Source organism: Ensifer sp. Root142, assembly GCF_001426785.1.
Taxonomy (GTDB): domain Bacteria; phylum Pseudomonadota; class Alphaproteobacteria; order Rhizobiales; family Rhizobiaceae; genus Ensifer; species Ensifer canadensis.
This window is the reverse complement of the sequence record NZ_LMFK01000026.1, coordinates 1-46254: the sequence shown is the minus strand read 5'-3', so window position 1 is coordinate 46254 and position 46254 is coordinate 1. Positions and strand designations below refer to the sequence as shown.

55 protein-coding genes, 1 tRNA gene, 2 pseudogenes and 1 riboswitch are annotated in these 46254 nt (G+C 57.7%); of the genes and pseudogenes, 34 read left to right on the top strand and 24 right to left on the bottom strand.

What is annotated here, in order from left to right; translation table 11 throughout:
• Window positions 1-38: 38 nt before the first annotated feature.
• Window positions 39-197 (bottom strand): hypothetical protein, encoded by a 159-nt coding sequence (locus ASD52_RS39450; RefSeq protein ID WP_200954086.1) that lies wholly within the window; start codon window positions 195-197, stop codon window positions 39-41.
• Between the two features lie 221 nt (window positions 198-418).
• Between ASD52_RS39450 and ASD52_RS38745 the strand changes: the two genes are divergently transcribed.
• From ASD52_RS38745 to ASD52_RS39445, 5 genes are all read left to right on the top strand, one after another.
• Window positions 419-679 (top strand): hypothetical protein, encoded by a 261-nt coding sequence (locus ASD52_RS38745; protein WP_156613021.1) that lies wholly within the window; start codon window positions 419-421, stop codon window positions 677-679.
• A 3-nt stretch (window positions 680-682) separates the two neighbouring features.
• Window positions 683-997, top strand: coding sequence for a hypothetical protein (locus ASD52_RS39145; protein WP_057206286.1), 315 nt, complete (start codon window positions 683-685; stop codon window positions 995-997).
• A complete protein-coding gene (locus ASD52_RS23760) occupies window positions 975-1439 on the top strand; it encodes a hypothetical protein (RefSeq protein WP_244497510.1) in 465 nt (154 codons plus the stop codon). Before ASD52_RS39145 ends, ASD52_RS23760 begins: the two co-directional genes overlap by 23 nt.
• A gap of 540 nt (window positions 1440-1979) precedes the next feature.
• On the top strand, window positions 1980-2642 hold the full coding sequence (locus ASD52_RS23750; protein ID WP_057225610.1) for a hypothetical protein: 663 nt from the start codon (window positions 1980-1982) through the stop codon (window positions 2640-2642).
• Between the two features lie 440 nt (window positions 2643-3082).
• On the top strand, window positions 3083-3244 hold the full coding sequence (locus tag ASD52_RS39445; RefSeq protein ID WP_107027934.1) for a Thivi_2564 family membrane protein: 162 nt from the start codon (window positions 3083-3085) through the stop codon (window positions 3242-3244).
• 254 nt (window positions 3245-3498) lie between these two features.
• Here the strand turns inward: ASD52_RS39445 and ASD52_RS39140 are convergent, their stop codons facing one another.
• The 3 genes from ASD52_RS39140 to ASD52_RS23730 form a co-directional block, all read right to left on the bottom strand.
• Entirely contained in the window at window positions 3499-3702 is a 204-nt protein-coding gene (locus ASD52_RS39140; protein WP_162254176.1) for a hypothetical protein, read from the bottom strand.
• 62 nt (window positions 3703-3764) lie between these two features.
• On the bottom strand, window positions 3765-3929 hold the full coding sequence (locus tag ASD52_RS23735) for a hypothetical protein (protein WP_244497509.1): 165 nt from the start codon (window positions 3927-3929) through the stop codon (window positions 3765-3767).
• A gap of 97 nt (window positions 3930-4026) precedes the next feature.
• Window positions 4027-4107 (bottom strand) — tRNA-Met (locus tag ASD52_RS23730).
• A gap of 60 nt (window positions 4108-4167) precedes the next feature.
• On the opposite strand from ASD52_RS23730, the gene ASD52_RS23725 reads away from it, so the two are divergent.
• Window positions 4168-4401, top strand: a complete 234-nt coding sequence (locus ASD52_RS23725) for a hypothetical protein (protein ID WP_057225604.1) — start codon at window positions 4168-4170, stop codon at window positions 4399-4401.
• 1193 nt (window positions 4402-5594) lie between these two features.
• On the opposite strand, the gene ASD52_RS23720 is transcribed toward ASD52_RS23725, so the two are convergent.
• Window positions 5595-6089, bottom strand: a complete 495-nt coding sequence (locus tag ASD52_RS23720; RefSeq protein WP_057225602.1) for a ferritin-like domain-containing protein — start codon at window positions 6087-6089, stop codon at window positions 5595-5597.
• 687 nt (window positions 6090-6776) lie between these two features.
• Between ASD52_RS23720 and ASD52_RS40645 the strand changes: the two genes are divergently transcribed.
• Window positions 6777-6911 (top strand): hypothetical protein, encoded by a 135-nt coding sequence (locus tag ASD52_RS40645; protein ID WP_256371984.1) that lies wholly within the window; start codon window positions 6777-6779, stop codon window positions 6909-6911.
• Window positions 6912-7078: 167 nt separating this feature from the next.
• On the opposite strand, the gene ASD52_RS38730 is transcribed toward ASD52_RS40645, so the two are convergent.
• Window positions 7079-7255, bottom strand: a complete 177-nt coding sequence (locus ASD52_RS38730; protein WP_156613020.1) for a hypothetical protein — start codon at window positions 7253-7255, stop codon at window positions 7079-7081.
• Window positions 7256-8046: 791 nt separating this feature from the next.
• Here ASD52_RS38730 and ASD52_RS38725 point away from each other — a divergent pair.
• From ASD52_RS38725 to ASD52_RS23675, 6 genes are all read left to right on the top strand, one after another.
• Complete coding sequence (locus ASD52_RS38725) at window positions 8047-8313, top strand: hypothetical protein (RefSeq protein WP_057206260.1); 267 nt, start codon at window positions 8047-8049, stop codon at window positions 8311-8313.
• A 55-nt stretch (window positions 8314-8368) separates the two neighbouring features.
• Window positions 8369-8575 (top strand): hypothetical protein, encoded by a 207-nt coding sequence (locus ASD52_RS23690; protein ID WP_057225596.1) that lies wholly within the window; start codon window positions 8369-8371, stop codon window positions 8573-8575.
• Between the two features lie 23 nt (window positions 8576-8598).
• Entirely contained in the window at window positions 8599-8844 is a 246-nt protein-coding gene (locus ASD52_RS23685; RefSeq protein WP_038577891.1) for a hypothetical protein, read from the top strand.
• Between the two features lie 91 nt (window positions 8845-8935).
• Window positions 8936-9163 (top strand): hypothetical protein (locus ASD52_RS23680; RefSeq protein ID WP_210179274.1); only part of this gene is annotated, 228 nt, incomplete at its 5' end.
• Between the two features lie 122 nt (window positions 9164-9285).
• Window positions 9286-9459 (top strand): hypothetical protein, encoded by a 174-nt coding sequence (locus ASD52_RS39440; RefSeq protein WP_200954084.1) that lies wholly within the window; start codon window positions 9286-9288, stop codon window positions 9457-9459.
• Window positions 9460-9554: 95 nt separating this feature from the next.
• A complete protein-coding gene (locus ASD52_RS23675) occupies window positions 9555-9980 on the top strand; it encodes a hypothetical protein (protein ID WP_057225590.1) in 426 nt (141 codons plus the stop codon).
• A gap of 990 nt (window positions 9981-10970) precedes the next feature.
• Here the strand turns inward: ASD52_RS23675 and ASD52_RS23670 are convergent.
• A complete protein-coding gene (locus ASD52_RS23670) occupies window positions 10971-11411 on the bottom strand; it encodes a hypothetical protein (protein WP_025428898.1) in 441 nt (146 codons plus the stop codon).
• 799 nt (window positions 11412-12210) lie between these two features.
• Here ASD52_RS23670 and ASD52_RS23665 point away from each other — a divergent pair.
• From ASD52_RS23665 to ASD52_RS40285, 8 genes are all read left to right on the top strand, one after another.
• The gene (locus tag ASD52_RS23665; protein ID WP_025428903.1) at window positions 12211-12480 is read left to right on the top strand and encodes a hypothetical protein; all 270 of its coding nucleotides are present in this window, start codon (window positions 12211-12213) and stop codon (window positions 12478-12480) included.
• 941 nt (window positions 12481-13421) lie between these two features.
• Window positions 13422-13553: riboswitch (TPP riboswitch) on the top strand.
• Between the two features lie 222 nt (window positions 13554-13775).
• Window positions 13776-14771: a glycine oxidase ThiO gene (gene thiO / locus ASD52_RS23655; RefSeq protein ID WP_025428905.1), complete on the top strand. Its 996-nt coding sequence runs from the start codon at window positions 13776-13778 to the stop codon at window positions 14769-14771.
• A complete protein-coding gene (gene thiS, locus ASD52_RS23650) occupies window positions 14761-14958 on the top strand; it encodes a sulfur carrier protein ThiS (protein WP_025428906.1) in 198 nt (65 codons plus the stop codon). The genes thiO and thiS overlap by 11 nt, the downstream gene beginning before the upstream one ends.
• Before the next feature lie 2 nt (window positions 14959-14960).
• Window positions 14961-15734: a thiazole synthase gene (locus tag ASD52_RS23645; RefSeq protein WP_025428907.1), complete on the top strand. Its 774-nt coding sequence runs from the start codon at window positions 14961-14963 to the stop codon at window positions 15732-15734.
• A complete protein-coding gene (locus ASD52_RS23640; protein WP_025428908.1) occupies window positions 15731-16348 on the top strand; it encodes a thiamine phosphate synthase in 618 nt (205 codons plus the stop codon). Before ASD52_RS23645 ends, ASD52_RS23640 begins: the two co-directional genes overlap by 4 nt.
• A 215-nt stretch (window positions 16349-16563) precedes the next feature.
• A complete protein-coding gene (locus tag ASD52_RS23635) occupies window positions 16564-16833 on the top strand; it encodes a hypothetical protein (RefSeq protein ID WP_025428909.1) in 270 nt (89 codons plus the stop codon).
• A gap of 122 nt (window positions 16834-16955) precedes the next feature.
• A complete protein-coding gene (locus tag ASD52_RS40290; protein WP_025428910.1) occupies window positions 16956-17288 on the top strand; it encodes a hypothetical protein in 333 nt (110 codons plus the stop codon).
• Entirely contained in the window at window positions 17264-17512 is a 249-nt protein-coding gene (locus ASD52_RS40285; RefSeq protein WP_156613018.1) for a hypothetical protein, read from the top strand. Before ASD52_RS40290 ends, ASD52_RS40285 begins: the two co-directional genes overlap by 25 nt.
• 41 nt (window positions 17513-17553) lie before the next feature.
• Here ASD52_RS40285 and repC read toward each other — a convergent pair.
• A pseudogene (gene repC, locus ASD52_RS40280) lies at window positions 17554-17754 on the bottom strand (replication initiation protein RepC); the annotation flags it as partial.
• Window positions 17755-18340: 586 nt separating this feature from the next.
• On the opposite strand from repC, the gene ugpB reads away from it, so the two are divergent.
• From ugpB to ASD52_RS23600, 5 genes are all read left to right on the top strand, one after another.
• Window positions 18341-19651, top strand: coding sequence for a sn-glycerol-3-phosphate ABC transporter substrate-binding protein UgpB (gene ugpB, locus ASD52_RS23620; protein WP_244445470.1), 1311 nt, complete (start codon window positions 18341-18343; stop codon window positions 19649-19651).
• A 72-nt stretch (window positions 19652-19723) separates the two neighbouring features.
• Window positions 19724-20605, top strand: a complete 882-nt coding sequence (gene ugpA / locus ASD52_RS23615; protein WP_057220613.1) for a sn-glycerol-3-phosphate ABC transporter permease UgpA — start codon at window positions 19724-19726, stop codon at window positions 20603-20605.
• 9 nt (window positions 20606-20614) lie between these two features.
• Window positions 20615-21463, top strand: a complete 849-nt coding sequence (gene ugpE / locus ASD52_RS23610; RefSeq protein WP_025428914.1) for a sn-glycerol-3-phosphate ABC transporter permease UgpE — start codon at window positions 20615-20617, stop codon at window positions 21461-21463.
• A complete protein-coding gene (locus ASD52_RS23605) occupies window positions 21463-22515 on the top strand; it encodes a sn-glycerol-3-phosphate import ATP-binding protein UgpC (RefSeq protein WP_057225588.1) in 1053 nt (350 codons plus the stop codon). The genes ugpE and ASD52_RS23605 overlap by 1 nt, the downstream gene beginning before the upstream one ends.
• Before the next feature lie 747 nt (window positions 22516-23262).
• Window positions 23263-23685 carry a hemerythrin domain-containing protein gene (locus tag ASD52_RS23600; RefSeq protein WP_244497508.1) on the top strand — a complete coding sequence of 141 codons (423 nt, stop codon included), beginning with the start codon at window positions 23263-23265 and terminating at the stop codon, window positions 23683-23685.
• A 541-nt stretch (window positions 23686-24226) separates the two neighbouring features.
• Here the strand turns inward: ASD52_RS23600 and ASD52_RS23595 are convergent.
• The 7 genes from ASD52_RS23595 to ASD52_RS23565 all read right to left on the bottom strand — a co-directional run bounded on the left by ASD52_RS23595 (window position 24227) and on the right by ASD52_RS23565 (window position 32542).
• Window positions 24227-25897 (bottom strand): GMC family oxidoreductase, encoded by a 1671-nt coding sequence (locus ASD52_RS23595; RefSeq protein WP_244497507.1) that lies wholly within the window; start codon window positions 25895-25897, stop codon window positions 24227-24229.
• Window positions 25898-26462: 565 nt separating this feature from the next.
• Window positions 26463-27698 carry an NnrS family protein gene (locus tag ASD52_RS23590; RefSeq protein WP_063991861.1) on the bottom strand — a complete coding sequence of 412 codons (1236 nt, stop codon included), beginning with the start codon at window positions 27696-27698 and terminating at the stop codon, window positions 26463-26465.
• Window positions 27699-27987: 289 nt separating this feature from the next.
• Window positions 27988-29181 (bottom strand): cytochrome P450, encoded by a 1194-nt coding sequence (locus ASD52_RS23585; protein WP_244497506.1) that lies wholly within the window; start codon window positions 29179-29181, stop codon window positions 27988-27990.
• Between the two features lie 254 nt (window positions 29182-29435).
• Window positions 29436-29720, bottom strand: a complete 285-nt coding sequence (locus ASD52_RS23580; protein ID WP_057225584.1) for a cytochrome C oxidase subunit IV family protein — start codon at window positions 29718-29720, stop codon at window positions 29436-29438.
• 3 nt (window positions 29721-29723) lie between these two features.
• Window positions 29724-30263 carry a cytochrome c oxidase subunit 3 gene (locus ASD52_RS23575; protein ID WP_057225582.1) on the bottom strand — a complete coding sequence of 180 codons (540 nt, stop codon included), beginning with the start codon at window positions 30261-30263 and terminating at the stop codon, window positions 29724-29726.
• A gap of 118 nt (window positions 30264-30381) precedes the next feature.
• On the bottom strand, window positions 30382-31995 hold the full coding sequence (locus ASD52_RS23570; RefSeq protein WP_162254177.1) for a copper resistance protein CopC: 1614 nt from the start codon (window positions 31993-31995) through the stop codon (window positions 30382-30384).
• A gap of 22 nt (window positions 31996-32017) precedes the next feature.
• Window positions 32018-32542, bottom strand: a complete 525-nt coding sequence (locus ASD52_RS23565; RefSeq protein WP_082571866.1) for a DUF1775 domain-containing protein — start codon at window positions 32540-32542, stop codon at window positions 32018-32020.
• A gap of 185 nt (window positions 32543-32727) precedes the next feature.
• On the opposite strand from ASD52_RS23565, the pseudogene ASD52_RS23560 reads away from it, so the two are divergent.
• Window positions 32728-33426 (top strand): annotated as a pseudogene (locus ASD52_RS23560) (methyl-accepting chemotaxis protein); the annotation flags it as partial.
• Window positions 33427-33571: 145 nt separating this feature from the next.
• A complete protein-coding gene (locus ASD52_RS23555; RefSeq protein ID WP_057225613.1) occupies window positions 33572-33982 on the top strand; it encodes a pseudoazurin in 411 nt (136 codons plus the stop codon).
• A gap of 465 nt (window positions 33983-34447) precedes the next feature.
• On the opposite strand, the gene ASD52_RS23550 is transcribed toward ASD52_RS23555, so the two are convergent.
• From ASD52_RS23550 to ASD52_RS23530, 5 genes are all read right to left on the bottom strand, one after another.
• Window positions 34448-34810, bottom strand: a complete 363-nt coding sequence (locus ASD52_RS23550) for a YcgJ family protein (protein WP_057225576.1) — start codon at window positions 34808-34810, stop codon at window positions 34448-34450.
• Between the two features lie 327 nt (window positions 34811-35137).
• Entirely contained in the window at window positions 35138-35893 is a 756-nt protein-coding gene (locus ASD52_RS23545) for an ABC transporter ATP-binding protein (protein WP_057225574.1), read from the bottom strand.
• Window positions 35890-36954 (bottom strand): iron ABC transporter permease, encoded by a 1065-nt coding sequence (locus ASD52_RS23540; RefSeq protein WP_057225572.1) that lies wholly within the window; start codon window positions 36952-36954, stop codon window positions 35890-35892. The genes ASD52_RS23545 and ASD52_RS23540 overlap by 4 nt, the downstream gene beginning before the upstream one ends.
• A complete protein-coding gene (locus ASD52_RS23535; RefSeq protein WP_057225570.1) occupies window positions 36951-38057 on the bottom strand; it encodes an ABC transporter substrate-binding protein in 1107 nt (368 codons plus the stop codon). Before ASD52_RS23535 ends, ASD52_RS23540 begins: the two co-directional genes overlap by 4 nt.
• Before the next feature lie 45 nt (window positions 38058-38102).
• Window positions 38103-38789, bottom strand: a complete 687-nt coding sequence (locus ASD52_RS23530; protein ID WP_057225568.1) for a helix-turn-helix domain-containing protein — start codon at window positions 38787-38789, stop codon at window positions 38103-38105.
• 810 nt (window positions 38790-39599) lie between these two features.
• On the opposite strand from ASD52_RS23530, the gene ASD52_RS23525 reads away from it, so the two are divergent.
• Window positions 39600-39845 carry a hypothetical protein gene (locus ASD52_RS23525; protein ID WP_057210593.1) on the top strand — a complete coding sequence of 82 codons (246 nt, stop codon included), beginning with the start codon at window positions 39600-39602 and terminating at the stop codon, window positions 39843-39845.
• A gap of 538 nt (window positions 39846-40383) precedes the next feature.
• On the opposite strand, the gene ASD52_RS23520 is transcribed toward ASD52_RS23525, so the two are convergent.
• Window positions 40384-40656 (bottom strand): DUF6522 family protein, encoded by a 273-nt coding sequence (locus tag ASD52_RS23520; protein WP_057225566.1) that lies wholly within the window; start codon window positions 40654-40656, stop codon window positions 40384-40386.
• A 156-nt stretch (window positions 40657-40812) separates the two neighbouring features.
• On the opposite strand from ASD52_RS23520, the gene ASD52_RS23515 reads away from it, so the two are divergent.
• From ASD52_RS23515 to ASD52_RS23505, 3 genes are all read left to right on the top strand, one after another.
• Window positions 40813-41277, top strand: coding sequence for a group III truncated hemoglobin (locus ASD52_RS23515; RefSeq protein WP_057225564.1), 465 nt, complete (start codon window positions 40813-40815; stop codon window positions 41275-41277).
• Window positions 41278-41326: 49 nt separating this feature from the next.
• On the top strand, window positions 41327-41758 hold the full coding sequence (locus ASD52_RS23510) for an Rrf2 family transcriptional regulator (protein WP_057210656.1): 432 nt from the start codon (window positions 41327-41329) through the stop codon (window positions 41756-41758).
• Window positions 41759-42052: 294 nt separating this feature from the next.
• Entirely contained in the window at window positions 42053-43594 is a 1542-nt protein-coding gene (locus ASD52_RS23505) for an FAD-dependent oxidoreductase (protein WP_057225562.1), read from the top strand.
• A gap of 48 nt (window positions 43595-43642) precedes the next feature.
• On the opposite strand, the gene ASD52_RS38710 is transcribed toward ASD52_RS23505, so the two are convergent.
• Window positions 43643-43801 (bottom strand): hypothetical protein, encoded by a 159-nt coding sequence (locus ASD52_RS38710; RefSeq protein ID WP_156613017.1) that lies wholly within the window; start codon window positions 43799-43801, stop codon window positions 43643-43645.
• A gap of 436 nt (window positions 43802-44237) precedes the next feature.
• Window positions 44238-44492 (bottom strand): hypothetical protein, encoded by a 255-nt coding sequence (locus ASD52_RS38705; RefSeq protein WP_156613016.1) that lies wholly within the window; start codon window positions 44490-44492, stop codon window positions 44238-44240.
• 206 nt (window positions 44493-44698) lie between these two features.
• Between ASD52_RS38705 and ASD52_RS23495 the strand changes: the two genes are divergently transcribed.
• Complete coding sequence (locus ASD52_RS23495; protein ID WP_057225557.1) at window positions 44699-44968, top strand: hypothetical protein; 270 nt, start codon at window positions 44699-44701, stop codon at window positions 44966-44968.
• Window positions 44969-45058: 90 nt separating this feature from the next.
• Window positions 45059-45772: a class I SAM-dependent methyltransferase gene (locus ASD52_RS23490; RefSeq protein ID WP_057225555.1), complete on the top strand. Its 714-nt coding sequence runs from the start codon at window positions 45059-45061 to the stop codon at window positions 45770-45772.
• A gap of 269 nt (window positions 45773-46041) precedes the next feature.
• On the opposite strand, the gene ASD52_RS40640 is transcribed toward ASD52_RS23490, so the two are convergent.
• Window positions 46042-46164, bottom strand: coding sequence for a hypothetical protein (locus ASD52_RS40640; RefSeq protein WP_277996389.1), 123 nt, complete (start codon window positions 46162-46164; stop codon window positions 46042-46044).
• Between the last annotated feature and the right edge of the window lie 90 nt (window positions 46165-46254).

Here is a 46254-nt window from a genome sequence, read left to right as displayed (position 1 = left end):
AGGCTGCCGAGGACCAACCTCGTCAAACTGTCCGGACTTTAGTGAAAGCGCTGTCCGGGATTTAGCGGAATCAATGTCCAGCTTTTGCGAAGCGCGCAGCCAACACCAAGATGTTCGAGCTTAGCGTCGGTTCGCTCCTCTAACTTGGCCAGATCGGCGCGCAGGATCTCTTCGGACTTTGCCTCGGTGATCACCATGCTCGGCGTCATCGCAGGCGCGCCGGGCGCGCTTGTATGGCCGTAGCCAGTGGTCCAGATCCCGCCTACGTCTCGAAGGCTTTCGTCTTCAGGCCTTCCCACTGCTTGACGAGCGCAAGGCCCGCCGCGTTGATGCGTCGTGTCATGGTGCTAACCTCTTTTATTTTCAGGGAAACATGCGATAGTTGATAGGCGGCAAGGCCAGGTCAGGAGAGACCGTTATGGACCTTGAAAGGATCGGCAGATCCCGATTGAAAATGCGGCTCCCAGTGCTGCGAGCGATGATCGAAGCGCAACGGAGCCCGGCCTTTCGTGGGTTATGTGAAGAATACGCACTCGCCGCCATGGCCCGAGATGACTTGATCGTTGCGCTCCGTCATGACCACGTCGATCTCGACGGTTTGAACGCCGTCCTCGCTGAAATCGAAAGAGATGTCGATCGACTGCTGCGAACATCTAACGTAAGGCAGATCTGGAAATAGCATATGGACCTTGAGAAAATCGGCCGCTCTCGATTGAAGATCAAATTACCAGAGCGCCGGCAGCAATTGTCGGAGGTCCGAAGCCCTGCTTTGCGAGAACTGTGCCGAGCATATGCGAAAGCGGCGATGTTCCGTGATCGACTACGCCGATCATCCGGCGCCGATAGCACGCTCCTGAACGAATATGAGGCAATCTGCGACGAGATCGAAAAGGATGTGGATCGGTTACTTCGCATTGTCACAACAAGAATGGCCGCACGTCAGCACAGCCGCGCCGGCGGACACGTTCTTGTCCATGGTGCTTTTCCTCTTTGTTAAATGGCATGGCCGATCATCACCGCAGCGGCATGAAACCGTTGGAGCGGGCAGATGGGCTATGATTGGGATAGCGCGCGCGCCGAATGAAGGTTTGCGCGATACGGTGCTGCTGTCGTTCGCAGCGTGCAATGCCGACCTTCTTTCGATTGACGAGTGGTCAGATCGAAACATTGAAGTAACGGTGACCGTGAATTCCCGCGCTCAAAAGCCGATCCGAATGCTCGATGCTGATTTCGGGTTTAAAGATGTCCTCGGCGGACACGTCGCCGCAGACACCTTCGATAGAGACGTAGAAATTGCGGGCGGTGGATCCGCGACAACGATCAGGAAGTGGCCGACGACTTTCGAACGGCTGTTAAAGTTGAATCACGATGAAGTCACCGCATACGCCTGTGTGCGGGGCGTCGTCTACGAAGACGGCACCAAAGAAGAGTTTAAGTAGGCGACTCGACTCTTCGACAAGTTGTGACATGATCCCCTAGGGAACTGGGGGAAAAATCTTGCATATCCACATTACGAAGCGGCTCGCTGCGGCCGCTGCGATGGCGCTCGCGTTGGCGAGTTGTACGACCACACAAGCAGACTTTCGCAAGGATCCAGCGCGCGTGAGCAAAGCGGCTCTCTGTCGAACCTTCATCACCAACACCGACCTGAATTTTTCACAAGATCTCACCTATGAACTAGTGCGACGTGGCATTAGCCCCATCGAGTGCAACCAAATGGTTCAGCAACAAAATCAGGCGGCCGCAGCACTCGTCGCGGTGGCGATTGTTGGGACCGCTGTGGCGGTCTGTGCGAACAACGACTGTGGTGGAGGCGGATACACGCCCTACTATAGGGGCAACTGCCAGTATAGCTGGCAATACGATGCCGCGGGGAACAAGTGCGGTAGGCGAAGCGCCTATTCTCGCCCAGGCGGATATTAGAAACTCGACATTAGTCAACGCGCATGTTTCACTTTGATGGAAGGTGACGCACACGAATGGAGGCTGGCATTTTCTGGTTGGTCTTATTGGTCGCAGCAGGTGCTGCTGTTTATCTATTTCAGAAGTCGAGACCTTCTATAGCTCACAAAAAACCGCAGCCTATTCTGCAGGAGTGGGGCGCCTCCGAGAAGGGAAACCCGACGCAGATTTACCACGGCAAAGACGTGACCGTGTTCGAGTCCGATGGTGGATGGAAATTCACCATCGGTGACCCGAACGATCGACGCGAACCGTATTTTTCCGAACCGTATGAGACTGTCGACATAGCGAAGACTGAAGCTCTACGGCACATGAACCGTCTACCCTCGCTACACCAATCGTTACCTGAGCAGCGGCGTGAAAAGCGCCGCCAAAAAGAAGAGGAGCAGCGCGAGGAGTTTGTTTCCAATGAACCGGAAATCATCGCCGCATTGGCGGCTTCCGCTGACGCGGCGGCCAACGTCACCGAACTCCGGAAGATTGAACGCAAAGCCGAAACCCAGCTTCGACACGTTGACCGTGTTGTGGGTTCTATCGCCATCTATGGCTCCGACGAGGCAATTGAGAAGGCGTTGATTGTCCAGAAGGAAGCGCGTGAGTTGTTGGAAAATATCCGCATGCGCGTCGCCGAACTGAAAGAGAAACCCAGGACTAACAAGGCGGGGCCGTCCGCCAGTTAGTTTACAGTCTCTCTTGCTCTGATGGCCTCAGTCTCCCTCTCGATCTCAGCGCATTGCTTTGCGTCCATCGCCTTGAGGATCGCCAGCTCCTCGCGAGAGACCATATTTCCCGTGGTTTGGCACCAAGCGATGAACTCAAGGTTCGAAACCGGTACTGGCCCAGAGAGCCCCGGCGGCTGCGACTGCCGGAGTTTCCAGAACCATTCCCAAAATGAAGGCACCGTAGTCCGGCACGGCGGCTTCGGGGTTCTCTGTCTCGTGGGCCTCGTTCCGTCCGCGTCTGGTCTCCCATCCTTGTCGCGAACGCTGTCATCCCGAGCGACGACATTGAGCGACCGCCTCGGCTAGTGGGTTCTCCATATTTAGTTCTTCCTTTTTGAGAGCTTGGGCATATTTATGCCTTCATTGCAGAGAGGCTCTTTTCTCAAGGATCTGGGCTCATGACCGCCGCTATCAGCATCCTCTTCACAGTCCTTTTCGTCGCCGTAGTGCTCTATCTCGTCCAGAAGCTTCCGATTGATTCGACGATGAAGCAGATGGCTCAGATCGTCATTCTGATCATCGGCGTGGTTTCGCTGCTCAACTCTCTGGGCGTCATCTGATCGGCATCCAGGCAAGGACTCGAGCTACACAACCAACGCGCCCGGCCAAACCGGCACGAGGAACGGCCAGAGCAGCCCCTCGATCGTGCACAACAGGTCTTGCGAGTGCGAGCACCTCCTCGATGTCTGTCGACGACGACGTGGCGTATTCGACAGATCGCATCGGCAACTGCTTGGCGCTGAAATGCGTTAGCTCGTCGAAGCAGGTCAGTGGTATCTGCGAGCCCTGCCAGTTCAGAACCGTCTTGTCGTGCTCAAGGTGAGCGAACGATACCGAGGCGCCAGCCGGGAAGTTCCACTGCTGAAGTCGGGCACACCACCGAACCATGCCAACACGCGGCGATGCCGAGGCCCTGAAGCGAGTTCCTGGTGACGCTGGCGCCGTACCGGACGACGGCGAGTGCGAAGGATGCGACAATCGCCGCGACCGCCGCGAAGATGTCGGCGATCACCAACAAGCGGTGGAATCCCTAATAGTGTGCGAAGTGCAGGCGCATGCTGGTTCCTTTCCGCTGGGGGATTACTCGGCGGGCGTGAAGTTGAGGTAATAAGACTTGCCCGGCTCGTACTGGATTGCAGCGTCTGGATTGTCGACGTTCATCCGATGCTCACCCCAAGGGGTCGCCTTCGTAAAGCGCCCGTCCTCGGACTGGATGTCTTCGGAATAGACGGAGTGAAGGAACACAGTTGTGCCTTCCTTGCCGCTACACATGAATTTTGCGCGTACTCGTGCCGTCGTCGGCCTTCTCCTTCGTTATACTGGATACCGCCGGGCACGGATCTGGTTGCGGCGACAGGGTTCGAACCTGCGACACACTCCAGCTTATGAGGCTGGCGAGCTACCGGGCTGCTCTACGCCGACGTATGGAAATCGCTGGTTGAACGGTTAGAGTGCAAATCTGCACAACAGTTCGGGGTTTCCAATGACTGATTCAAAACCGATGATTTTAGACCAGGTCTTGGCCGATTTGATCGGTGACGAAATTGCTAACCGTCATGCAAACGAACTTCGCGCCGTGCTCTCAACTGGTAACGAGATCACTATGCACGGGAAGTTCACCATCGGTCGGGACTTCATCATTTACAGAACTGCGAAGGATGCTAACGGCAGATGGGCGATGACGCCCTTTTCGCACATCGTGCAGTTGATTATTTGACGCGCCCGCAAGCAAGAACGTGGTACACTTCCCACGTTGCCATGCGGCGACAGGACACTTCAAACCCGCCCGTACCGCACGGACCGCGACGCCTCGATTAAGGCGCTTGCGCGTCTCCTTGCCAGAAATACTCGACCTGACACGGCGACGAATGCTGAACCTGCATTCACAGCGCTCCAACTATGGAGGAAAGCGCCATGTCAAATCGTCTTGTTTTCTCTCTGTTCGTCGTCTCGATGAGCATCCTGCTGGTCTGGGCATTTAGACCTGCTACGCCAATGTTCACAGGGTCGTCGCAGACAATTCAGTCTGATACCCAAACTCAGTGACGCAAATGAAGGCGATCACCCAACCGAAGAGACTGCGGTCAGTGGGTGGTCGCGTTCTGCCACGAATTTCTCACATTCTGAGCCTGAAATGAGTGATGAACAAATCCGGCCTCATCTTCATCGTGCTGCTGTGCATCCTCGTTGGGATCGTACTTAGCCTCATGGCGTTCAAAGAGGATTTCGGATCAGAGACAGCCCCGACACCACCAATCACCCGCTGAACTGGAAACAGTCGAGCCGCCATATTCCATAGGCGGCAATCATCGGGTGTCCGCTCCTTAGCGCTTGTCGTAACTGTTGAGGCTATGCCTCGAAAATCTGATAGTTCGCGCAGACACTTCGAGATATTTCATCCTCGGTCGCCCATTCGGCATCGGAATCGTTGAGTAGCGTTAGAAACCCGCTCTTGCCCTGGATTTCTTCTGGCGATCGATAACCCTGCTCGCACTCCTCGCAGTGTCCGTAGACATCTCCGGTTTCGCTCTCGCGAAAGAGAAAGAGCCGGCCGTTATGACACCTCGGGCATTTGCCTGCGTGAAATTGCGTGCTCACTCACGTCGCCGGCGCGGAAAAAGGCGACCGAAGCCGCTAATTTCATTGGTGCCCCACCAGCTTGTTTACCGTCTGGCGGGGGCCGGAGCTATAGTCGCTCCGACTCTTGCTCTATTGCCGACTAAGCGGCTATCTGATTGCAGACCCGGGAATTGATCCCGGTTCTTCGCACGCGGCTTACCATTTGCCCTGCCTGCGGAAATTGTTACCGGATTCATCCACCTCTCCGGCGGGAGGAAAAGGTCTCGCCACTACCAATGGCGCTGAATATGAAATGGAAAAAGGGCGGCGGTCAGTGCCGCCCTTGTTTTGCTATGCAGCCTTGGAACGCGCCGAGGTCTTGTTAATCGATGTGACCGCCAAGTTGGTGAGCTTGTTGTTCGTCGCTTTCTCCTGGTCGAGGATCTCGCTAAGAAGCTTGTGCGCCTCATCATGGCCGAGGTCCTTGGCCCATTCACGAAGCGAGCCATAGCGGGCGATCTCGTAGTGCTCGACAGCTTGGCAAGCGGCTAGAAGTCCCGCGTCCAGCGCGGTCCCTTCCGCCTCTTTCATCAAACCGTCGGCCTCCTTGATGAGACCCTCGATGGCGTCGCATTTTTCGCCGGATGCCGTCTTGCCGATTGACTTGAAGACCTGCTCCAACTTCTTGATCTGCTCTTTCGTTTCCGAAAGATGCTCCTCGGCCGCCTTCTTGAGTTCCGCGCTATTCGCGGCCTTTGCGACCTTTGGAAGCGCCCTAGTGATGGCGTTCTCAGCGAAATAAACATCCTGCAGCGTATGTTCGAAAATATCAGCCAGCGATTTCATCAATTCTCTCCTTGGCAAATGAATGCAGGGGAGAAAGCTTCCTGCGGCGGAATCGTTCCAGTTCGTGTGTCTAAAATACCGGACACGCGGACGACGGGCCGCAAGGGGTCCGCACGAATATCAAGGAAACGGAAGAGCTCGTCTTTATGCAAAAAAAAAGGCCGGGGCGAAACCGCACCGACCTTCCTCATCATCGCTTACCAACCAGTGCCAGTACATCCGTGGTCAAAAGTCTAAAGCGATGAGGCATTTGCGAGCGGCGAAACTTTCAGCGCTCATAACCAATGCCGATGGCGGGTATATAGGGGGCCAATGTGTTCCAAACAAGTTCGTAACCATTTCGGGGTGTCAGGTACCGTTGAACCGTGGAAATACGACACCTGCCGTATGTCACTGGTTCGTCCATAGTCCTGTGCCAAGACTCCCGCATCCTTGGCGGGTGGTTCGAACCTAGAAGACTACCAATGAAGTTCATTATCGCCGGGGTGGCATCGCTCGCGGCGAGAAAGCAACCTACCAGATCGAACTGGCAGCTGGCCCCCAACGAAGCCGCGGCTTTACCTCCGAGGATAACTCAAGTGGACAGAATAGAAGCGGAAGACCACGTACAGCAAGTGAATGGGAAAGGGCGTCGGCCGCCCTGAGGATCTGTCTTCGAATTCTTGCGCAGAATCTGACGCGCAAGCCGTGAGACCTGCGGTCAAACTCGACCTCAGCGTCGACCTCGGCCGCCCTTACCTTGAGGATATCCATGATATCGATCGCAAGAGGGCGACCATCGACGGCTTTGATGCCAGCGACACCAGGCGTCGCCTCGAGTAAAGCGACCAGCGCCCTTGCAACGGGGCAGCGCATACCCGGCGAAAAGACGGGCGTCACGGCTCCCCTTGCCGTAGGGCGGTTGGTGATGACGGCGTCCGAAATCGCCCAAGACCCATAAGGCTTCAGGAAGTCGAAAATCTCGTCATGCTGGCGACCGTAGGGCTATGTCAGACGTGTTCACCACCCGGCTTGCTCTGCCAGAACATCGGCCATGAGGTGGTTTCCTGCCGCCGGAAAACGTCGAGACCATCCACAGGGAAGCGCTCGAGAAGCTCGGTGCCCCATGGTTCCGTCTGGTAGAGATCGTTCTCGACCCGGGCGTAGTTGGATGCAACTACCGTCACGCTTCGTCTCCCTCGCGGAACAAAAACGGCGCGGGATTAGTTGGCCTCCGAAAGGAGTCCACCATGAGCACGATACCTACGGAACCGATCCCAAAGCCCCCTCCAGAGCTGCCGCCAGGCCTGCCGCCGGACCTGCCTCAGCCACCGATTGAGGAACCCGAGCCTGACGTCCTTCCCGACTAGATTCCCAACCCGAATCCGGATGAAAATGACAAGCCGCCAAAGCACCTGAAATAGCATCGTCATGCAGCCGCCCTCGCCTTGAAGATGCTGCTGACGGCGTCGAGCATGGCGATGCCCCGCATCTTGTTTTCTATCTCAGCGTCGGGGCGCGGGAACTTGGAGCGCGAGCCTGGTCATCCAACCAGTGAACTTCTGGCGCTTTTGTGCTTCGGCCTATTCAATGAGTTCGGCGTAGGTGATTTTCATGCGGCGCCCTTCTGCACTGCCAGGTACAGCGCAATGCGCGGGGACGAGCGCGCACGCGACCGGGGGCGACACGGAGTTGCCGACGCAGGACACCTGCACGGATTTGGAAAACAAGCGCCAGACCGACCCCAAGCCTGATAGTCATGAGCACCGGCGAGGACGCAATCCGGTGGGAAGGCCCCTCCCGCGGCGTCAGCATCCGCATGGCGATATCGACGATGACGAAGGTAGCGCCCGAGACCTCGACCGTGACGAACTCGCGATCGTCCCGAAAGCCCGTGTGCCCGCATGAAATTGGCGACCTCGCGAGCCCGCTCAGCCTACCGTAGCGTGAACGGCGGCGCAGTGACGGTCGCCTCGACATGACCATCACGGTCCTTCGTGATGGTTCGCGTCGGTTCCGTTTCCGGCTGGCAGTCACCCGTGCCGTAGTGGGCCTGCATGTACGGCGTCACCGTCTGGGCGTCGACGAGCTTCGTGAGGTTTACCTGCTGGCCGTCTTCCTGCTTGCTCAAGCAAATTGGGTCAACAGGACCGATGACGACATGTGGCGCGACGTGCTCGACGAGGCCTATCGGCGCGGCTGGACTGACAGGCGCGTTAAGATCGAAGGCGAGTCGTTAAATTAGCCAAGCCTTGCAGAAAGAAATGACCGCCCTAACATCTTCTGCAGGAGGAAACGCCATGCCGAAAATCGCCGGGCCTAGACATCCGAAATCTCACCCCGATCGTGACCTGCAATGCCAGGAGGCGATCACTGATGAATTCCAGTTTTTGATCGAAAGGATCGAGGCAGCAGGATGGTCGCCCGAAGAGGCCTCATCAGCGTTGATCGAACTGGCCGAAAACCACTATCTCTCGATCAATGCTGAGGCAGAAATGCCGCCCTAACATCTTCTGCAGGAGGAAACGCCATGCCGAAAATCGCCGGGCCTAGACATCCGAAATCTCACCCCGATCGTGACCTGCAATGCCAGGAGGCGATCACTGATGAATTCCAGTTTTTGATCGAAAGAATCGAGGCAGCAGGATGGTCGCCCGAAGAGGCCTCATCAGCGTTGATCGAACTGGCCGAAAACCACTATCTCTCGATCAATGCTGAGGCAGAAATGTTTGAGCTTGGCGCCGGCGTCGTGCTGATAGCCCCAAAGCCGCATTGATTGGGTGGAGGCTATCAAAATGCCCGGCACCACATGGCGAAAAGGCGACATGCCGGAGGATGGATCCGTAATCTTTGTCCGCGTCGTGCGNCGCATTGATTGGGTGGAGGCTATCAAAATGCCCGGCACCACATGGCGAAAAGGCGACATGCCGGAGGATGGATCCGTAATCTTTGTCCGCGTCGTGCGTCCCTATCGGTTCAAAATCCACAAATCGAATAGCGAGGGATTTCGACACGGCAAGAAGGGTCGATGGCAGCAAATGAATGAGTTTGGTGGTTGGGTAATTGCCAGCCACCTACCGGCTTCGAATGGTTGATTGAGCTCCGCGATTCAGCGCTCCCCTTTTTGAGCTATGCGGAAAGCCTCCCCAAATCTGGTCGTTGACTCTCTGCCTTAATGAGAACATTTGTAGAACCGTTTACTCAGAGGGCATTGAGCATGAGCGACGAGGTTGGCGCTACCAAGAGAGCGGAAAGCAGCCTGGCCGAGCATCTGTGCGAACCTCCCTGCTGCATGAAGTGGGAGGCGTTCGGCTATGCCCACGGACGGGCGGCGCCAAACTGGTATTGCTTCGAACACAAGATCGAATGGCCACCGGCCAAGCGATCCTGACCCACGGCGCTAGGCGGGCGCCAGTCTCAGACATGCGGCACAACTCGCCCCGATCGACGATCGGGCACTGAAGAATGCTATCTGGAGTTCAGCAAGTGACGGACCACGCCAAACTATCCTCATTCGTCGCCATCCATCTGGCGGTGATAGACCAATCGACCAAACGCCGCTTCGCAGGAACAGGCGTTTCGCGCCGCCGCGAACAAGACAGCGCCCGCTCAATCGCTGAGGAACTCGTCAGGCATATCCGCATCAACCACCGTATCGAGCGCGCCGGAACTACGGTCGACGATGCCGAAGTTGTCGCGCTCGTCGCGGCCGAGCTTTGGAAGCTGCCTAACGCAGTAGCGAAAGACCTCGTCGCCATTGACGCCAACAGGAAAGAGGTCGCCCGTACAGCCATCGTCAATGCGCTGGTCGAAGCATTGACCCGGAGCTACGAATTCACATTCCTTCAACCCGAGTATCGGGGCATGGGGCCGTCGATCTACAAGGCGCCCAATGTTGGCCCACGTCGATAGCGCCTGCAAGGCTTGTCTGGGGGGAGGAACAATCCTCTGAGAGACGCGTTTTTTGCGGACATGCGACGTGCTGTCGAACTCTCGAGCCCCTCCCGCAGGGGCCTATTTTTTTAGCTCGAAGATCGGCCAGCTCGCGCAGCGCTTTGAACGACGGATGACGGAGCTTCCCGTCGCTGCTCCATGACCGGTCCCCCTTTAACCGTTTGCAGAACGACACCTTTCTAGCAGCATGGTGGCAACACGTTCCCGACGAGGTGTGCCAGCGTGGTTTTGTCGAGAGCCGCGTAAAGGAGAAATTAGGGCTGCCCTGCTCGATGCGGCGAATATGATCCGGACGTTGCGGATTATCCTGGATGGGAAGGAATGAAGCTTCCCATGTTTGAACAAGAGTCCCCTCCGCCTGAGCTAGTTCGAAAAGGCTAAGGGCAAATCGCTCCGTTTTGAAGTAGCTTTAGCAGCTTCTAAAATTGGAGAGGATCCCGCAATGCCGAACTATATCGCATGCGCCCTAGCTATCCTCACATACTTTTCGTGCACCGCCTCCTATGCTCAGACGACCTTCCAGGTCCCAGGACACCCATTTCGCTCGACTGTGAATTGTGTTCGCGAGGCGCCAATTGGCAAGTTCGACCGCAAGTGCGACATTCCACTAACCGGCTGGCGCTGCGCCGAAGGTCTGTGGCTGCCGATTGTCCAGAGCGGCCTCTAGGTCGCTAGAGGTCCCAGGGCGCACGCCCCTGCCCCAAGCAAAGCAGCGCTCTGGGATCACCTCGATCGGCACGGCCTGGCGGGATGGTTCGGCACAACTCTGTCGATCGTGGCACCTGGTCGACGCATGCGTTGTAAGCAGTGCAGCAACAACAACGGTAACGTGATCCGGGTGCGAAAACACCGACGGTGATTGTCGACCGCAGCGATGGAACATTGTTGTCGCACCCGAGTTATAAGAGCACCCCAACGTATCAGCTCCAAGGCCCCTCTTCCCCGGGTCTATTTTTTGAGCTCGAAGACATCAACGTTCTCGGCCAGCTCGCGCAGGCCTTTGAACGATGGATGCCGTAACTCCCCTTCGCTGGTGATCTCGGTATAGGTGATCTCGGCGACAAATGCCGGCTCACAGAAAACCGCGTTCTTGCGCTTGAGCGCGACCGGCGGCATGTCCGACAATTGCTTGCGAAGGTCGCGGGCCATTTTGTCCGTAAAGCCTGTTCCGACCCCGCATACATAGACCAGCTCGTTGCCTCGCCTCGCCGTAAGCAGCAACCGCGAAATCGCGCCGGCCACCTTCGTCGATGGCTCACATCCGACGACTACAAAGCCGTCGCTCTGGATGCACTTCAGCTTTACCCAATCGCCGCAGGCACCTTGGTCGAGAACCGTGGGCGGGTACTTTAGCCAGAGCCATAAGGCACGCACGCCGAACAGATTCACGATACATTAGCAATCGGAACAATGCCCTACCGCACGCGTTTTTAAATGCATAAGCGTTGGTGTATTGTGGAGGCAACCCAACGTGGGCTCCGGACGGTCTGGCTACTCTCCAACCCAAAGACCGTCTGGATCTCCCTCCACGAGTCCAGTGTAATCCCCCCAGCAACGGCGCATACTCTATGCGGGGCAAACGTCGGCCCTGTTCTCCCCTGGGCCGGCTAGGATTAGGGCTATGGGTAAAGCGGTTGGATCTCGCACAGGGATTGTAACGCCTGACGACTTCAAGCAGATCGAATGTGTCTTCCGGGAAATGGTTCAGGGGTTCAGGAAAGGCACCTCGCCTTTGATAGCGATGAAGCCGTTACGCTCGCGGCGCACCTGATCAGCCTTTTTCAAAGCGGCATCCACGACCACGATGCGCTCAAACAAATGGCTGGTTAATTGGGAGGGTGGCTGCCTGACCCGGCGGGACAACTGGAAAAGAGCGGCCTTCTTTTAGGGCTCTGCGGGAAGACCGCTAGCAATCTCAGCAACGACTAAATATCGAACTAAATCTAATGATTGGCGAGAACAATTCGCATTTAAGGAAAGGGGCGGCTAAGGGGTCGTCTCGTTTCCGCTGTCGTTCCCGCGGCGCCTTTTATAAGCGCCGCATCTCTGTGGGCTCTGAGCCGGATTCCCCGCTACCAGCAGCAGTTCGACGCACGCAAATCTCAACTTTTGCTCACTTGGAGCCAATTAAAGATTTCGCTATCTTTCTCTCGTCGGTGAAGGCGGTAGCTCAAGAAGGGAGGTCTAAATGGCTATTCACTTTGACCAGTCAGGTTTTGAACTCGCACCCGAACAGCTCGATACACTTCAAAGGATATTCGATCGCATTTGCTTCGAAACGAGGATCCCGCGCCAAGACATCCGCGCTGGCCGCCTCGCAAAATTCCTGATGGATGAATTTAGGTTCGGCAATACGGATGAGTTGGCGTTAACAGAGTGCGGTCGCTGGTTCTGTAGGCGGGCGAGCCCAACACGTCGAATTCAGAGCGAACAGCAACCGACCAGTATGCTGCACTAGGCGATGTGTTGCTCAACACCGCAGAGTGACGCGCTGCCCCACTCTCGGCCCTCGACTGGGATCACACTACGCCAGGCATACTCCGGTCAGCGTGGCCGCGCAACGGCCACGCCGTCATCGAGATGCCCCAGAGACAGCTGAAAATATTCCGGATCCGAGGCCCGATCCGATATGCATGTGCTCGTTAATTCAGCGCCGGCGTCGGTCCCCAGACCTCGCGATAGAATCGGAAGTCGGCACGTTCATGTCCGTGCTGCGAGCAGCAGGCGACGGGACTTATCGAGACCAAACATGTCGCCATAGCGATCGAGCGCGACCATGACGGAGGTGAAGTTGCTTGCATTGACCGCCCTTTCGCGGCCGAGCGAATTTTCTGCACAGATATGGCGCCATTCGGATTCCTTTTTATTGGATGCTGGCCATTTTCCGACCGGGCTTGCACCGTGAACCACTCAAAAACGGGGGAAACTCATGGCTCCAGGACGGCGCCCTACTGAGGAGAAATGGTCGAACTGCATGAATCGCCGTGGCTCTCATCGCCTCGGGCGCGCCCGCGCAGGCGGACACGACGGTGTGCTTGGGAAATGTGTGTCACTTCCAGGAACGGCACCAACCATGAAAGGTCTCTGAGCGACATCAATGAAGAAGCGAGAAAGGAATCGCTTGAGAACATTCGAGACCATTGATTGTTGTGGGGCAGACGATGCCTCCACTTGCCTGAGAGCAAAACTCACGCTGCAGCGCCTTTTCTACTAAACGCATGCTCCTTGATGCCTTCCCGCCGCTAGACGAGCGCGAGGCCCGCCGCATTGATGCGCCGGCTCATGTTGCTCCTCTCGGCGCGATACGCGTTGAGTCTAAGGTATGTGGATGACGCTTTAGCCCCGTTGGAAATAGACTAACAACGCTTGACAAAGCACGGCATTGGCCGTTCAACTCGGTTCATTCACCAGGGGAGTCCCGACAAGGGGCTGAGATATTGCTGGGCGGATCGGCTCTTTCGACCGCAGCGCAATGACCCGTTGAACCTGATCCAGTTCATGCTGGCGTAGGGACGGTGGGAACGACGGCAGTTGCGACAGCTCCTTTGCGATCGCGTGGACGTGTCTCTATCTTTCCAGCGCCAAGATCTGGGTCTCCAAACGTCAAGGTTGGAGCCGACCAATGGTTTTTTCAGATGTCGTACACGAGCCAAACCGCGGACATAGACGGCAACATCGACGCCCGTTAGCGGTGCGGCGCATGGATGAATGGCCCTACAGCTCCGGCCAGGTAACAGCTCGAACGGCTGCCAAATGAGGCAGGTGCTGATCAACGGAGCGGGTGTCGTCGGCCTTGTCACCTCATACGAACTGGCGCGACGCGGCATTGAGGTCGACGTCTTCGAACGTTCAAAACGGATTGGCGCCGGCGCATCCTGGTTTGCCGGCGGCATGCTGGCGCCCTGGTGTGAGCGCGAAAGTGCCGACGAGAAAGTCGAACGCGTCGGCGCGACAGCCATCGAGTGGTGGAAGACGGCGCTGCCCGACAAGGTCGTGCAAGAGGGGACACTTGTCGTCGCCGCCGCGCGCGATACACGCGAGCTCGATCGCTTCGCGGCGCGAACCAAAGGGCACAGATGGCTTGATGCCGACCAGATAGCCGAACTGGAACCCGATCTCGCCGGCCGTTTTTCTCGTGCACTCCACTTCCCGAGGGAAGCGCATCTCGATCCGAGAGAGGCGCTGTCTTCACTCCATGACACATTAATGGCCATGGGGGTGCGTTTTCATTTCGGCCAGGCGACCGATGCCACCGTCGATCGCCGTGTCGATTCGCATATTGACTGCACAGGCCCTGCCAGGCTCCCGGATGACGCAGCACTGCGGGGCGTGCGTGGCGAGATGCTCTATCTGCGCACCGGCGACATTCAACTGTCGCGTCCAGTGCGCTTCCTGCATCCTCGACACCCCATCTATGTCGTTCCACGCCGCCAGGGCGTCTTCATGGTCGGGGCAACAATGATAGAGAGCGAATTGTCCGGTCCTATCACTGCACGGTCGCTGATGGAGCTCTTAAACGCAGCCTACGCCCTGCACCCGGCCTTCGGCGAAGCGCAGATCACCGAAACCGGAACTGGCATTCGCCCCGCCTACCCCGACAATCTGCCAAGGATCACGAAAAGCGGTTCGATCTATTCCGTGAACGGTATGTATCGGCATGGTTTCCTGCTCTCGCCGGCTCTTGCGCACGACGTTGCCGAACTTCTGCTCAACCCGGACCACAGATCGGAGTTCTATGATGAACCTTAACGTCAATGGCGAAGAGCACGAGGTCGCCTGCTCGACGCTCGCCGAACTGATGGCTGCACTCGACTATGAAGGAAGCTGGCTGGCGACCGCTGTCAACGGCGAACTCGTTCACGCGGCCGACCGCGATCGATGGCGCTTAGGCGATCATGATCGCATCGAAATTCTCTCGCCCATGAAAGGTGGCTGACCATGCTGCAAGTCTACGACACGGAAATCACCTCCCGACTGCTCCTGGGCACAGCGGGCTATCCATCTCCAGCCGTGCTTTCGGACGCGGTGCGGGCTTCAGGGACACAAATCATCACGGTCTCGTTGAGGAGAGAGACGGCCGGCGGCAAAGCCGGAGGTGCGTTTTTCGAACTGATCCGCGAGCTCGGGACGAAAATACTGCCGAACACCGCCGGCTGCCACACCACCAAGGAGGCGGTGCTCACTGCTAAGATGGCGCGCGAGGTTTTCAAGACGAACTGGATCAAGCTCGAAGTGATCGGCAATCACGACACATTGCAGCCGGATGTGTTCGCGCTGGTCGAAGCCGCACAGATCCTTTCAAACGAAGGCTTCGAGATCTTTCCCTATACGACCGACGATCTGGTCGTTGCCGAGCGCCTGCTGGAGGCTGGCTGCCGCGTGTTGATGCCCTGGTGTGCTCCGATCGGCAGTGCCATGGGGCCACAAAACCTGTCCGCCTTGAGGTCGATGCGCGCACACTTCCCGGACGTGCCTCTGATTGTCGATGCGGGCATCGGCCGCCCTTCGCATGCAACCACGGTGATGGAGCTCGGTTTCGATGCCGTGCTCCTGAATACGGCGGTGGCCGGTGCCGGAAATCCGGCCGTGATGGCATCGGGTTTTGCCAAGGCGATCGAGGCCGGTCGGCTGGCTTTTGAAGCCGGCATGCTCGAACCGAGAGACATGGCAGTCCCCTCCACCCCGGTGATCGGAAAGGCGGTCTTCTCATGAAGCTCGATCCCTTCTACCTCATTGTCGACAGCGCGAATTGGGTCGAACGCCTCGTTCCAATTGGAGTGAGGCTGGTCCAGCTTCGCATCAAGGAAAGACCCGATAGCGAAGTCCGTAGCGATATCCGCATCGCCAGAACCATATGCGAGAGACACGGTTGCCAACTTGTCGTCAACGACCATTGGCGCATGGCGATCGACGAAGGCTGCGATTTCGTTCATCTCGGCCAGGAAGATCTGGCGCAAGCTGACGTGGCCGCGATCCGTGGGGCTGGCCTTAAGCTCGGCATCAGCACACATGACGAGGCCGAACTCGATATGGCGCTGTCAGTCGCGCCCGACTATGTCGCGTTGGGTCCGGTCTATCCGACCGTTCTCAAAAAGATGAAATGGGAGCCGCAGGGACTTGCTCGCCTCGCCACATGGAAGAAGAAAATCGGACCGACCCCACTGGTTGCGATCGGTGGACTGAACCTTGAACGCATTGATGGCGTCCTCACCCATGGCGCGGATTGTGCCGCGGTCGTGACCGACATTACACGTAGCCAGGATCCCGAGGACAGAACTAGGCGATGGATCGCTGCAACCTCACGATGGCGCATTGCGCCAGCTTGAACGAGATCTTCGTTTCCCAGCCGGCGACCACGGCCGAGCACCGTCCCCAGATGAGCCTCACCCTCAGAAAAGCCGCCACAACGGAAAATCGACCGAATATAGATGCCTAGAAGAGTGCCGCGAGGCTAACGTGTGACGGCGTAGTCACCGACGATCCTTGTTTCGCAAGCATCGTCAAGGTATATAGAAACCTGAAGGTGCTGTGGTCGAGGAAGATGTCTATTGTTGCAGTAAAGGTTTTGTCGACTGTCAACGCCCCTTATGGGACGAAGCTTTCGGCTGAGCAATTGGCATCCAAGATTTCCGATCCTGCCAGCGCAGTCAATTTCGATGCGTCGGCGTTCTCCTTTTTTTCCGAGGTAGACGAGAACCTTCAGATCTCGTTCCTTGGCGAAATGCACGTTGATCCGGCGATCGCTTCCGACTTAGCACGGAAGTTCTCGGCACTTGCCGGTTACCCGCTACCTTTGGCGCGGGCGGCATAATTGGTCGAACACCCAGCCAGCAGATGGGGGGACCTGTTTGATCACGCGGCTGCATTATCGATCAGGCAAGCTCCCAACTCACATTGATCGACAATTGGACTTTTAGAGGCGGTACCGCCCTGATGCTCCAGATCGATCATCGCGAGAGCTTTGATGTCGACATCTTCATCGATGATCCGCAGCTTCTGAACCCGAAGACACAGGGCTACGCGCTCGACATCAACCCTGACGGCTATCAGTCCGATGGATCAAGAACATTGAAGATCGTCTTCGAGAATGTTGGCGAAATCGACTTTATCTGCGCGCCCAGCCTGACTGATAACCCCACGGTGAAAGCGGAGGTGCGCGGTCGCGACGTCCTGCTTGAGACCCCTGGCGAAATCATCGCAAAGAAAATATTTTACCGCGGGCCACGATGCAGCCCCGCGACATGTTCGACATCGCCTGCGTCGTGAAGACTCACGGTGTCGAGTATCTCAATGAGGCCCTTACGCCCTTCGGAGACAAATGCGAGAAGGCTCTAAAAGTCGCTCGCCAGATGAACCCGCAGTTCGCGGAGACCATCATGACAAGACTTTTGTACCGTGAAGGCTTTTCCGAGATTCCACGCCTGGGACAGGCAATGACGATCAAACTCCTGGAAGCCATCTGCGCTCATTCGACCGGCGCAAAAGTCTAGCATGAGCCCATCCAAGTCGCAGACCGCCACTTTGGGCGCTACTAAGGCTCCCGGACTGAAGCGCCATTTGCTCGCAACAACGCCATCAACACTGGTCCGAGCGAAAACTCCCCTCGCCGCGCCTTTGCCGTCAAATAGCACAGACAACCGCCGGCCGAGTTGATGTAGCCTGCCTTCTCGAGAATGCAGGCCATCGTTGCGGCGACGCTTTCCGGTCCGATCGCCTCACAAGCATCCTGATAGAAAAGACAAGTCCAAGGTCGCTTCCGATGCAGGCTTAACAGTACTGAGCCTGATGCCTTGCCGGCTGGGCATCTCTGCGAAACTGGCTCCGTGCGCGCGATGTGCCCACGCTGGTCATGCTGCACGCCCAGAAAAGGATGAGCGTACCAGGCGGCGGCCGCTATCGCGGCCAAAGCCCGTTCGCGCGCGGCTTGACCGGTTAAAAGGGTCGCCGCGGAGGTTCAGCGCAAGCGCCGGCCGCAGGCCGGGAACCGGGACCGACTACCCCCGGCAAGCCGCTCCGCACTCCCGAGGCATTTCACGCTTCGCGACCATGCGCCCACGCCCTGGCAGCCAAAACCGAGGGGCAACAATCTCGCCCAATCGCGCAGATTTGGCTGGGATTTCCACCGGCCTCGGTGAAGAGAACACGGCACGTCATGGTTAAGTGGAATACGCGTTCTATTGTCATATTTTCGTTGCATATTCATTTCATTTCGCTTCTACTACTTTTTGGTTTCGCAGCGAAGGTTGCGTAAGCTTCGATCGAGGAGGATCGATTTTGCCGGGCGTGCCAAATGCCCTGGCTTTTGAGAAATGGGAGGAATCATGTTCAGACATTTGAACTGGACCGTCGTGGTCGCGTCCGCATTTTCAGTCGGCCTTGCTTCAAACGCATTGGCCGCTACCGAGCTTTCCTGGTGGCACGCCATGACCGGCGCCAACAACGAAGTTGTCGACAAGCTGGCAAAGGAATTCAACGACAGCCAGACCGCCTACAAAGTCGTGCCCGTCTTCAAAGGAACCTACCCGGAAACGTTGAACGCCGGCATTGCCGCGTTCCGCTCCAAGCAGGCGCCCGCCATCCTGCAGGTCTTCGATGCAGGCAGCGGTGTGATGCTGGGTGCGGAAGGCGCGATCCTGCCGGTGGCAGAGGTGCTCCAGAAGGGCGGTTACGAATTCAACAAGGATCAATACCTGCCGGGCATCGTCGCTTATTATTCGAAGGCGGACGGTACGATGCTGTCCTTCCCTTATAATTCGTCGTCGCCGATCCTCTATTACAACAAGGACGCGTTTACGAAGGCCGGCCTCGATGCGGAGAACCCGCCGAAGACCTGGCCGGAGGTGTTCGACGCGGCCAAGAAGATCAAGGCGAGCGGCGCTTCGGCCTGCGGCTTCACCTCCACCTGGCTCACCTGGATCCAGACCGAAAACTTCGCAGCCTGGAACAACGTGCCTTACGGAACGAACGAGAACGGCCTTGCCGGCCCCGACGTCGAACTGAAGGTCGACGCACCGCTGTTCGTGCAGCATTTCCAGGCGATAGCCGATCTCGCAAAGGACGGTACGTTCCGTTATGGTGGCCGCACCTCGGAGGCAAAGCAGCTCTTCACATCAGGTGAATGCGCCATCCTGACGGAATCATCCGGTGGCCTCGGCGACATCATCAAGTCGGGTATCAAATACGGTATTGGCCAGTTGCCCTATTACGAGGGCAGCGGTCCGCAGAATACGATCCCGGGCGGCGCAAGCCTCTGGGTATTCGGCGGCAAATCCGACGATGAATACAAGGGCATCGCCGAGTTCTTTAATTTCCTGTCGAAGACCGAAATCCAGGCACGCCTGCATCAGGTCTCGGGCTATCTGCCCGTCACCCTTGCGGCCTATGAGGAAACCAAGAAGTCGGGATTCTATGAAAAGAACCCCGGCCGTGAAACGCCGATCCTGCAGATGATGGGCAAGGCGCCAACGGAAAACTCCAAGGGTGTGCGGCTCGTCAATCTTCCGCAGGTGAGAGACATCCTCAACGAAGAGTTCGAGGCGATGCTCGCCGGGCAGAAGGATGCGCAAGCAGCCCTGACCGAAGGTACCAAGAAGGCGAACGCCGCAATCGCGGCAGCCATCGGAAACTAACGATGCAATAGCAGGACTGCCCCGGGCGTGAACCGGGGCAGTCCATCTCCTCGCGCAAAGAAGGGGGTCGCTTTGCAGCCTGTCGTCTTTCCCAATAAAATATTGCCTTATCTCCTGCTCGCACCGCAGATCGTGCTCACGGTCATCTTCTTCTTTTGGCCGGCGAGCCAGGCGCTTTATCAATCCGTGCTTCGCGAGGATCCGTTCGGGCTCAAGTCCGGCTTCGTCGGCCTTGCCAACTTTCGCGCCGTCCTGGCAAACCCGGACTACCTGCATTCGCTGAAGGTGACAGTGGTCTTCAGCCTGGCGACGGCGTTGCTCTCGATGGCTGTCGCTCTGTTGTTGGCAACGGCGGCAGACCGTGTCGTTCGCGGCCGAAACATCTACCGCACGCTTCTGATCTGGCCCTATGCCGTTGCACCCGCAGTGGCCGGCATGCTGTGGCTCTTCATGTTCAATCCGGCGATGGGGACATTTGCCTATATCTTACGGCGCAACGGCTTTGCATGGGATCCGCTTCTGAATGGCGACCAGGCCATGGCGTTGGTGATCGTCGCGGCTGCGTGGAAGCAGATCAGCTACAATTTCCTCTTCTTCGTCGCTGGTCTGCAAGCGATCCCGAAATCGCTGATCGAGGCTGCATCGATTGATGGCGCACGCGGAGCGCGGCGTTTCTGGACGATCGTCTTCCCGCTTTTGGCACCGACCACCTTCTTCCTGCTGGTGGTCAACACCGTCTACGCCTTCTTCGACACGTTCGGCATCATCCATGCGGTCACCGGCGGCGGACCGGCGAAGGCGACGGAAACGCTCGTCTACAAGGTCTACAATGATGGCTTCGTCAATCTCGACCTCGGCAGTTCCGCCGCGCAATCGGTCATTCTCATGGTCATCGTCGTCGCACTGACGGCGTTCCAATTCCGCTTCGTCGAGAAGCGGGTTCACTACTCATGAGGCGCGCTGATGATTGAAAAACGTCCCATCGCCAATTTCATCGGCCATCTCGTGCTGATCATCGGCGTCATTATCGTCGCCTTTCCGATCTACTACACCTTCGTCGCCTCCAGCCGGACGTCGGTCGAGATCATCCGCCCGCCGATGTCCTTGACCCTCGGCGATCAACTGAGCGAGAACTATACGGAGGCGATGTCCGGCGGCGTCGAGCGCGTGGTCGGCGTCAGCCTTGAGCGGCTCTTGTTCAATTCGACCGTCGTTGCGATTGCGATCGCCGTCGGCAAAATCGTCATCTCGTTCCTCTCGGCCTTCGCGATCGTTTTCTTTCGCTTTCCGCTGAAGATGGTCTTCTTCTGGATGATCTTCATTACCCTGATGCTGCCGGTCGAGGTACGCATCCTGCCCACTTACAAGGTGATCGTCGACCTCGGGTTGATCGATACCTATGCTGGCCTGACGCTGCCTTTGATGGCTTCGGCAACGGCGACCTTTCTTTTCCGGCAGTTCTTTCTGACGATCCCGGGCGAACTGGTGGAAGCGGCGCGCATCGACAATGCCGGCCCCTTTCGCTTCATGCGTGACATCCTGCTTCCGCTTTCGAAAACCAACATCGCCGCGCTGTTCGTCATTCTCTTCATCTATGGCTGGACCCAGTATCTCTGGCCGTTGCTGGTAACGAACGACGCGAAGATGAACACCATCATCATCGGCCTGCGTCGCATGGTCGATTTCACCGACGCCTCGACACCCTGGAACTACGTGATGGTAACCGCGATCCTCGCGATCATCCCGCCAATCCTCGTCGTCGTGCTGATGCAGCGCTGGTTCGTCAAAGGTCTTGTGGAGACTGAGAAGTAATGGCTCAAATTACCCTGAACAACGTCCGCAAGATCTATGGCGGCAATATCGAGGCGATCAAGGGAGTCTCGCTGCAGATCGATGATGGCGAACTCGTCGTTCTCGTCGGCCCATCCGGATGTGGAAAGTCCACGCTTCTGCGCATGATTGCGGGTCTCGAAAGCATCAGCTCCGGCGAGATCGTCATCGGCAACAGAACAGTCAATGATCTGGAACCCGCTGAGCGGGACATTGCGATGGTGTTTCAGAACTACGCGCTCTACCCGCATATGACCGTGCATCAGAACCTTGCCTACGGGCTGAAGAACCGCAACACGCCGAAGGACGAGATCGAGCGTCGTATCGCGATTGCCGCCAAGACCCTGGAAATAGAGCAGTATCTCCACCGCAAACCACGCCAGTTGTCCGGTGGCCAGCGCCAACGCGTGGCCATGGGGCGGGCGATCGTGCGTGAGCCGGCCGCGTTCTTGTTCGACGAGCCACTGTCCAATCTCGACGCCAAGTTGAGAGGGCAGATGCGGATCGAAATAAAGCGCTTGCAGCGGTCTCTTGGCACGACCAGCGTTTACGTCACGCATGACCAGATGGAGGCGATGACGCTTGCCGACAAGCTGGTCGTGGTCAATGGCGGACAGATCGAGCAAGTCGGATCACCGATCGAACTCTACGAAAAACCGGCAACGACTTTTGTCGCAACGTTCATCGGTTCACCGTCGATGAACCTGCTCAAACATGCTGAAACTCTTGAGGGCTGGTCGATCTCGCCCCATGTGCCCAAACCAGCAGGCGCATTTACGATCGGCGTCCGACCGGAAGACCTCGTTGTCAGTGAACCCACCGCTCCGGACTTTGATTTCACCGCCAAGGTCCGCATCGACAGCATCGAACTCGTTGGAGCGGAGAGTTACGTGCATGGCAAATTCGCCAATGGCCAGGATCTTGTGTTCCGAGTCCCAGGGCGATCGGTGAGGCAGATCGACGATCATGTCACGGTCGGCGCGCAGGCCAAGGACCTGCATGTGTTTGATGATAGGGGCAAGCGCGTGTCCTAACACGGGCTTTGCGGCTTCCTATCCTCGCCAAAATCAATGAGCCTCGCCTCGGCGGCAGAATGGAGCGATCGTTCCGCGTGCCTTGTATCTCAGGCGATGATTTTCTAGATCAATAAGTACGGATAATCGGCTGATATTATTAGTTATTCCATAATGCCAAATGAGCTTTCTGTCTATACATTAGGTGTTTCGAGGTCGGTGCGGCGCACGCTTTCCACGAGATCAATGAGTGCATCGGTCCGGCCCATTACCCCAAGCCCTCTTCGGCAATTTTATATCTGCCGGGAATATCTCGCTTTTACATAGGCTTCTTTGACGATATTAAACCAAGCGGCGAATGCTGCTGATCGTGTAGCCGGATCTCAGCCAGTCCGCGATGCTGCTCTTTAGCACGACCACGCAGGAATTTCAGATTGTGGGATGCCGGACTGTAGCGGCATCACGATGCGCGATGGGCCTCTCGATCGTCGCCTCCGACGGCCAGCGACCGCAAACAAAAAGTAACTCCGGTGTCCAAGGACCATGTCGAACAGTCGAGAGTGGCCCAGTCTTTGCGCCTGCGCAATGAGAAGCGGCGGCGCAGGCGGCATGATGGGAACAGTACAATGGAGATCGTCATATCCGAACAGGTAGTCGAGCATGAGACTTCAACGTGCTGGATGGCACCCAGGGCGTTCGAACGCTTGCGGCCGAGGCGACGACCGCCACCAGGATGGTGTGGCATTCTTAGGGTGATAGGAGGTGGAGTTGAACGCAACGTCGCGCCCGCTTGGCGCTGCAGATATCATGCGCCTGGAAACGCTCCACCGCGAACTGCTCACGATTTGCCTTCGGCTCGAGGAGGTTGCCGCGGACATCGAGATGAGCGCGAGCGAACCAGTTCGTGAGCTTGCGCAGTCGATCCCAGCAATTTTGAAGGAGGTTCATGACCTCGAAGAGCATACTCTCTTTCCCGATTTCGATCGCAACGCGGGTTCGCTCTTCGCCGCCAAGGCCATCGAAAGGCTAAGGCTGATCATCGCTGCGACCGGCTGGCGGCAGAGGAACTCTCACTCGTCTTTTGCGCGCTGGCCGATGGCCGGTCTGATCTCGGGCCAGACACCATTGCCCGTCTACTGCACGGCTTCCAGGAAGCGCTCCGCCGGCATATTCACGCCGAGAGCCTTGTAATGGAGGCGCTGTTAGCGGCTAAGGCCGAAGCTCGCGAGATTTTTCAGTAACGCGCGCTTGTCGCGACATGGCCAAGAACGGATCAATCAATCGCGGTACTGGCGCACCGCTATGCGGGTCTGGCAATCTCCGGTGGCCCGACTTCTTGTCGGCACCCCGGCTCGCGGCGCTTCAAGTCGACGTCACTCGACTATTTGGCCTACCCTCTGCAACCCCGGCCAGCGCCGGGCAGGCCAAGCGCTGATTTACACCAGCGCACGCCTGTAGGCTGCGATCGTTTCCGCCGTGCTCGACAGCAGCGAGCCATGGCACTCGCCTCGGTGATACTCCGGGACTTCCTCCCTCCCAACGAACTGCCGCCCGTCCCATCTGGTCGGACCTGTTCTGACCGTGATGTTGGCGGCGCAGGTGGGGTTACGGGACGGCTGTCGAGCGGTGCCGGGGGCAAACGGGGACGTCTGGGAAAGCGTAAACTTGATAGGTGTCACGCTATCAAAAGCGATATGCGCCCGCGGCGGAGACGGAGCGCATTTCTTTGCCCTTAGCCTCGCTCCAGTTCCGAATTCAGATGATCGGCCAACCGGATTGCAAGAGCAAGGATCGTCAACGTCGGATTGGCGTGACCGCTGGTTGGAAACACCGAGCCGCCGGCAATGTACAAGTTGTTGATGCCATGAACTCTGCAATGAAGGTCGACGACACCAGTTTTTGGGCTCGTCGACATGCGCGTCGTTCCAAGCGTGTGCGCCATATCGATGATGACGAGATCCTGTGTGCGCCGTTCTGTGACCCAAGGTTCCAGTTTCGGGGTGGGGAGCTCAGCACGGGCGAGAGCTTCATGCGATAATTCGGCAATCCTGAGCAACGTTTTGTATTCGAGATCGCTAATGCGCCAATCGGTCTTGGCGAGCGGTACGCCGAACTTGTCCTTCCGCTCGCTGAGGCTGACCCTGCTCGCCGGATTTGGAGCCTGTTCGCAGATCGCTTCTATGCGCAACCCAGACAACTTGTGAGGCAGACCCCGGGACTGGAACTCGTCGGCGACGAGATTTGGCGAAAGCATAATCGCCGTGTTGACGATAAGATCCTTGAAGACCTTGGGTGTGCGGTGGTCCGAAAGGATCTTCATACCAATCCCCCTGGCGATGAATCCCGAACCGGCTGCAACGGAAAGAACATCACGTCCGACATTGTGGCTGCGCGAACGCAACAGCCTCTTCAAGGCGACCCATGGATCGTCTGGTGCACGTTCTGTCGAGAAAAAGACAGCGGCATTCGATATCTGTTCGCGTTCCTGGGCAGTAGCGGTTAGAGCAAGACCATGGGCGAACATGTGCGCGCGATTTTCGTGGTGAACTCCATAGAAGCCGAAGAGCTTTGTGAGCGCTGCCATTCGATCGGTCGGGATCCGCCCCACGCGTGCCGCAACGTGGTCCATGAGAAATCGCCCGACGACATCGTAGTGATTGCCGATTCCTTGCGAAAAGACATCAGTGGACGCTAGCAACAACCGGGCATTCTCAATGCCGCCAGCAGCCAGCACGCAAATCGTGGCCTCAATGCGCGCGCGCTTGCCCCCAACACTGACGACATCGATGCGCGAAAACTGGGATCCATCGCCGTTCACACCCACGCGGCTCACTGTCGCGTCGAGAAGAACATCGGTATTGGTCGGCCGGCGGGCCAGGAACTCTCGTCCGAAGCGCATTACGTCAAGGCGATCGACGCGCGAGCGAGCAAACTGCCAGTAGAATGAACGTAGCCCTTCGTTGTCAAAACGTTCCGGCGGTGCCTTTGGGCATAGGTTGAGGACCTTCATTGCACGAAGGAGATAGGGCACGATGTGTTCGTGATCGACTGGCCAGCCGGAATAGGGCACCCAGCTTCGAGCCTGAAAGTCTAGCGCATCAAATGGGGCCGACTTTCCCGCCCATGCGTGTGTGGATCCGCCAAGGCCACGGCATCGCACGCCATAGGGCTGTACGTCAGGTGACCAGAACTTGGCTTGCGAACCATGAAATTCTATCCTCTTGCGGATCTGTGCCTCTGTTCGAAGTTCACCGACGTTCTCAACTTCATTGAGCGCAGAATGCTCGGGACTTTCGAGTTCAAGCCCGCTTTCGACGACGACGACCTTCCTTCCCGCCCTGGAACACTCCTCGGCTATTGTCAGGCCCACAGGGCCAGCCCCCACAATTACGATATCCGCCATGATGATGGAGTTGTCGTCAAACTCCGAAAGCCGCCTTATCCTCATCTAAGGGGAGTTCTCTTCGAGGAAACGGAAGTCCAACCTGTGCACAATGATCGATGAGCGAAGCGCTGCACCCTATCGGCAAAGCGCATCCCTTTTGGCTTGCGAGTAACTACGCAGTTGCGGCTAACCCCATCCTGGACGCTCTTTCGCATCGGCTCCTCCGTCCTCCTTGCCTCGCAGTTTACAGCCCTGGATGGAGAGAACGTTGCGTTGGATCAAAGCCGTTCGCGTCAACTTGCTGAAGGTAAGGGGTGCTGGTTGTTGCACCGCTTCGACAAGGGCTTGCCACTGCGGAAGCGGCTGCCCAACTCTGGATCACCGCCAGGACGCTTTAGAGCCTCACCCCTTTCCAAGGACCGGCCTTTGAGAGGTTAAGCCGTAGACGCAACGCTCGGCAGCGATGGCGGGTGGCCACCTTCAGGCGGAGCCGTCGAGCGACCTTCTTGTTTTGACCGACAGAAGCCATGCGACCGACAATAACAGCAGGCTCGCCACAATCGCTTGCGCCTGGCATGCTGTGTTAGGCCTCTTTAATTGGCCGACCCACCGCGCACCGGTTTGCCGTGTTCTGCAAATAAGGTCGAACGTCACTTTCCCGCTTGCCGTAAGCCTGATTGCGGCTGGCCGCACTAAAGACCGGTCTGGGCACAGGACGGCTCATCGCCTGAACAAAGACCATCATGAAGAGAGCCCACGCGGCCATCCAGCAGACCGCCGCGGCAACAACGGGTTCGAAATACGCGGCACTCATGCCGTCGCCAAAAACACGCAGCAAAGCGGAGACAGATAGAAGCCTGAACGCGCAAGTCGTGGGCCAGCTGAGGATCAGCCTCTCACCGTTACGAACCGAGGCCGACCGCATCATGAAGGCGGCGATCATCGTTCCCATAGCTCCCATCGTCATTGCATGCAGGGCGGCGATCGGTGGGAACTGGGCGGGAAAGATAATAGCAACGCCGTTCAGGATGAGCGCCGCCGGCATCCAGGCGAAGGCGATATGCAGGATAAACAGTGCCGGATACCGCGCGGCCTTGAGGCTTTGCCAACTCGCCATTTGCAGCAACAACACAGCGCCTGAAAGCATCAACAGGTAGCCGGATATGTTTTGGATCGCGCCTCGAATACAAATGGCGGCCAGAATACCCAGGATCGCCAGATACGAAAATGCCGGCCGATCGCGAAAGGGGGTCTGTGTCCCGGTCCGGACGAGCCAATGCCGCGTGAAGGCAGGCACGGCGCGTCCACCAATCGCGGTGATCAACAGGCTATAAATCCCCCACGGCGAACCTATCGAGTTCAAGCCGTAAACGTTGGAGAGCGCGGCGCTAATTCCAAGTGCGGCCGCTCCGAGTGGTGCCCACAGGCGGTGCCACGCCGCGGCCTTTAACAACGCAACCGCCAGGACAGCCGCCAAGAACACGAAATATGCAGATGCCCCGATGACAGATGCGAGATGCGGGAAATGCATAGAGAATGCTGCCGTGAGCCGGGCAGTGCACCAAAGGGAAGAAGCAATTATTGTGACCGCAGGTGGAACGGGACCTCTCTTCGTCCACGCGGGCAAGACCGTAAGGAGATAGCCCCCTACCGCAGCACCGGCCATGCCGAACAAAAGCTCGCTACTATGCCAACTAGTTCTCTCCAGCGCGATTTCTTCCGGGAGGATCCAGACAAGGGGTACGACGAGCGCCCAAAGTCCGGCGAGAAAAAACAGCGGTCGGTAGGGTGCCTGCCAAATAGACTTCGAATTGACCACCCCTGATATCAAATGCCCCTCTTGGATTGAGCCCCAAAGCGCGCAAGCCGTCCTGCGTTCTCAAAATGTATATGCATCACCCGATCGTCAGTTGAGTTGCACCGTCCGGTATCGAACGCAGTGCAGACGCCGTCGCGGTGAGAGGATTCCAGCGCCCGCCAATTTTGCCGAGATCGGAGCTGCCGTGTTGCCGAGCCATTGCTCCGGTCTTGGTCTGTTCCCAAACCTGCACCACCGACCACGATGGTGTTCGCTCGTGCGGAGGGCAGACTGCAGCCCAACGGAAGCATCAATTGATTTGCAGGTTAAATGATGCGTACCCGCCTGCAGGGTAGACCGCACGGATAGCCTCGGTACCGAAAGGAAGGACAAAGTTCCCGATGCCGCTAAGCAGTTCGTCCAAGACGACCCTCAGTTGCATCCTTGCCAATGCTGCGCCGGGGCAGATATGGATCCCCGCACCATAGAGCAGATTTTGCGACTGATCCCGATCGGGACGGAACTGGTCCGCATCCTCGAACACTGTACCGTCACGGTTTGCTGATGCCCAAATCACTGTAATCCTTTCCCCTGCCTTGATCGTCCGCTCACCGATTGCCACAGATCGAGAAGCAACGCGCCGATTGGAAATCAAAGGTCCATGGAGACGAAGTATTTCGTCCACGGCTTGCGGAAGGAAAGCCCTGTCACGGCGTAGCTGTGATTGGACTTCGGGATGTTCCGCAAGGAAATGGACAATGATCCCGACGCAGGCAGAGATGGTGCCCAGTTCGCCCACGGTCCAGTTGCGCAAGACACTAACGATCTCCGCAGGCCGGAGCAGCCGTCCATCAACGGCCTGCCGCACCAAACTGGTGGTGATATCGTCCGGTGCTGCAGCGCCGGCCTGCTGGCGTATTTCCAGCTGTGATCGGATATAGCCATCGAATTCGAGCGCTATGGACGCAAGGGCATTCGCATCGCGGACCAGCGTCGCCTCGCGGTTCTTCCGGACCCATTGCCGTAATGGTTCGTGCAATGATCGGGGCCAGCCCAAGAAGCCACACTGGATTCGTATGGCATATGGTTCAGCAAATCCCATCATGAATTCGCTAGACGGATCTTTCTTGAGTGAGGCGACCAGATCGCGAGCAATCCAGCGGCATGCCGGCTCGAAGGCCTCAATCCGCTCCACCGCGAAGTAGGGCTCGATCATCTGCCGGTAGTGTGTATGTTCAGGCGGATCCATTCCGTTGGGAACTGACGGGTGGCGTGAAACAACGTTGCTGTAGGTTTCGTGATCGTTCAGTACCTGCAAGACATCCGTATGGCGGAAAAGCGACCATCCGAGGTAGTCGCTATAGGCCACCGGGCACGCCTCGCGCATCTGGTCGTAGGCCTGGATCTGATTGGCTAGAACCTCGCGACTGCGAGGATCCCAATCGGAGACTGTCTCCATAGAAGACTTGTGCTGGTTGGAAGCCGCTGCCGCTGCCGATTCCATTCATGCGCCCTTTCCGCCAATATGTGCCCATATGTGCATCAGCGGCAGGCGCGTTCTTTGTCGTCACTCAAATAGTTTGCGCACGCTCCAGTATTTTGAAGCCCAATTTTTGCTCGATATGAGTTCCTCCATCACGGCTCCGACCAAGGCGCGAACCGCCCGTCCTTGACTTGGCATCTGATACCAGATCGCCATTCCCGGCATGTGTGGCACGGCGTGAGTGTGGACCTCTTTCACCCGTCCATGGCCCCTACTCAGGAGCCATATGTCGCGAGTAGCGCCTTTGTGCCTGCGGCGACCGCGAAGAATGCGGACCACCCGACAAGTGCCATCGATAATCGAGGGCGTAGATCACGCAGCCCCATAAAGTAGACCACCACCCAGCGCGATTTGATGACGGTTAGGATCAGAATGACGCCGAAAGCCGTGAACGGAACAGCTTCGTGCTTCCATTGAGCCGAGATAAGAGCGGCGATGATTGCAAACAACAGTAGTTTTGCGGCACGACCAAGCAGCCATGTGGAATTGTTGGTTTGCATCGTCTACCCCAGATAGATTACGGGAAAAATTACCAGCCAGACGATGTCAATCACGTGCCAGACAGTCGTAACCAACACCACATTGGACCGCTCCATCCTTCGTGCGATCAGCAACATGAGCAGGCTCAGGAATGCCACATGCGCGAGATGGAAACCTGTGATCATGAAGTAGAGTTCGAAGAAGGCATTGAATGTCGCGTCACCGATGAACCGTAACTCGCCTTGGTATTCAACGACCCTGGTCGCTGCGAATAAAAATCCAAGCATCGCTGATGCGACCAAGGCGAACCTTCGCTTTTGGTATGTCGCCGCACGCACCGCCTCCGCCGCCAACCATCCACTTGCGATCAATACGAGCGTGTTGAGACTAGCGAGCCGCCCATTCAAATGAATTTTGGCAAGCGAAAAGCTGTCCGGGTGAAGGTACGACATCACCATGAACCCGCCAAGCAAGACGCCGAACGCAAACAATTCGCTCCAAACGAGAATCCAGAGCACCAGATCATCACTCGGTTCGTCGCTTTGCGCCAGTTCAACTGCCATGAACTCGAAATCTCCACTTTATGCACTGGTGCTACAAAACACCGCGGCGTTCTTTGTGCTTGCACAAAGAATGGTCCGAGTGCGCGTTTCGCGATGCTGATCGTAAATTTGGAGAGGCTCAACCGCCGGAAAGCAATTTGACTCGGCTTTGCAAGCTAACCAGATCAAAATCCGAGATGAGCAGATCGAGGCGGACGTTCCATTCGCAATCGCAGGGTACCGGGACGTGCTGCACGCTCCAGAAACCCGGCGACACTCGACGGATAGGCACCTTGAATTTTGAAACCGAGCCGTCAACCGACGACATCTCAAGTGTGACTTCATGAGGATCCAAGCCGGCAAATTCGGCAGTCGACAGAGATATCTCTGCATTGAAGATCAGATCGGGCGTCGTTTCGAACGCCAGCATTGCCATTGTTTCGGCATCCTGGAGGTGAACGGATGTGGCGATTGGCTGCCTTAGCGCGAGCGCACGGGGCGGCGGTGTGAACCGCCACAATGAAGTGACTGCCAATACCAGCACGACCAGGAAAACTTCGACCGAGACTAGGTTTTTCATGCTTTTGGCCGCACGAAGGCAGCCCGACGCGACACGTGGCGTTAGAACGAGGCGATTCCATGCGCCGAGTACAAGTGCGCCGCTCACCAATGTCACTTTCGCGAGCAGAACCTTGCCGTAATCAAAACCCAAGATCGCGGGGGGCCAGCCAACCTGGACATAGGCGAGATACCCTCCGGCGACCAGCATGACAGCGATCGAGTAGGGAATTGCGGCCGAGAACCTCAGTAAACTGTCACGTTGCCCTTGATGGCGGGGCCCTAGAACATGCCACAAACCAGGCAACGAGCCCGCCCAGAAACAGACCGCCGTCACATGAAGTGATACCGCGGCAAAGGAGAGCCATTTAATGCCAGCGCCGGACGCATGTCCCGTCAAGGCAAAAGCGGGGCCAATCAAAGCCAGCGATGCAAACGTCAGCGCCTTGCCGGCTATCGATCGCGGCCTTGCACAAACTGCCAGTAGGAGCGTTAGTCCCACCAAGAATATCGAACGCGCCAGGCTGCTATCGAGTGCGTCGGCCCAAGCCTTCGCTCCAAGCAACGCCGCCCATGACGCGCTGTTTTCAACTGCGAGGAGCCCGATCAGAAACACAGCACATACCGCCGCGGTATATAGAAGAGTGATTGTGGTTCTTGTCGGCGCTCTATGCGCGATCCAGAACGAGAAGAAACTTCCGCCGATGCCGAACAGGCAAGCCAGGTAGAATAGAAACTTCGTTCCGAGTGTTAACAGCGCAACCCGCTCCGCGCCTCCCGTGTCATCCTTCAACTCGCTCATGTCGTAGCTAGCGCCAACAGCAAAGACGACGGAGGCCGCGACGGGGTGGCCATCTTCGGAAAGGATCCGCCAATTTAGAGCGTAAGCGCCCTCCCCTAGCGGCTCGGCGAGCTCGACCACGACGTCGTTGCCGGAAATCGTCGCTGGCAGATTGGCTGGTTTCGCATTGCGGTCGACGAGCGTGAGGTCGACGCGGGTCACAGCTTCCGAAAACCGGAGGGACAGTTGAAGCGGCCGGGAGGTCAGACGCTCTCCTTGCGCCGGAGTGGAGGAGACCAAGACTGCGTGTGCAAAGGCATGCTGCCAAGGCATAACCAGGCAGAGCGCAAGGGTGACCAGAAATACCAACACAGAAGCGTTGCGGGGGCGGGCAAGTTCGAAAGTACGGATCATGCCCATGCCCCCGCCAGCGTCGTCACTTTTCGATGATGGTCAAAGTCGGCGCGGGATGTTCGTAGTCATCAGCGCTCTTCCCGTCAGTCGGGACCTCGATCCACCTTGTGGTAGCCCCACCCACGCAATCCTGGACGACGGGAAACGCGACAGTTGCACCCGGCTTGAAGGCGTCGGTGATGTAAGCCCGGAACACAAACTCGTCGTATTCGTCGTCCGCCAGGTTGCCCCCTGACCAGATCAGTTCGCGGACGCCACTTGTTTGTTGCTGACCGTGCAGTTCGTACGCTTCCGCATATTCGCCATGCGTCTTCTCGATTTTCCAACCGGGTTTGGGCATGGGCTTCACTGAAATTACGCCTTCCGGAAGCCGCACCCTAAGAGCAACCGTGGCCTTGCCGTCACAACCGTGCCCGACCCGCAGAATGGCTTTGTAGGTTGATCCGACCTTTGCACTGCCGTTGTCGAGGGTTATGTGCGCCATGGCAGGAAAGACCGTTCCGGCCGCCAGCAAGATGGCGGCCAACGAAGTCTTGAGCATGGACATCTCGTAGTTCCTTCACTCTGTGACCGCTGTCATTCAAGGAGACACGGTCCGATTGTTTCGACGTCACGCCAGCCGCGACGCTAAAAAAGCAAATAGACTTGAGTACTCCAGACAACTTTGATTTGCGTCAAGGAAGAGAGCTTTAGAGGCGAGCCAGCCTTCGTCTAAAATGTCGCCCAATCGGCAAGCGGGCCGACGAAGCGCGCAGCACCGCCAAGCAAGCCAGCTTAAACACCAACAGGAGTGGCACGATCGTCGGCGAAGCGATTGTAGCGATGGTCAACATTGAACAGTCATCAAAACAGATTGCCGGCATAATTGCCGTGATTGACGAAATCGCGTTTCAGACCAATCTTCCTGCATTGAACGCCGGGGTGGAGGCGGCCCGGGCAGGCGAGGCTGGCAAGGGCTTTGCTGTAGTCGCGCAAGAAGTGCGTGAACTCGCGCAAAGATCTGCAGGAGCTGCTCGAGAAATCAAAGACCTCATCCACAGCTCTCGTAGCGATGTCGAGACCGGCGTCCAACTCGTTAAGGACACCGGGGAAGCCCTCAAAAGTATCGAAGGCCAGGTTAATGCCATTAACCTGAACATGGATGCCATCGCCACCTCGACCAATGAGCAATCCGCTGGGCTCCTGCAGGTCAACGCGGCCGTCAACCAAATGGATGAGGTAACCCAACAGAACGCCGCAATGGTTGAGGAGACCAATAGCGCAAGCGCGACCTTGGCTGCAGAAGCAACCCGTCTCCACGGGCTTGTGGAACGGTTCTGGCTCGCAAGTACAGAAGCCACTCTGTCCGACGCGCGGTCTCTAGGGGCGTCTTCGCGCGAGGGAAACCCCCTGTCGAGGATAGGAGAGCGACTACGGCAACGCGTTGCGTGAGCGATTTTCGCGAACGTCGAGTTATTTGCGTTTAGTCAAAGTTCACGGCGTCTTCTCCGGTACATCAGCGTCAACGAAGCCAAGCGGCTTCAAGAACAGGAGAAGAGCTATGAAACGACTGGCAAACCTCACGATTGGAACTGCAATGGCTTTGGCGGTAATGGCTACCGTATCGCAGGCAGCCGACTATGAAGTACACATGCTGAACAAGGGCAAAGACGGTGTGATGGTGTTCGAGCCGGGACTTACTCGAGTGGCCCCGGGAGACACCGTAACATTTATACCGACCGATAAGTCTCACAATGCCGAATCGATCGCCAACCTCATCCCGGAAGGTGCGCAGGCTTTCAAAGGGAAGATGAACGAAACGGTGAAAATCACTTTCGATGTTAAGGGCGCGTACGCCATCAAATGCGCTCCCCACATGAGCATGGGTATGGTCGCTCTTGTCGTCGTCGGCGACGCTCCGGACAACCTCGAAACCGTGAAGACTGCCAAGCTCCCGAAGAAGGCGCGGGATCGTCTCGACGCTGACATTGCAGCGGGAGCGATGTAACAACGCCACGACGATCTGAACGCCCACGTTCCCAAAACGTGGGCGTTTTCATGTGGTCCTATCGACCGCCGGCGCGCGAGGAACGACGATACAGGTGTAGGCAACATCTTCCGGAAGAGATCAGGGCCATTGGTTGGAAGGCACAGGCAAGCTGGGCTAGCGATACCGTCGGCACTCTGCGGCCTGCAAACCGCAACCGAAGGTCATCACCGCGATTGTCCGAGAGCTGGCAGGTTTTGTGTGGAATGTGAGCCGACATATCCAACCAGTTCGATGAGGAACTAGACCCACGGGAGTTCTGATAACACATAGCAACCTGATCGGCCGCGAAATCCAGGCATGATGGGAAATCCTCGAGACACCTTGGACGAGCTTCCAGCTTATGCCCGTGCTTAGAGCGAGGAAGACCCGTGCCAGTCATGAGAGAGTATCATTTCGCCCTTAGCCGGAACCGACCCGTTTTGGTCATTCGCCAAACAGCGCCTTGGTGTATTTCTTGGAGACGGTCCCGCTGCGCTGTCCGTTCGCGCCATAGTACCGATCTTCACGGCACAGCCGCTCCTTCGCGTCGCAGAAAATCCCGTTGGCAAAGGTGAACTCGGTCAGGTCAACATCACTGGTCGTGAACAGCTTGTTCGCGGCGGCCTTCTTACCGAGATATTTTTTCGTCAGCTCGTGGGAGATCCCCTTTTCATTGGCGCACACGTAGCGGTCGCAGAGCACGCCCGACGCTGGCGATTGGATCGTGGCCCGCTGCTTTGCGTGAGCGGGCATCACGCCCAGGGCCAACAACAAGGCCAGAGAAATCGATCGGTACGGTTTGTTCATAGTTAGACCTCGCTTGGTGGGTGATTCTTCTTCAAAGAATAAAAGACAAACGGACGAAAACATGTTTGCGTGCCGATTGAGTGGAATTGGGATCAAGGGCGGGACCGGAGGCCGCATCCGGGAACGGAGCGCAGCGATTGCCGAACGGGTGAGGATGCTGGCGACGCGGCGGCCGTGACCACTTGCCATAGCAGTATCCTCGCCAGATCATCACGTGATGGCCGGCACCTTGCTTGGGCAACATCCCTTACCCATTGCGCCATAGACGATGTTGCCGTCGTCTCTAGGCACCGAACGAGCAGGCGGAGCTGTACGGGAATTCGCAACCTAGGCGGCATGGGATCGCCGCGCCGCGATCGGTATGACGAAGGGAACGTCCTGTCCCTCAGCGACAACCTCCACATCAACTCCATAGACCGAGCCTAGTCTCGAGGCGGTCAGGACAGCCGCTGGCTCTCCGGAAGCGGCAACCCTGCCCTTCTGTAGCAGAAGCAGCCGGTCGGTGGTCCGGGCCGCGAGATTGAGATCATGAACCGCCATGAGGATGAGTGCGCCCGATCGGCAAACATAGTCCCGCAACAGAGCAAGGACCGTCAATTGATGGCGCAGATCCAGTGCGCAGGTCGCTTCGTCGAGGATAAGCAGCCGCGGCTGGCGCATGAGCCGCTGCCCGAGCAGGACCAACTGCTGTTGACCGCCTGACAGCGTGTTAATCCGGCGATTGGCAAGATGCTCCAGTCCCAGCTCGCAAAGCATCGTCAAGGCTCTCGTGATCTCAGGTTCGCCTATTCGCCATCCCAACTGCTCATGGCGGGCGAGCAGCACAGAGAGATCTGCGTTTACAGAGCAATGTTGCGGCATGAAGCCGACAGTTCTGCAGTCGATTGGGCCGCTCTCCCATTGGATCGTGCCCGAATGCGCAACACTCCCGGCAATGGCGCCGAGCAAGGTGGATTTGCCAGCACCGTTCGGGCCAACCACGGCGACGATCTGGCCCGGCGCGAGCGTCAGCGAGAAGCAGTCAATCGTGCGAGTTCGCCCGTGGTCCACGCAAACATTCGTCAAAGTCAGACCCTCGGTCACAGTTGCTCTCCTTTGCCACGCCGCGCAATGACGACAAACAACATGGGAACGCCAGCAACAGCCGTGATTATGCCAACGGGGATGACGGCGGCCGGGGACAGCAGCTTTCCGAAAACCGATGCACCGATCAGAATGATCCCGCCGAGCGTTGCACTCATTGGCAGCGCAAAGCGGTGATCCTCGCCAACGGCCGCGCGCGCCACGTGTGGCGCGATCAGGCCGACGAAACCGATCGTCCCCACGAAACAGACGGCCGCGGCCGTCAAAAGCGAGACGAGTACGAAGCTGCGTCTGCGCAGCGCATCAACCGACAAGCCCATGCTAGCGGCATTGACGTCACCCAATCTCAGCAGCGTCAGCTTCCAGCTGTCGCGTATGACGAAGGGAAGGCATGCGGTCAGGATCGCCGCGGTGACGGCAACAGTGGTCCAGCTTGCTTTCAGCAGGCTGCCGAACAGCCAGAAGACGATCTGTTGGAGAACTTCGGGTGCGGCCATGAATTGCAACAGGGATTGCATGGACTGAAAAAGAAACAGGACCGCAATGCCGGCCAGCACGAGAATTTCGGGGGTCGTTCCCCGCAGGGCCGCAACGCAGTAGACGAGGCCGCATGCAAGGAGCGTCATGAGGAAGGCTGATGCCGGAACCAAAATGAAACCCGGCAACGGCAGGAACCCACCAAACATGATTGCCAGCGCCGCACCGAACCCTGCGGCAGCGGAAAATCCGAGCGTGAACGGGCTTGCCAAAGGATTGGAAAGTATCGTCTGCATTTGCAATCCGGCAACCCCGAGGCAGACGCCAACGAGCACGCCCATAGCCGTCTGGGGCATGCGCAACTGCCACAAGATAGTCGCCGCCATTCGATCTGCGCCATGAGGGCCAGCCCAAAGCGTCGCCCAGACTTCGGCAAGTGCCATGCCCGACGGTCCCTTTGCCAGGTCAACCAGCACCAGAAATGCAAGCGCTAGCATCGCGGCGGCAAGTGCCGCAAGACGGAGGGAAACGTCGCGGCGATAGTGCGAGCGAAAGATATCGAGTTTAAGGGCCGCGTCGCTCATTGGCCGTCGGCCCGATAGGGGAGCACAAAAACGCCCTCTGCTTTTATCGGCATCCAGGTGTCGTAGTAGCGTTTAATCTCGACTGCCGGGTCTACGTCGCTGAAAGCATCCGGGTAGAGCTGCTTGGCTATATATTGCGCGTAGACATAGTCAGACAAAGTCCGCGCACCGCCGTGGTAGATCGCATGCAAGGCGGAGTTTCTAACCGCCGGCAACCCGTCCCAACCCGGTCGGGCGATATAGGCCTTCATGCGGTCGCGTGCGATTTCCTTAGAGGCGCCGAACCCGACCGTGACCGCCTGTGGCTTGTCCAACCATTCAGAGCCGGCGAGAAGGATGATATCGGGTTCCTGTGCAAGAACGTATTCCGGGCTGAGCGGCCCCCAGTTTTCCAACTGCCCCTTGGCGATATTGGTCCCGCCAAGTCTGTCGATGAGCGATCCCCACATACCATTGCCGTAGCTGTTTCCGACTTCGGAAGGGCCTTTTTGAGCCAGCTCGACATAGACCTTCTTGTTCGTCGGTTTCGCGTTGGCGATGCGCCTGTCGATATCCTGCATTGCTGCCTCATATTGGGAAGCAAGTCTTTGCGCACGGTCACGCGATCCCATGACCGCCCCCAGAACAAGCGTCGACTGGACATGTTTCTCGACCGTCTGGGCATTATAGTCGAGCACGACCACAGGAATGCCGGCCGTCTCCATCTGTTTGACGGCCTCGCCAAGTGCGTCGAAAGACCAGGCGGATAAAATGACGAGGTCCGGTTTCACCGACAGCACCTTCTCAATTGAAAACGTGCCGTTTTCCGTATCGCCGACATCCGGCAGTGCTGCAAGGGAGGGAATTGCGTCGAGATAGGCCGCAAACTGGTTCGGCCGCCAGTCCTTCCAGGTGGAAAGTGACAACGCGACCACCTTGTCCATGGCGCCTGGACCAACGACCGCGATGAAATCCTCGTAATAGAAGTTCAGGACGACCCGTTGCGCGGGAGCAGCCAAACTGACGTGACGGCCCTTGACGTCGGTGACATTGATTTCCGCGCGGCCCTGTCCGGCAAAGACCAGGACAAAAGTGGTGACGATAAGTGCAAGTGTCTTTTTCATGGGAATGATCCATTTCCAGTAACTTGTGTGAAGTCCGGCTCAGGCTCAACGTTTGCGGACCTCGCCGCGTCCCCCTGCGGCCATCGCTTGCAGCCTGTCTGTGTCCAGCACCCTCACGATTTCCGGGTGTGAGAAATCGATGACCTTGTCCCGCTTGAGCTGGTTGAGGCATCGGCTGATTGTTTCAATCGTCAAGCCGAGCCAGTCGCCGAGATCGGCGCGGGTCAAATGCAGATTGAACGTCGGTGCACCGCGTTGAGGGTTGCGCGGTGCGCGCTTGAACTGTTGGGCAAGATCAAACACGGCCGAGCTCACGCGCTCCATCGCTGTCTTGCGTCCAAGCAGGGTTGCAAGGCTGTGAGCCCGGTTCAGCATCTGCACCAGAGCCTGGTCGAGAATGCCTTGGTCGACCGTTCGACCAAGGCTTTCGACTTGACTGAACGTCAGGGCCTGGGCGCCGCAATGGTTGTCTTCGTGAAAGACGAGACCGAACAAGCGACCGGGACCAATGATGTCGAGGATCTGTCGACGACCGTCTCTGAGTGAATGTGTGAGCGCGACACAACCATCCACCAGTCGATAGATGGGGACAGCGGTCTCATCCTGGTCGTAAATCGTCGTTCGGGGTGAAAACAGCCGGCGACGGCCGACAAATGAAGGAGAAAACGGCAAGCCCGCGAAATTCGGCGGCAGCGCAAGCGCTGCCTCCACAGGCATCGAGATGTTAAGCATGGATTTTTTCCGGCGTTCGGCCGCGGGCTTGCTCGTGCAAGTGCGATGCAGCCGCCAAGGTTGCTATCCGCCAGCGCAAGGCGCGGCGGTACGATCAACCCATTACGCTGGCGGGAGGCGCCCGCGGCGACGCGTTGGCGGTTCGCACAGGTCGCCGGTCTGTGTTCGGGCGTGCGGAAAAACCATGCTCTCGAATTGAACCTAGCGGCACCCCGACCGTGTCTGTCGGCGACGGAAGCAGCAGCAAGGCACTGAGGCGGCACGCTTCGCAGGCTCCCGATGCGCCATCCCCCTCTTCACCGTCATGGACGCCGGCAAGGCATAAGTCCGGCGCCGTGCCATCTGGAAGAGCAAACGCGGAGACGTCAGAGCCGACAGCTACGAACGCGGTAGCCGGAGCCCTATGGGCAAATGATATGGACAACAGGGCAATCGCGCACAGCAAGCGCAGATAGGTCGCCCATTTTCCATAAGCCCGTGACAAATGAAATCTCCCGATTTGACACTCTATTGATACCCTATTGCTGGCGAGCGACCTTGCTCCAGATCAAGCTTCAGCGACATTCCCGCACGCCTTGCCTCGGCAATGGTGGTAGTCCGTCGAAACCGCCCCCCGAAAAAACAACCCGTGATTGCGCACTTTAAAATCCGGAGGCGCCGCGGTGAGCGACGAAACATCCAAGTGGCAACGATCGGTGCGGCCAGGCGGCCAGGGCATCAGCCTGCCTTGCCGTGAAATCGTGGCGACAGTCGACAACCTGTCATTGTTTTGATTTAATCTGGCTTCCTCAGCCGGAGGATTGCAACACGATGAATGGTTGGAACAAGGACGGGCGCGGCAGCGTCAGAGTATCACCGGTCGTCGGCTGGAAGGCCGCAACACTGATCAACAACGAAGCCGACGTTTTCCTTAGGCTCGAGTTCAGCGTCAATCCGGATAACACCGACGTATCAGCACTCCAATTTGCACTGACTGAGCATCAGGCTCGCGAAATCAGTACCAAACTGAGAGCCCTTGCAGACACGATATCGTCTTACGCCCTCCAGCCCACTTGATGGCCGATCGTGTTCGGCTCGCTCGATCCGAGCGAACGACGAATGCCCGATGAAATGGCCGACCTGCACCGTTACTTGTTGCTGGCGATCGTCGATCAGCAAAGCGGATTGGCGCGTACGTCGAGGAACTTTCACCGATTACATCACGAACGAACTTTCTTTCTGGCTTCTGGGTCAATACCTTCACGAATACCTTCTATCCCCCATGAGCTTCCGAACATGAACGGAGTCAATTCGGGGTGGAAGTTCCAGGGGAACTGAGGGACAAGACCGCCAATCCCCGATGAGCGAAATCAATCGATTAGAAGCCTCGCCAACAGCGCAGTAGTTTCGCTTACACGAACATCATAACGACCATGTAGCCCACGATAACGAGCACTAAGCCAACGACCAGCATTGGCACGAGTGTACTTTCCGACTGACGATCGTTCATGTTGCTATTCCGCCTATTTGTTGGTTTCGTGTCTTGGCTAACTGACTTTGGTCGGGCCCTGCCGAACGCTTTCTGCGGGACGACGAGGATGGTCGACGAACGCAGCTAGCCTCCCGAGGTCGAAGGTCGCCTGAGGTCAAGGGACTCCTCGCTGACAATGCAGTTGTCGGCGTCGACAATGCCCCGCCAGACCGAGTTGCCGTTACGCACAGTCAGGCGCTTGCGGCCTGCGTCGCTGTCGACGCCGCGCTCCACTATGCTGGTCACAAGGCCAAGACGCATTCGGCGCCGAAGTTCGCTCGCCTCAATCGAAAGCCGCTCCGCCAGGAATGCCGGGTCCAGAACATAATCTCCGGTCTGGTCAAGCTCGAGCCTCATCTGGCCTCCCTCATCGAATGTACGCCGCCGGTATGGCATAAAGATATATTGACGATATATGTTTTGATCCGCATAGTGAAGCGTATTCTCATCACACACCCATCGTCGTTGGACGACAAAGGGCCGCATCGGCCTGACTGAGGGCTGAATCCAGGCATGAGCAGAGGCGCAAATGACAAACCAACCATCGTTATCGACGGCAGGGTGCTACCCGAGCAGTTAGACGAGCAGATGATCCACGACGTGGTTCACGGCTTCTACGACGAGATCCGCAGGGATGCCCTGCTCGGGCCGGTGTTCAACAGCGCCATCGCGCGGCATGATTGGCCACAGCATCTGACGAAAATGTGCGACTTCTGGTCGTCTTTGATGCTTCGCAGCGGCCGCTATGACGGCCGACCGCTGCCGCCGCATCTGGCGCTTCCTGGTCTTGGCGAACAGCATTTCCGCCAATGGCTGGGTTTGTTTCGCGCTACAGTCCAAAAACTCTGCCCGCCGGAGATTGCGGCGCTGTTCCTGGAACGGGCATTGCGCATTGCGCATTCCTTCCGCCTTGCACTGGCCTACAATCGCGGTGAAAACACGATGTCCGTCGAGCCGATCACGGCCGACAGCCTATGACCTTCCGGGGGCAGTCGGCAGGATCGGCATGCGCAAAGGTTGGAGCGAAATGAGGCTGACGAACTTTTCCGACTACACGCTGCGCATGCTGATGTTCGCGGCGTCCGCTGGGGACCGGCTGTTCACGATCGAGGAAACGGCGCGCGCCTTCGGCGTGTCGAAGGCGCATCTCAACAAGGTGGCCAACACGCTGACCCGCGCCGGGTACCTGACGGCGGTTCGCGGCAGATCGGGCGGACTGACGCTCGGACGTCGTCCGGAAGACATCCGCATAGGTGACGTGATCCGGCTGACCGAGCCGGATTTCGCCCTGGTCGAATGCTTTGCCACCGGCAACCAGTGCACGATCACGCGGTGCTGCAAGCTTTCCGGCATGCTGCGCGACGCGCTGTCGTCGTTCCAGAACACCCTCGACCGTTACACGCTTGCCGACATCGCACTGACGCGCCAGGATTTCCTGATTGATACGCCCCGCACCTAGAGCATTTCCAGGAAACGTGCGAAGCGGTTTTCCGTCAGGAAATGCGTAAAAACAAAGAGATAGAACGTTTGTTCGGTTCCGTCTAAATCGGAAACGCTCTAGCGACTGCCCCGGCGCGGGAACGACCGCGCTTGGCTCCGATGGAGCATATCGCAAAAATTGCACGCAACTGCAGGTCAAATTCACTTGCCTGGGAGCGGGAATGGCGGACAATCCCGGATGAGTTGCCTGTTGGGTAGGTAAGCCCAGCGTCGCAGTGACGATACCGGCAGCTGCCCTTCGACGGAGGAGAAGATGGCCGCCAACCTTTCAGGCCAGACCGGACCCGACCTCGCCCTCGGCATTGCGCTCACCGATCTTCCCGATGGCGGCAAGCTGGTCGGTCATCGCGATGGCGAGCCGGTGCTTCTGTTGCGCCGCGGATCCGAGATATTCGCGATAGCCGCCAACTGCTCGCATTACGGTGGGCCGCTGGTCGATGGCCTCGTCGCCGACGACACCGTCCGCTGCCCCTGGCATCACGCTTGCTTTCATCTGCGCACCGGAGAGGCCCTGCGTGCTCCGGCGTTATCGCCGCTCGCATGCTGGTCGGTTGAACAGCGCGGCGACAAAATAATCGTTGGCGAGAAGCGCAAGAAGCACACGCCTGCCCCACGCGAAGGCGATGCCGGGGCGGCTCCCGAAAAGATCGTCATCGTCGGGGGTGGCGCCGCTGGCTTTGCCGCCGCCGAGAGGCTGCGGCGCGAACAATTTCAGGGCGCCATCGTCATGATCAGCGATGACGAGGCGCTGCCCGTCGACCGCCCTAACCTTTCGAAGGACTATCTCGCCGGTAAGGCTCCGGAGGACTGGATCCCGCTGCGCAAGGAGGGCTTCTATGCCAAGAACGGCATCGACTTGCGCCTCGGAACCAGGGTTACAGACATCGATGTCCGCGCCAGCGAAATCTTGCTCGCCGATGGGGCTCGGATCGCCTTCGACAGACTGTTGCTGGCGACGGGCGCCGAACCGGTTCGCCTGACCATCCCCGGCGCCGACCAGCCTCATGTCCACACGCTGCGCTCGCTTGCCGATAGTCGGAAGATCATCGCGCAAACCGGCATTGCACGCAGCGCCGTCGTCCTGGGCGCCAGCTTCATCGGCCTCGAAGTTGCCGCCGCCCTTCGGACCCGCGGTGTCCAAGTGCATGTGGTGGCGCCCGACGAACGGCCGATGGAACGGATACTGGGGCCGCAGATCGGCGATTTCATCCGCGCCCTGCATGAGGAAAATGGCGTCATCTTCCACCTTGGGGATACCGTGACGAGCATCGGTGCAACGGAGATCCAGCTGAGCAGCGGCGGCATCCTGGCCGCAGACATGGTCGTTGCCGGCATCGGCGTGCGCCCGCGGGTCGGTCTCGCCGAAGCGGCCGGGCTCGCCACCGATCGGGGCGTTCTGGTCGATTCATATCTTGAGACCAGCGTGCCGGGCATATATGCGGCCGGCGATATTGCCCGGTGGCCAGATCCCCATAGTGGCGAGAACATCAGGGTGGAGCACTGGGTGGTGGCGCTGCGGCAAGGTGCTGCGGCCGCACTCAACATGCTCGGACGCCGGACGAAGTTCACGGACGTGCCGTTCTTTTGGAGCCAACATTACGACGTTCCGATCAACTATGTCGGCCATGCCGAGGGATGGGACGAGATCGAGGTCGAGGGCGACATTCCCGCCAGGGACTGCCTCCTACGTTTCAGGCGCGGCGGACGTGTGCTGGCGGTCGCCACGATCTTCCGCGACACCGAGAGCCTGGAGGCAGAGCTGGCGATGGAGCGGGGCGAGGCTGTTCTCACCTGATCAGATGCTTGAGCTTGGCAAAGGCTTGGTCGATAGGATGGGTCCGGGCTAAGGCGGCAGGAAGAAGAGGTCCGCGCCTGCAGCACGACTGGCGGTTTGGCCCTTATGGCTGCCGAGATTGTCGAGGGTGACGATGTCACCCTTGGTGAGCGTGGGTACGGGATCCTCACGATATCGAGGGTAAGAGATCGCCGTTGATCGGTCCATCGATGTCCAAGGGGCATCGACGCGGTCGCAGCGCAAGGCGGCAAAGAAAATCAGGGTTTTCCAATGCCCGTGCGGGAACGCGGCACAGAGGCGTTGGCCACGCGGTGCCCCCTTGGGGCGACATGTTGATCTCGATCCAGGTCTCATCGAGAAAAACCAGCCGCCGCAGGCACTATTGGGCGACAAAAGTCAACCAATCTTGACGATTTGGACCATAAAAAGCCCACCAACCCGCACGACGGTCTGTTTATAGGTCATAATTGAAAATCGCCACAATGACCTTGCCGACCTCGCCCCAGCGAACCCTAATCCCTCAATGAAAGAAGGCGGTCCTGCCCGTAGGGATACGGCTTTCATGCGACCAACCTACCCGCACATCGGCTCCCTTACATTGAAAACCGCAGGCTGTGCTCCATGTTCCTAGGGAAATCCACACTTAGAGAGGAGTCGGCATGAACCGGAATACCGTAATTGGCCTAGTCGTCGCTGTTGTGATCATTATCTTGGCGGTGATGTTCCTAATGCCAGGGACGAACGACACCGCGACAGAAACGGCAACCCCGCCGGCAACCACTACGGAACCGTCAACAGCGCCGTCTACGACGACGCAGCCGTCGACAACTACTCCGTCCACGACGGAGCCGACTACGACCGCACCGTCGACCACCACACCATCAACAACACCGTCCACTACCCAGCCGTCGACGACAACACCGGCGCAATAACAAAGGCGGCCGCTCGATCCTTTAAACAGAGAGCGGCCGCACAATTGCCATCTCGCGAGAGGCGCGCCATCGCGGGGCGCAGTGTGGAAAATCAAAGAAGCGCTCGAGGAGCTGGCGGGGGCATGACCATCACGCCGGAATGTCGCATGAGAGACAACCGAGACATATCAAGATGAACGACAAGATCGCCCAGCTTTCCAAGCACAGAGCATTCGTTTCAGTCATCGCCCGCAGCAAGCCTTGCGACTTATTGATTGCCAGTGAAGAAGCGCCCTGTGTCGATATCGCTACCGACAAACCGGACACAAACTCTAAAGGTGATCGTTTCAGCGTCTACGAAAACAGCGATGGCCGTTTCCTGTTAGGATATCTTGTCGCCGTACGCTGGGTCAGGATCGAACGCGCCTATTTCCACAGCTTCATTCGCGAGAGCGAGTATTAACGCCGGCTAGTCTCGAAAAAGTTCTGCGGCAGATTGCAGGTGTAGGTTTTCCTGCTAGCTTCGGGCACGAATTTCTTCCAGGGGGGCCTTATGTCTAACGCAGATTTCTTTAGTCAACTTTTCCCGGCCGATTTCTGGCCCGAATCACTCAACAGCGAGCTAGTCGAAGATCCCCACAATATGTTCGGGGACCAAGCTGTGTTTTCATGGCTTATCAAGACGGTTCAACCGAAAGACATCATCGAGATTGGCTCATGGAAAGGGCATTCTGCCAATTTCATCGTTGATGAATGCAAGGCAAATGGCCTTGATCCCCGCATCGTATGCGTTGATACGTTCCTCGGCGGGCCTGAGCATTGGGTGATGCCCGACCTCCGAAGCACACTGCATCGCCGCTTAGGCCGCCCGACCATCCTCGAACGCTTCCTCGGCAACACGTTGGCTCGCGGTAACAAGGGTAACGTATTCCCGTTGACTATCGATAGCCGCAGCGCGATCGAGGTTTTCAAGTCTTTCGACTTCAAGGCCGATCTTATCTTCGTTGATGGTGGGCATGACCCGGACACGGTCATCAACGATGTGATCGGCTACTTCCCGTATTTGGCTGAAGATGGGGTCATGTTCGGGGACGACTACCAGTTTCCGCCACTCGCCAAGACATTGCACGAGTGCGCCGAAAAGCTGGGTGTTCCGGTTCTTGTCTCCGCCCGCAAGTGGATCCTGGCCACCCCTGGCTTGATGCGGAAGGTGACTATGCCTGACGTTCAGTTGCGGAACAGCTTTGACGGATGGATCCATCCATAGTCCGCCTACTCGTCTGCGGCAGTAGACCGTGTAACCCCACTGAGCTGGATGCTTGCTGCATTATCATCCGCAAGGTGCTCGAGCAGCAAGGCGACTTCGCCTTCTGACATACTGGCTTGTTCCTGACAGGCCCGCACTACATCCTTCAGACATGTGTTCTCGGCCTCCAGCGATGCGATACGTACTAATGTGTCTCGCATCGCGCCTCTCATGATCGCAGAGGTCGGGAAACCTTCAAGATCGATAGGCTCTGCCGGTCCAATCTCCTCTTATAGGACCTCCCCATCCAGGATGACGCGGCGCACGTATTGGCAGTAGGCCCCTTGAGGCTGACCATCAAGGCCGAAGCGGATCAGGATTTCGTAAGGGATCTTGGTGTCTTCGGTACGCATCCGAGGAGGGCCGCCTTGCTGAGAAGTGAGGCGAACTGGATGTTCTGTCTATATGGACGTCAATATAGACAGTGTGAGAACCGTGGATTT

Excerpts from the sequence above, each read along its gene's own strand:
- ASD52_RS23575 (WP_057225582.1), bottom strand. The coding sequence starts at position 30,263 with ATGGCAGTTGAACTGGCGCAAAGCGACGAACCGAGTGATGATCTGGTG.
- ASD52_RS39440 (WP_200954084.1), top strand. The coding sequence starts at position 9,286 with ATGAGCGACGAGGTTGGCGCTACCAAGAGAGCGGAAAGCAGCCTGGCC.
- ASD52_RS23535 (WP_057225570.1), bottom strand. The coding sequence starts at position 38,057 with ATGAAAAAGACACTTGCACTTATCGTCACCACTTTTGTCCTGGTCTTT.
- ASD52_RS23645 (WP_025428907.1), top strand. The coding sequence starts at position 14,961 with ATGCTGCAAGTCTACGACACGGAAATCACCTCCCGACTGCTCCTGGGC.
- ASD52_RS23635 (WP_025428909.1), top strand. The coding sequence starts at position 16,564 with ATGTCTATTGTTGCAGTAAAGGTTTTGTCGACTGTCAACGCCCCTTAT.
- ASD52_RS23495 (WP_057225557.1), top strand. The coding sequence starts at position 44,699 with ATGAACGACAAGATCGCCCAGCTTTCCAAGCACAGAGCATTCGTTTCA.
- ASD52_RS23720 (WP_057225602.1), bottom strand. The coding sequence starts at position 6,089 with ATGAAATCGCTGGCTGATATTTTCGAACATACGCTGCAGGATGTTTAT.
- ASD52_RS23640 (WP_025428908.1), top strand. The coding sequence starts at position 15,731 with ATGAAGCTCGATCCCTTCTACCTCATTGTCGACAGCGCGAATTGGGTC.
- ASD52_RS23690 (WP_057225596.1), top strand. The coding sequence starts at position 8,369 with ATGCCGAAAATCGCCGGGCCTAGACATCCGAAATCTCACCCCGATCGT.
- ASD52_RS23565 (WP_082571866.1), bottom strand. The coding sequence starts at position 32,542 with ATGTCCATGCTCAAGACTTCGTTGGCCGCCATCTTGCTGGCGGCCGGA.
- ASD52_RS23585 (WP_244497506.1), bottom strand. The coding sequence starts at position 29,181 with ATGGAATCGGCAGCGGCAGCGGCTTCCAACCAGCACAAGTCTTCTATG.
- ASD52_RS23555 (WP_057225613.1), top strand. The coding sequence starts at position 33,572 with ATGGCTTTGGCGGTAATGGCTACCGTATCGCAGGCAGCCGACTATGAA.
- ASD52_RS40285 (WP_156613018.1), top strand. The coding sequence starts at position 17,264 with ATGTTCGACATCGCCTGCGTCGTGAAGACTCACGGTGTCGAGTATCTC.
- ASD52_RS23580 (WP_057225584.1), bottom strand. The coding sequence starts at position 29,720 with ATGCAAACCAACAATTCCACATGGCTGCTTGGTCGTGCCGCAAAACTA.
- ASD52_RS23530 (WP_057225568.1), bottom strand. The coding sequence starts at position 38,789 with ATGCTTAACATCTCGATGCCTGTGGAGGCAGCGCTTGCGCTGCCGCCG.
- ASD52_RS23570 (WP_162254177.1), bottom strand. The coding sequence starts at position 31,995 with ATGATCCGTACTTTCGAACTTGCCCGCCCCCGCAACGCTTCTGTGTTG.
- ASD52_RS23540 (WP_057225572.1), bottom strand. The coding sequence starts at position 36,954 with ATGAGCGACGCGGCCCTTAAACTCGATATCTTTCGCTCGCACTATCGC.
- ugpE (WP_025428914.1), top strand. The coding sequence starts at position 20,615 with ATGATTGAAAAACGTCCCATCGCCAATTTCATCGGCCATCTCGTGCTG.
- ASD52_RS23685 (WP_038577891.1), top strand. The coding sequence starts at position 8,599 with ATGCCGAAAATCGCCGGGCCTAGACATCCGAAATCTCACCCCGATCGT.
- ASD52_RS23515 (WP_057225564.1), top strand. The coding sequence starts at position 40,813 with ATGAGCAGAGGCGCAAATGACAAACCAACCATCGTTATCGACGGCAGG.
- ASD52_RS23525 (WP_057210593.1), top strand. The coding sequence starts at position 39,600 with ATGAATGGTTGGAACAAGGACGGGCGCGGCAGCGTCAGAGTATCACCG.
- ASD52_RS38745 (WP_156613021.1), top strand. The coding sequence starts at position 419 with ATGGACCTTGAAAGGATCGGCAGATCCCGATTGAAAATGCGGCTCCCA.
- ASD52_RS23750 (WP_057225610.1), top strand. The coding sequence starts at position 1,980 with ATGGAGGCTGGCATTTTCTGGTTGGTCTTATTGGTCGCAGCAGGTGCT.
- thiO (WP_025428905.1), top strand. The coding sequence starts at position 13,776 with ATGAGGCAGGTGCTGATCAACGGAGCGGGTGTCGTCGGCCTTGTCACC.
- ASD52_RS40640 (WP_277996389.1), bottom strand. The coding sequence starts at position 46,164 with ATGCGTACCGAAGACACCAAGATCCCTTACGAAATCCTGATCCGCTTC.
- ASD52_RS23595 (WP_244497507.1), bottom strand. The coding sequence starts at position 25,897 with ATGGCGGATATCGTAATTGTGGGGGCTGGCCCTGTGGGCCTGACAATA.
- ASD52_RS39450 (WP_200954086.1), bottom strand. The coding sequence starts at position 197 with ATGGTGATCACCGAGGCAAAGTCCGAAGAGATCCTGCGCGCCGATCTG.
- ASD52_RS23490 (WP_057225555.1), top strand. The coding sequence starts at position 45,059 with ATGTCTAACGCAGATTTCTTTAGTCAACTTTTCCCGGCCGATTTCTGG.
- ASD52_RS23520 (WP_057225566.1), bottom strand. The coding sequence starts at position 40,656 with ATGAGGCTCGAGCTTGACCAGACCGGAGATTATGTTCTGGACCCGGCA.
- ASD52_RS23665 (WP_025428903.1), top strand. The coding sequence starts at position 12,211 with ATGGCTATTCACTTTGACCAGTCAGGTTTTGAACTCGCACCCGAACAG.
- ASD52_RS23760 (WP_244497510.1), top strand. The coding sequence starts at position 975 with ATGGTGCTTTTCCTCTTTGTTAAATGGCATGGCCGATCATCACCGCAG.
- thiS (WP_025428906.1), top strand. The coding sequence starts at position 14,761 with ATGAACCTTAACGTCAATGGCGAAGAGCACGAGGTCGCCTGCTCGACG.
- ASD52_RS23605 (WP_057225588.1), top strand. The coding sequence starts at position 21,463 with ATGGCTCAAATTACCCTGAACAACGTCCGCAAGATCTATGGCGGCAAT.
- ASD52_RS23510 (WP_057210656.1), top strand. The coding sequence starts at position 41,327 with ATGAGGCTGACGAACTTTTCCGACTACACGCTGCGCATGCTGATGTTC.
- ASD52_RS39445 (WP_107027934.1), top strand. The coding sequence starts at position 3,083 with ATGACCGCCGCTATCAGCATCCTCTTCACAGTCCTTTTCGTCGCCGTA.
- ASD52_RS38710 (WP_156613017.1), bottom strand. The coding sequence starts at position 43,801 with ATGGACCGATCAACGGCGATCTCTTACCCTCGATATCGTGAGGATCCC.
- ASD52_RS23505 (WP_057225562.1), top strand. The coding sequence starts at position 42,053 with ATGGCCGCCAACCTTTCAGGCCAGACCGGACCCGACCTCGCCCTCGGC.
- ASD52_RS23550 (WP_057225576.1), bottom strand. The coding sequence starts at position 34,810 with ATGAACAAACCGTACCGATCGATTTCTCTGGCCTTGTTGTTGGCCCTG.
- ASD52_RS40290 (WP_025428910.1), top strand. The coding sequence starts at position 16,956 with ATGCTCCAGATCGATCATCGCGAGAGCTTTGATGTCGACATCTTCATC.
- ASD52_RS23725 (WP_057225604.1), top strand. The coding sequence starts at position 4,168 with ATGACTGATTCAAAACCGATGATTTTAGACCAGGTCTTGGCCGATTTG.
- ASD52_RS39145 (WP_057206286.1), top strand. The coding sequence starts at position 683 with ATGGACCTTGAGAAAATCGGCCGCTCTCGATTGAAGATCAAATTACCA.
- ASD52_RS38725 (WP_057206260.1), top strand. The coding sequence starts at position 8,047 with ATGACCATCACGGTCCTTCGTGATGGTTCGCGTCGGTTCCGTTTCCGG.